General features: G+C 68.7%; 30 protein-coding genes and 1 riboswitch (2 of these 31 only partly in view). Of the genes, 6 read left to right on the plus strand and 24 right to left on the minus strand.

Going from position 1 to position 57,671, the window contains the following annotated elements; all coding sequences use genetic code 11:
• The 5 genes from PDM28_RS18795 to PDM28_RS18815 form a co-directional block, all read right to left on the minus strand.
• Positions 1–596, minus strand: partial view of an SDR family NAD(P)-dependent oxidoreductase gene (locus PDM28_RS18795; RefSeq protein WP_311183220.1) — the 5' portion only. It extends 370 nt beyond the left edge of the window; 596 of the gene's 966 nt are visible here — the first part of the coding sequence; it begins with the start codon at positions 594–596; its stop codon lies off the left edge, out of view.
• 4 nt (positions 597–600) lie between these two features.
• Entirely contained in the window at positions 601–1,524 is a 924-nt protein-coding gene (locus PDM28_RS18800) for a ParB/RepB/Spo0J family partition protein (protein WP_311183221.1), read from the minus strand.
• Entirely contained in the window at positions 1,524–2,321 is a 798-nt protein-coding gene (locus PDM28_RS18805) for a ParA family protein (protein WP_311183223.1), read from the minus strand. Before PDM28_RS18805 ends, PDM28_RS18800 begins: the two co-directional genes overlap by 1 nt.
• 88 nt (positions 2,322–2,409) lie before the next feature.
• Entirely contained in the window at positions 2,410–3,048 is a 639-nt protein-coding gene (gene rsmG, locus PDM28_RS18810) for a 16S rRNA (guanine(527)-N(7))-methyltransferase RsmG (protein WP_102946185.1), read from the minus strand.
• A 51-nt stretch (positions 3,049–3,099) separates the two neighbouring features.
• Positions 3,100–3,699: a 4'-phosphopantetheinyl transferase family protein gene (locus tag PDM28_RS18815; RefSeq protein WP_311183224.1), complete on the minus strand. Its 600-nt coding sequence runs from the start codon at positions 3,697–3,699 to the stop codon at positions 3,100–3,102.
• Between the two features lie 90 nt (positions 3,700–3,789).
• Here PDM28_RS18815 and PDM28_RS18820 point away from each other — a divergent pair, with 90 nt between their 5' ends.
• Positions 3,790–4,041 carry a GlsB/YeaQ/YmgE family stress response membrane protein gene (locus PDM28_RS18820; protein WP_102946183.1) on the plus strand — a complete coding sequence of 84 codons (252 nt, stop codon included), beginning with the start codon at positions 3,790–3,792 and terminating at the stop codon, positions 4,039–4,041.
• Between the two features lie 52 nt (positions 4,042–4,093).
• On the opposite strand, the gene xth is transcribed toward PDM28_RS18820, so the two are convergent.
• From xth to PDM28_RS18840, 4 genes are all read right to left on the minus strand, one after another.
• Positions 4,094–4,861, minus strand: coding sequence for an exodeoxyribonuclease III (gene xth / locus PDM28_RS18825; RefSeq protein ID WP_311183225.1), 768 nt, complete (start codon positions 4,859–4,861; stop codon positions 4,094–4,096).
• 130 nt (positions 4,862–4,991) lie between these two features.
• Positions 4,992–6,407, minus strand: a complete 1,416-nt coding sequence (locus PDM28_RS18830; RefSeq protein ID WP_311183226.1) for a coniferyl aldehyde dehydrogenase — start codon at positions 6,405–6,407, stop codon at positions 4,992–4,994.
• 83 nt (positions 6,408–6,490) lie between these two features.
• Positions 6,491–8,146 carry an MFS transporter gene (locus PDM28_RS18835; RefSeq protein ID WP_311183227.1) on the minus strand — a complete coding sequence of 552 codons (1,656 nt, stop codon included), beginning with the start codon at positions 8,144–8,146 and terminating at the stop codon, positions 6,491–6,493.
• Positions 8,147–8,209: 63 nt separating this feature from the next.
• Complete coding sequence (locus PDM28_RS18840) at positions 8,210–9,637, minus strand: DcaP family trimeric outer membrane transporter (RefSeq protein ID WP_311183228.1); 1,428 nt, start codon at positions 9,635–9,637, stop codon at positions 8,210–8,212.
• 248 nt (positions 9,638–9,885) lie between these two features.
• Between PDM28_RS18840 and acs the strand changes: the two genes are divergently transcribed.
• The 3 genes from acs (at position 9,886) to PDM28_RS18855 (ending at position 13,476) form a co-directional block, all read left to right on the plus strand.
• Positions 9,886–11,829, plus strand: coding sequence for an acetate--CoA ligase (gene acs / locus PDM28_RS18845; RefSeq protein ID WP_311183229.1), 1,944 nt, complete (start codon positions 9,886–9,888; stop codon positions 11,827–11,829).
• An 18-nt stretch (positions 11,830–11,847) separates the two neighbouring features.
• Positions 11,848–12,513: a response regulator transcription factor gene (locus PDM28_RS18850; RefSeq protein ID WP_102946177.1), complete on the plus strand. Its 666-nt coding sequence runs from the start codon at positions 11,848–11,850 to the stop codon at positions 12,511–12,513.
• Positions 12,514–12,718: 205 nt separating this feature from the next.
• A riboswitch (yybP-ykoY riboswitch) is annotated at positions 12,719–12,809 on the plus strand.
• Between the two features lie 88 nt (positions 12,810–12,897).
• A complete protein-coding gene (locus PDM28_RS18855; RefSeq protein WP_311183230.1) occupies positions 12,898–13,476 on the plus strand; it encodes a manganese efflux pump MntP in 579 nt (192 codons plus the stop codon).
• Positions 13,477–13,574: 98 nt separating this feature from the next.
• Here the strand turns inward: PDM28_RS18855 and PDM28_RS18860 are convergent, their stop codons facing one another.
• From PDM28_RS18860 to PDM28_RS18870, 3 genes are all read right to left on the minus strand, one after another.
• Positions 13,575–14,687, minus strand: a complete 1,113-nt coding sequence (locus PDM28_RS18860) for a hypothetical protein (RefSeq protein WP_311183232.1) — start codon at positions 14,685–14,687, stop codon at positions 13,575–13,577.
• Between the two features lie 75 nt (positions 14,688–14,762).
• On the minus strand, positions 14,763–18,209 hold the full coding sequence (locus PDM28_RS18865; RefSeq protein WP_311184735.1) for a hybrid sensor histidine kinase/response regulator: 3,447 nt from the start codon (positions 18,207–18,209) through the stop codon (positions 14,763–14,765).
• Between the two features lie 63 nt (positions 18,210–18,272).
• Positions 18,273–19,622: a sensor histidine kinase gene (locus PDM28_RS18870; RefSeq protein ID WP_311183233.1), complete on the minus strand. Its 1,350-nt coding sequence runs from the start codon at positions 19,620–19,622 to the stop codon at positions 18,273–18,275.
• A gap of 92 nt (positions 19,623–19,714) precedes the next feature.
• Here PDM28_RS18870 and PDM28_RS18875 point away from each other — a divergent pair, with 92 nt between their 5' ends.
• Entirely contained in the window at positions 19,715–21,586 is a 1,872-nt protein-coding gene (locus PDM28_RS18875; RefSeq protein WP_311183234.1) for a tetratricopeptide repeat-containing diguanylate cyclase, read from the plus strand.
• 115 nt (positions 21,587–21,701) lie between these two features.
• On the opposite strand, the gene PDM28_RS18880 is transcribed toward PDM28_RS18875, so the two are convergent.
• From PDM28_RS18880 to PDM28_RS18895, 4 genes are all read right to left on the minus strand, one after another.
• Positions 21,702–22,706, minus strand: a complete 1,005-nt coding sequence (locus tag PDM28_RS18880) for an OmpA family protein (RefSeq protein ID WP_311183235.1) — start codon at positions 22,704–22,706, stop codon at positions 21,702–21,704.
• 10 nt (positions 22,707–22,716) lie between these two features.
• Entirely contained in the window at positions 22,717–26,073 is a 3,357-nt protein-coding gene (locus tag PDM28_RS18885; RefSeq protein WP_311183236.1) for a hypothetical protein, read from the minus strand.
• Positions 26,070–35,576, minus strand: a complete 9,507-nt coding sequence (locus tag PDM28_RS18890; protein WP_311183237.1) for an SdrD B-like domain-containing protein — start codon at positions 35,574–35,576, stop codon at positions 26,070–26,072. Before PDM28_RS18890 ends, PDM28_RS18885 begins: the two co-directional genes overlap by 4 nt.
• 228 nt (positions 35,577–35,804) lie before the next feature.
• Positions 35,805–36,518, minus strand: coding sequence for a response regulator transcription factor (locus tag PDM28_RS18895; RefSeq protein WP_311183238.1), 714 nt, complete (start codon positions 36,516–36,518; stop codon positions 35,805–35,807).
• Between the two features lie 183 nt (positions 36,519–36,701).
• Between PDM28_RS18895 and PDM28_RS18900 the strand changes: the two genes are divergently transcribed.
• Positions 36,702–37,433, plus strand: a complete 732-nt coding sequence (locus PDM28_RS18900; RefSeq protein ID WP_311183239.1) for a hypothetical protein — start codon at positions 36,702–36,704, stop codon at positions 37,431–37,433.
• Between the two features lie 13 nt (positions 37,434–37,446).
• On the opposite strand, the gene PDM28_RS18905 is transcribed toward PDM28_RS18900, so the two are convergent.
• The 8 genes from PDM28_RS18905 to glyQ all read right to left on the minus strand — a co-directional run.
• Positions 37,447–39,594, minus strand: coding sequence for a S46 family peptidase (locus PDM28_RS18905; RefSeq protein ID WP_311183240.1), 2,148 nt, complete (start codon positions 39,592–39,594; stop codon positions 37,447–37,449).
• Between the two features lie 633 nt (positions 39,595–40,227).
• Entirely contained in the window at positions 40,228–40,515 is a 288-nt protein-coding gene (locus PDM28_RS18910; RefSeq protein ID WP_311183241.1) for a SymE family type I addiction module toxin, read from the minus strand.
• Positions 40,516–41,419: 904 nt separating this feature from the next.
• On the minus strand, positions 41,420–45,259 hold the full coding sequence (locus PDM28_RS18915) for a translocation/assembly module TamB domain-containing protein (RefSeq protein ID WP_311183242.1): 3,840 nt from the start codon (positions 45,257–45,259) through the stop codon (positions 41,420–41,422).
• A complete protein-coding gene (locus PDM28_RS18920; protein WP_311183243.1) occupies positions 45,256–47,040 on the minus strand; it encodes an autotransporter assembly complex protein TamA in 1,785 nt (594 codons plus the stop codon). The genes PDM28_RS18915 and PDM28_RS18920 overlap by 4 nt, the downstream gene beginning before the upstream one ends.
• 110 nt (positions 47,041–47,150) lie before the next feature.
• Positions 47,151–47,678, minus strand: a complete 528-nt coding sequence (locus PDM28_RS18925; RefSeq protein ID WP_311183244.1) for a hypothetical protein — start codon at positions 47,676–47,678, stop codon at positions 47,151–47,153.
• A gap of 84 nt (positions 47,679–47,762) precedes the next feature.
• Complete coding sequence (locus tag PDM28_RS18930) at positions 47,763–54,608, minus strand: hypothetical protein (RefSeq protein WP_311183245.1); 6,846 nt, start codon at positions 54,606–54,608, stop codon at positions 47,763–47,765.
• 217 nt (positions 54,609–54,825) lie between these two features.
• On the minus strand, positions 54,826–56,922 hold the full coding sequence (gene glyS / locus PDM28_RS18935; protein WP_311183246.1) for a glycine--tRNA ligase subunit beta: 2,097 nt from the start codon (positions 56,920–56,922) through the stop codon (positions 54,826–54,828).
• Positions 56,919–57,671 carry the 3' portion of a glycine--tRNA ligase subunit alpha gene (gene glyQ, locus PDM28_RS18940; protein WP_102946159.1) on the minus strand. 159 nt of this gene lie beyond the right edge of the window, so 753 of the gene's 912 nt are visible here — the last part of the coding sequence; its start codon lies off the right edge, out of view; its stop codon occupies positions 56,919–56,921. The genes glyS and glyQ overlap by 4 nt, the downstream gene beginning before the upstream one ends.

Here is a 57,671-nt window from a genome sequence, read left to right on the forward strand (position 1 = left end):
AGTACTGCGCGCGAGAACAGCAGCGGCGCCATGTCCGGGCGGCCCCACGGGCCGTACACGGTGAAGAAGCGCAGGCCGGTGGCATGCAGGCCGTACAGCTGCGCGTAGGTGTAGGCCATGAGCTCGTTGGCGGCCTTGGTCGCGGCGTACAGCGAGCGCGGCTTGTCGATGCGCTGGTCTTCGGAGAACGGCGGGGTGGCCGAATCGCCGTACACCGAGCTGCTGGAGGCATACACCAGGTGGTCCACGCCGCGATGGCGGCACAGCTCCAGCATGTTGACGAACCCGGTGAGGTTGCTGTCGACGTAGGCGTGCGGGTTCTGCAGCGAGTAGCGCACCCCGGCCTGCGCGGCCAGGTGGATCACGCGGGTGGGCTGCACCTCATCGAACAGCGCGGCCAGGCCGTCGCGGTCGGTGAGGTCGAGCACGCGGATGTCGGCATCCGGGCACAGCGCGGCCACGCGGTCGCGCTTGATCTGCGGATCGTAGTAGTCGTTGTAGTTGTCCAGCCCGACCACCCGCTGCCCGGCATCGAGCAGGGCACGCACGGTGTAGGCGCCGATGAAACCCGCCGCGCCGGTGACAAGGACGGTCATGGGCTCAGTCCTTGCGGACGCGCAGCTTTTCGAGCACGCCGTCCAGGGTGTCCAGGTCGGTGTAGTGGATGATCAGCTTGCCCTTGCCGCCACGGCCATGGTTGATCGCCACGCGCGCGCCCAGCGATTCGGAGAGTTCGGTTTCCAGCGAGGCGATATCGGCCTGCGGCGCGCTGGCACTGGGCTTTTTGCGCAGGTTGGCAGGCACCTTGCCGGCCGCGAACTGCTGCGCGCGGTGTTCGACCTCACGCACCGACCAGCCCTGGTCGGCCGCTTCCTGGGCCAGCTTGCTGGCCAGTTCCGGGGCCAGGGTCAGCAGCGCGCGGGCATGGCCCATTTCCAGGCGACGGGTTCCCAGCAGCAGGCGGATCGCCACCGGCAGTTCCAGCAGGCGCAGCAGGTTGGACACCGAGGCGCGCGAGCGGCCCACGGCCTGGGCGGCTTCGGCATGGGTCAGCGCGAATTCGCTGATCAGCCGCTGCAGCGCTTCGGCTTCTTCCAGCGGGTTGAGGTCTTCGCGCTGGATGTTCTCGATCAGCGCCATCGCGATGACGGTGCGGTCTTCCAGCTCGCGCACCACCACCGGCACTTCGTCCAGGCCGGCCAGCTGCGAAGCGCGCCAGCGACGTTCGCCGGCCACGATCTCGAAGCTGTCCGGGCCGAGCTGGCGGACCAGGATCGGCTGGATCACGCCCTGCGCCTTGATCGACTCGGCGAGCTCGGCGAGCTTGGTTTCGTCCATCTCGCGACGCGGCTGGTACTTGCCCGGCTGCAGGTGCTGGACCGGCAGCCTGCGCAGCACTTCACCCGGCAGCGGTTCGACCACCGCCGCCGCCTGCACCTGTGTCACCGCGCCCTTGGGCCCCAGCAGCGCATCGAGGCCACGGCCGAGGCCGCGTTTCTTGCCGGGGGCGGGCTTGCTGCTCATCAGGCGGTCTCCATGGCCTTGCCGGCCGTGTTGCGTTGGTGGTGGCGGCGGATGATCTCGCCGGCCAGGCCGAGGTAGGCCACGCCGCCGCGCGAGGCGCGGTCGTAGCCGACAATGCTCTGCCCGTGGCTGGGCGCCTCGGCCAGGCGCACGTTGCGCGGCACGATGGTGCGGAACACGCGGTCGCCGAAATGCTCGGTCAGTTCAGCCGACACGGCATTGGCCAGGTTGTTGCGCACGTCGAACATGGTGCGCAGCACGCCCTCGATCTCCAGGCTGGGATTGAGGTTGGCGCGCAGCGCGTCGATGGTTTCCACCAGCGCGCTCAGGCCTTCCAGTGCGTAGTACTCGCACTGCATCGGCACGATCACCGAATCGGCGGCGGCCAGGGCGTTGAGGGTCAGCAGCGACAGCGCCGGCGGGCAGTCGATCAGGATGAAGTCGTACTCCTCCTGGATCGGTGCCAGCGCGCGCTTGAGGCGCTGTTCGCGCTCGCCCTGGTCCATCAGCTGGATCTCGGCGGCGGTCAGGTCGATGTTGCCCGGCAGCAGGTCGAAGCCTTCCGGGGTGGTCACCCGGATCTCCGACGCGGTGCTCTCGCCGAGCAGCAGGTCGCAGGTGGAGGCAGCCACTTCGCGCTTGTCCACGCCGCTGCCCATGGTCGCATTGCCCTGGGAATCGAGGTCGACCAGCAGCACGCGCTTGGGTGCAGCAGCCAGGGCGGCGGCCAGATTGACGGCCGTCGTGGTCTTGCCGACGCCACCTTTCTGGTTGGCGATGGCGATGATGCGAGCCATGCGGGTGAGCCTCATCGGCAGGGAGTGGGACTGGGCATTATGCGGTCAGCGGCCGTGTCATGCACTGTGAGATGCGCGCCGGGGCCCTTCATGGCCCGGCCACCACGACCAGGTGACGCTCGCCGGTGAGGCCGGGAACCTTGAGCGGCAGCACTTGTTCGACCTGCCAGCCGGCCGGCAGCTGGGCGATCTCGTCGTGCGGGTACACGCCCTTCATCGCCAGCAGGCGCCCGCCCGGGCGCAGCAGGTGGCCGCCGACCGCAATGATCCCGGCCAGGGTGTCCATCGCGCGCGCGGTCAGGTTGTCATACGCGGCCGGCTCGTCCAGCGCTTCGGCGCGCGACTCGGCCACGCGGGCGTTGCCCAGGCCCAGCTGGCGCACCGCTTCGCGCATGAAGCGCGCCTTCTTGCCGTTGCTTTCGACCAGGGTCACCTGCAGCTGCGGGCGGGCGATGGCCAGCGGGATGCCCGGCAGCCCCGGGCCGGTGCCGAGGTCGGCCAGCGTGCCCTGCTCCAGGTACGGCTGCATCGCCAGCGAATCGAGCAGGTGGCGGGTGACCATCTCCAGCGGATCGCGGATCGCGGTCAGGTTGTAGGTCTTGTTCCAGCGGTTGAGCAGGGTCAGGTAGGTCAGCAGCGGCGGCGCCAGGGCGGCGTCCAGGCCCATGGCGGCCAGGCCTTTTTCAAGCTCGGCAGCCACGTTGGAAGGAAGAGTGTGCTCGGTCATGCGCCCATTATCGCAGGGTGGCGCCGGTCGTACTGCGCGGATTCGGCGCGATCAGAGCGCGTGCCAGGCCAGCGCGGCGCGGAAATCATCCGCTGCCTGCCATTCGTGCAGGTGCCAGCGCGCGGCCGGGCCCAGTTCGGGGTCGGCCCAGGCCAGGTGCAGGGCGCCGTCCGGTCCCGGGGCCAGGTGCAGGCGATGCAGGCCGAACGAGATGCCCTGTCCCTGCGCCTTGAGGATGGCTTCCTTGGCGCACCAGACCCGGAAGAACCAATGGTTGCGGGCGGTGTCGTCCAGGCCAAGCAGCCAGGCCACTTCGGAAGAGTGGAAGAAGCGCTCGATGATCTCGGCCATGCGCGGGCGGGGCCGCAGCGGTTCCAGGTCCACCCCCAGCCGCACGCCCTCGCCCAGCCCGACCAGCAGCAGGCCGTGGCTGTGGCTCCAGCCGGTGCCCATGTGCGCCAGCGGGCCATGCAGTTCGGGCCGGCCGCGCGGGTCGCGCTGCAGCGGCAGGGTCTCCGGGCTGCCGCCGAGCTGCTCGGCCAGCAGCACCCGGGCCTGCGGCTCGCCGCGGGTGCCGGGCACATGCGGCAGCCGCCAGACCGTGACCGGGCCGAACCGCCAGGGGCCGTCCAGGGTGGCCGGCAGGCTCATGCCAAGCCCCCGCCAAGCCCACTGCACGGGGACTTCACGGGGGTTGCCTTCAACTGGCGCCGCTTCATCCACTCAGAGGGAGTCACCAACATGGGCATCATCATCTGGTTGATCGTCGGTGGCATCGTGGGCTGGCTGGCCAGCATCATCATGCGTCGCGACGCGCAGCAGGGCATCATCCTGAACATCGTGGTCGGCATCGTGGGTGCGTTGATTGCAGGGTTCCTGTTCGGCGGCAACATCAACGACGGCATTTCGCTGTGGTCGTTCCTGTACTCGCTGATCGGCGCGGTGATCCTGCTTGCCATCGTGAACCTGTTTACGCGCAAGCGCATCCGGTAAACAACGCCGGTGGACAAGGGAAAGGCCCGGCACCCGCCGGGCCTTTTCTTTTTCAGCCCAGCTGCACCCACGCCGGGGCATGGTCGCTCGGCCGGTCCCAGGTGCGCGGTTCGCGATCGATACCCGAGGCCAGTGCGCGTGCCTTGAGCGCGTCGGAGACCAGGGTCAGGTCGATGCGCAGGCCCAGGTTGCGGCGGAAACCGGCGGCGCGGTAGTCCCACCAGCTGAACACGCCTTCTTCTTCGCTGTGCAGGCGGAACGCGTCGTGCAGGCCCAGCTGCAGCAGCTTGTTGAGCGCGCCGCGTTCGGCGGTGGAAGTGAGGATGTGGTTCTCGTTCCAGACCAGCGGGTCGTGGGTGTCGCGCCCTTCCGGGGCGATGTTGAAGTCGCCCATCACCACCAGCTCCGGGTACTTCGCCAGTTCGGCGGCGACCCAGGCGTGCACCGCTTCAAGCCAGCGCAGCTTGTACTCATACTTGTCGGTGCCCACGTCCTGGCCGTTGACCACGTACAGGTTGATGATGCGCACGCCGTTGACGGTGCCGGCGATGACGCGCTTCTGCTCGTCCTCGAAGCCGGGAATGCCGATCTGCACGTCCTGGGCCGGTTCGCGCGAGAGCAGCGCGACGCCGTTGTAGGTCTTCTGCCCGGCGAAAACGCTGCGGTAGCCGAGCCCGGCCAGCACCGCGTCGGGGAACTTGTGGTCCTCCATCTTGGTTTCCTGGATCCCGACCACGTCCGGCGCGAACGCCGTGAGCCATTGTTCCAGGTGCGGCAGGCGCACGTTGAGGGAGTTGACGTTCCAGGAGGCGATTTTCATGGGGGCATTCTACCCGGGGGTGGGGGATGGATGCCCGCGGACCGTAGTGCCGGCCGCCGGCCGGCTCCGCATGGTGCCGGCATCGGGAGGAGCCGGCCGGCGGCCGGCACTACGTCGGTACGTACATTCATCACCGTACGAGCGCCCTCAACAACCCCGCGATCTTTGAATATGGCGGTTTCAACAGATCACTCGCCGCCCAGCGTGCTTGCCACAGGATCGGCAGCTGCTTGCTCATCGCATCGAACCCGGCCCGCCCGTGGTACGCGCCCATGCCGCTGGGACCCACCCCGCCGAACGGCAGGCCGTTGATCGCGAAATGCAGCAGGGTGTCGTTGACGGTGACGCCACCGGCCACCACCTGGCCGAGCACCTGCTCCACCGCCTCGCGATGATCGCTGAACACGTACAACGCCAGCGGGCGGTCGCGGGCCTGCACGTCGGCTACCGCTGCGGCCAGGTCCGGGTACGCGCACACCGGCAGGATCGGGCCGAAGATTTCCTCCTGCATCAGGTCCAGGTCCGCCGGCGGGTCGAGCACGATGGTCGGCACGATCAGCCGTTCGCGGCGCGCGCGCTCGGGGTCGACAGTGGCCAGTTCGATCACCGGCACGCCGCGTTCGCGGGCCTGGGCCAGGTAGCCGAGCAGGCGCTGGTACTGGCCCTCGTGGATGATGCGGGTGTAGTCGCTGGCGTCGCTGAAATCGCCGTAGCGCTCCCGCACCCGGGTCTGCAGCTGCTGCACCAGCTCGCGCTGGCGGCGGCCGTCGATCAGCACGTAATCCGGCGCGATGCAGGTCTGCCCGGCGTTGAACCACTTGCCGGTGGCGAGGCGCGCGGCGGCCTTGTCCAGCGGGTAGTCGCTGCAGACGATGGCCGGCGACTTGCCGCCCAGCTCCAGGGTGAGCGGAGTCAGGTGCCGGGCGGCGGCGGCCATGACCTTGCGGCCCACAGCGGTGGAGCCGGTGAACACCAGATGGTCCAGCGGTGAGCCGGACAGCGCAGCGGCGAGTTCGCCGTCGCCCTGCACCACCGCCACGCGGTCGGCCGGAAATACCGATGCGAGCAGGTCCTGCAGGAACGCGCTGGTGCGCGGGGTGTGTTCGGACGGCTTGAGGATGACGTGGTTGCCCGCGGCAATCGCGGTGGCCAGCGGAATCAGCGCCAGGTTCACCGGGTAGTTCCACGGCGAGATCACCCCGACCACGCCCAGCGGCACCGGCCGGGTCTGCGCGTGCGCCGGCCAGAACCGCCAGCCCACCCCGACCCGGCGCGGCCGCATCCAGCCCCGCAGGTGGCCGAGCAGGTGGTCGATCTCGTTGAGCACGGTCATGCCGTCTGCGATCAGCGATTCGTGGGTGGAACGGTGCCCGAAGTCGGCGGCGATGGCCTCGGCCATTTCGGGCAGGCGCGATTTCAGTGCGGCGCGCAGGCGTTGCAGGTCGTTGCGGCGTTGCTCCAGCGAAGGGCGGTGGGCCTGCCAGGCAGTGCGCAGCGTGTGCAGGATGCTTGGCAGCGCGGTGGGGGCAATGTGGGTGGGATCCATGGCTGGAATATAGCAATGGTTCCGTAACGAAAAGGGGCCGTGGCAAACGCCACGGCCCCTCGGTCCATCAATGCCCATGGAACTTATTTGGTGATATCCACACCCTTGGTTTCGCGCAGGAACAACCCGCCCACCACAACCGTCATCAGCGCGATGATGATCGGGTACCACAGGCCGTAATACAGGTTGCCGGTACCGGCCACCAGCGCGAACGAGATCGCCGGCAGGAAGCCACCGAACCAGCCGTTGCCGATGTGGTACGGCAGCGACATCGAGGTGTAGCGGATGCGGGTCGGGAACAGCTCGACCAGGTAGGCCGCGATCGGGCCATAGACCATGGTGACGTACAGCACCAGCAGCCACAGCATGAACACCGTGCCGGCGATGTTGATGCGGGCGTTGTCGGCCTTCGCCGGATAACCCGCCGCGGTCAATGCACCCTTCAACTCACTACCGAACGCATCACCCTTGGCCTTGAGCTCGTCCTTGGTCAGCCCGGCCGCTTCGAACGAGGTCACCTGGGTGTTGCCCACGCTCACCATCGCCAGCGAACCGGCGGCGGCAGGCTGCACGTCATACGGCACGCCGGCCTTGGTCAGCGCGGCAGTGGCCACGTCGCAGGAGCTGGTGAACTTGCGCAGGCCGACCGGATCGAACTGGAACGAGCAGGTGTTCGGGTCGGCGATGACCAGCGCCGGCGAACCGCTGCGGGCTTCTTCGATGCCCGGGTTGGCGAAGTGGGTCAGGCCCTTGAAGATCGGGATGTAGGTCACCGCCGCCAGCAGGCAGCCGGCCAGGATGATCTTCTTGCGGCCGATACGGTCCGACAGCCAGCCGAAGAAGATGAAGAACGGCGTGCCCAGGGCCAGCGCCGCGGCGATCAGCAGGTAGGAGGTGGTGGCGTCGACCTTGAGCATGCTGCTCAGGAAGAACAGCGCGTAGAACTGGCCGCCGTACCACACCACGGCCTGGCCGGCCGCGGCACCGAGCAGCACCAGCAGCATCAGCTTGAGGTTGCCGCCCTTCAGGCTGTCGCGGAACGGGGTCTTGGAGCCCTTGCCTTCGGCCTTCATCTGCTGGAACAGGGGCGACTCGCTCAGCTGCAGGCGGATCCACACCGAAATGCCCAGCAGGATGATCGAGACCAGGAACGGGATGCGCCAGCCCCAGGCTTCAAAGGCTTCGTTGCCCAGGAAGTAACGGCAGGCCAGGATGATCAGCAGCGACATGAACAGGCCGAGCGTGGCGGTGCACTGGATGAAGCTGGTGTACAGGCCACGCTTGTCTTCCGGTGCATGTTCGGCCACGTAGGTGGCCGCGCCACCGTACTCGCCGCCCATCGCCAGGCCCTGGGCCAGGCGCAGCACGATCAGGATCACCGGGGCGGCGAAGCCGATCGAGGCGTAGTTGGGCAGCACGCCGACCAGGAAGGTCGAGATGCCCATGATCAGGATCGTGACCAGGAAGGTGTACTTGCGGCCGATGCGGTCGCCGAGGCTGCCGAAGAAGGCCGCGCCGAACGGGCGCACGAAGAAGCCGGCGGCGAAGGCCAGCAGGGCGAAGATCATGCCCGTGGTTTCGTTGACCCCGCTGAAGAACTGCTTGGCGATGATCGCCGCCAGCGAGCCGTACAGGAAGAAGTCATACCATTCGAAAACGGTACCCAGGCTGGACGCGAAGATGACCTTCTTGTGGCCCTTGGTGAGCTCTGCCTTTGCAGGCAATGGTGTGGTGGACATGGGACGCTTCCCCTCCGAAGCAATCGTGGATGTCGCCGGCCCGTGGACCGGCGTTCGTTGTGTTTAGAAGCTGTATTTCGTGGTGAACTGCACGCGGTTGATGTCGCCCTTGCGACCGTCTTCGATCTCGCGCACGCCGTACATGTACTCCGCACCGATATCGACCTTGGGCATCGGTGTGTAGAAGATGTTGCCGCGGATGCTCTGCACGCTCTTGGTGACCAGGGGGCCGAGCACGCTGTCGTTGTCGTAATCGCTGCGCGCATAGATCAGGTTGGTGCGCAGCTTCGGGGTGAAGGCGTGGCGCCAGCCGACATAGCCGGCCAGCACCCCGGTCGGGTTGAGTTCGTCGCGGGCCACGTCGTAGGCCGTGTCGGCGGTGACGCCCAGGCCCACGTAGCGGGCAATGCCTTCGCCGCCGCTGATCTGGTAATGCAGGGTGTCGCTGTCAGCCATCACCCACTTGCCGCCCAGGGTCAGGCCGCCGCCGATCTTGTCGGCGTCGGCGCCGGTGGCCTGGTTGTCCACCTTCAGCTGACGCACGATGCCGCCCACGCCGAAGGTGCCCCAGTCGCCCTTCCAGCCGTAACGCAGGGTCAGGTCCGGCAGGGAGCCGCGGTCGCTGTTGCTGGCGGCATTGGTCCACGCCCCGGTGACCGGGTTGCGGGTACCGGTGAGCACGGTGGTTTCCGGGTTTTCCAGCGCGACGCTGAAGCCGCCCTGGGTGTAGCGCACCTGCGTCTGGCGGACGAACAGCACGCCGTCGGTGGGACCGACGAAGTCGGCCGCTTCCGGCAGCGAGGCCGCGTCCATGAAGTTCGACCAGGTCTGGCCGGCCAGCCAGTTGTTCCAGTACATGTAGGCATGGCGCAGGGTGACGCCGTAGGTATTGGTGGCGGTCTGGTTGCCCAGCGAGTTGCCGAAGAAGTCCATCTCGAAGAACGCACCGGACTTGTTGCCCTTGTCCGAGACGTTGTCGATGCCCAGGTTGAAGCGCGAGAACTTGGCGTGGGCGTTGAAGTCCACGTCCGACTTCTCGCCGCTGCCGCCGGCACCGGCCACCGGGGTCTGGCCCGGCAGGTACAGCGCACGACCGGTGGCGTCGTCGGCGAGCTGGCCGTCGCCGGTCTGGGTGAGCAGGAAGTCGGCCTTGATGAAGCCGCCGATCTTGACCGTGGTGCCCGGCGCGGCGCCCGGGGTGATGGTGGTGACCTGGATCGGCTGCTTGCCGGCCGGCACGGTGGCCACGGCGGGCTGCTGTGCCTGCACGGCCTTCACTGCCGTGACGTCGGTCTGGGCCTGGCTGATCTGGCCCTGTTGCTGCTGGGTGGTGGACAGCAGCAGCTGCACCTGGCGTTCCAGTTCGGCGACGCGGGCTTCCAGCTGCTTCTCTTTGGCGGTCTCGGCAAACGCCATGCCAGGGGCCACCAGCGCGACCAGCAAACAGGTCGCCAGCGGCTTGCGCATGGTCTTCAACATACGGGTGCTCATGTTGCCCTCTCTCCCGGGTGGCAAGGTGATCGCCGCGTGTGGGGTCACGGTCGAGCCGAGCGTGCGGCCGGCTGACGCACCCCGGCTATTGGCAATTGGTAGTAGGTATGGACATATCCCCGGGTCCGTTCGACCAAGGTCTAACCGTGCCGATACCGCGCGACCGGGTGGATGCGGCACACTGAGCGGGAACAATCGCGGGTTATGCTGCGATCGCACAACCCAGTCCTAGTGCAAGTGAGGGTGCCATGGCCGATCTTTACCCCGTCAACGCGGACGTTGCCGCCAAGGCGCGCATTGACAAGAACACTTACCAGCAGCTCTACCGCGACTCGGTGGAGAACCCCGACGCGTTCTGGGGCAAGGCCGCCGAGCGGCTGGACTGGTTCAAGAAGCCTTCCACGATCCGCAACGTCAGCTACCAGCTCGACGATTTCCGGATCAAGTGGTTCGAAGACGGCGAACTCAACGCCAGCGTCAACTGCCTGGACCGCCAGCTGGACAAGCGCGGCGACAAGGTGGCGCTGCTGTTCGAGCCGGACAGCCCGGACGCACCGGCGCAGGGCGTGACCTACCGCGAGCTGTACGAGCGCACCTGCCGCCTCGGCAACGCGCTGCGCGCGCTGGGCGTCAAGAAGGGCGACCGGGTCACCATCTACCTGCCGATGATCGTCGACGCTGCAGTGGCCATGCTGGCCTGCGCACGGATCGGCGCGATCCACTCGGTGGTGTTCGGCGGTTTCGCCCCGAACTCGATTGCCGACCGCGTGATCGACTGCGGCAGCAAGCTGATCATCACCGCCGACGAAGGCCTGCGCGGCGGCCGGAAAATTCCGCTGAAGGCCAATGTGGACGCCGCACTGAAGCTGCCCGGCACCACCACGGTGGAAACCGTGCTGGTGGTGCGCCACACCGGCGGTGCGGTGGACATGCAGGCCCCGCGCGACCGCTGGTTCCACGATGTGGTGGACCCGCAGCCGGCGCAGTGCGAGCCCGAGCGCATGAACGCCGAAGACCCGCTGTTCATCCTGTACACCTCCGGCTCGACCGGCAAGCCCAAGGGCGTGCTGCACACCACCGGCGGTTACCTGCTGTATGCGGCCTACACCCATGAAGCGGTGTTCGACCTGCGCGAGGACGACATTTACTGGTGCACCGCCGACGTCGGCTGGGTCACCGGGCACAGCTACATCGTGTACGGGCCGCTGGCCAACGGTGCCACCTCGCTGATGTTCGAAGGCGTGCCGAACTACCCGGACACCTCGCGCTTCTGGCAGGTGATCGACAAGCACCAGGTCAGCATCTTCTACACCGCACCGACCGCGATCCGCGCGTTGATGCGCGAAGGCGACGCGCCGGTGAAGCGCACCTCGCGTGCCTCGCTGCGCCTGCTCGGCAGCGTCGGCGAGCCGATCAATCCGGAAGCCTGGCGCTGGTACTACGACGTGGTTGGCGATGGCCGCTGCCCGATCGTGGACACCTGGTGGCAGACCGAAACCGGCGGCATCCTGATTTCGCCGCTGCCCGGCGCCACCGACCTCAAGCCCGGTTCGGCCACCCTGCCCTTCTTCGGCGTGCAGCCGGCGCTGGTCAATGCCGATGGCGAGATCAAGGACGGCGCGACCGAAGGCAACCTGATCATCCGCGACTCGTGGCCGGGCCAGATGCGCACCGTCTACGGTGACCACCAGCGTTTCATCGACACCTACTTCCGCACCTACCCGGGCGCGTACTTCACCGGGGATGGCTGCCGTCGCGATGAAGATGGCTACTACTGGATCACCGGCCGCGTCGACGATGTGATCAACGTGTCCGGCCACCGCATCGGCACCGCCGAAGTGGAAAGCGCGCTGGTTTCGCACCCGAAGGTGGCCGAGGCGGCCGTGGTCGGCTTCCCGCACGACATCAAGGGCCAGGGCATCTACGCCTACGTGACCCTGGTGGCCGAAGAGACGCCGAGCGACGAGCTGCAGAAGGAGCTGATTGCGTGGGTGCGCAAGGAGATCGGTCCGATCGCCTCGCCCGACCACCTGCAGTGGGCGCCGGGCCTGCCCAAGACGCGCTCGGGCAAGATCATGCGCCGCATCCTGCGCAAGATCGCCGAGAACGCGCCGGACCAGCTCGGCGATACCTCGACCCTGGCCGATCCGTCCGTGGTCGCCTCGCTGGTTGAAGAACGCAAGGTCAAGTAGTTGGAGTTCGCATCCCCCATGCCTACCCTGCTGATCGCCGACGACCACCCGCTGTTCCGCGAAGCCCTGCGCGGTGCGGTGCAGCGGGTGATGCCGGGCGTGCAGCTGTTCGAAGCCGACAGCGTGGAAGCGCTGTACCAGCTGGCCGAACAGCATGCCGACGCCGACCTGGTGCTGATGGACCTCAACATGCCCGGCGCGCAGGGCTTCAACGCGCTGGTGCACATGCGGGCGCTGCATCCGCAGTTGCCGGTGGTGGTGGTGTCCGCGCGCGAGGAGCCAACGGTGATGCGGCGGGCGCTGGACCACGGTGCGTTCGGCTTCATTCCGAAGTCTGCCGACTCGGACACGATCGGCCATGCGCTGGGCGCGATCCTGGACGGCGAGACCTGGGCCCCGCCGGAGGCGCACAACGTGCCGCAGACCGGGCGCGAGGAGCGTGAGGTCGGGCAGCGCTTGCGCGAGCTCACCCCGCAGCAGTTCCGGGTGCTGCAGATGCTGGGCGCGGGGCGCTTGAACAAGCAGATCGCGTACGACCTCAATGTGTCCGAGGCGACGATCAAGGCGCATGTGACCGCGATCCTGCGCAAGCTGGGCGTGACCAACCGCACCCAGGCGGTGCTGATGGCGGGGAAGCTGACGCTCGATGATGAGCCGTTGGTGTTGCCGCCTGAGGAAGATTGATTCGGGATATGCGTGGAGCCGGCCGGCGGCCGGCACTACCGGTTGCCGGGCAGAGCCCGGCACTACGCCGGTAGAGCGGGGCTCTGCCCCGCTGCCGTTCGCGCGGTCCATGGCCGCCGTTATAGCCACAGCTATAAAATCCAGCACTCCCTGCGCAATTCGCCCATTCCGGGGTAATCCGCGTTCGCGGTGCTAAGCTTCGCGTCCCCTTGGGGAGTAGCCGGTTTCCCGCTGAAGGAAACGCCCGCATCAACATACTCGGCCAGTGCGCCGTGGTGCGGGCAGCCATCATGGTTGGCGAGACCAGCGGTCCGCGTGCGCAACGACAGGTTGGGCGCGAACGCGGGCCGTTGCCCGTCTTTGCCCGACCTGCTCGTGTCCCTGATGTCTCCCATTTCGATGTTGTTGATTGGCTTTGCCATGTCCACCGATGCCTTCGCGGCGGCGGTCGGCAAAGGTGCGGCCATGCGGAAGCCGCGCTTTCCCGATGCCCTGCGCGCGGGCCTGATCTTTGGCGTGATCGAGGCGATCACCCCGGTGATCGGCTGGCTGCTGGGCCGTGCCGCGTCCTCCTACGTGGAAGCGTTCGACCACTGGATTGCCTTCGTGCTGCTCGGCGCGCTGGGTGTGCACATGATCATCAACGGCGTGAAGCCGGATGCGGAAGAAGCCGACGAGGACGGGGACAAGCACCGCGGGTTCTGGCACCTGGCCGTGACCGGTTTCGCCACCAGCATCGACGCGATGGCGGTGGGCGTGGGCCTGGCCTTCCTGGACGTGCATATCGGCGTGATGGCGGCGGTGATCGGCCTGTGCACGCTGGTGATGGTGACCACCGGCATCATGCTGGGCCGCGTGCTGGGCAGCATGATCGGCAAGCGTGCGGAGATCGCCGGTGGCGTGATTTTGATCCTGGTCGGCAGTGCGATTCTGTATGAGCACCTTAGTGGCGCCGTGGGTTGACGAGGTTGCCGGCCAGCGGCCGGCACTACAGCACCCGGGCGCTCCGACCATCGCCACGGTCCCCGGACACTGTAGTGCCCGCCGCTGGCGGGCAACCCCTACGACCTCGGCCGGTGGTAATCAACGATGTCGACAAGCTCGTAACCGTGAGGCGTCTTCAGGTGCAGCAGGCGCCAGGCGTTTCGCCCCGGACTTTGCCGGCCCTCCCAATGAATGTCGTCGGCTTGATACAGCACGCCCTGGTAGCGCACCGTGTGACCACAGGGCCGGTTCGCTGCCAGATCCTCTTCGATCCGGTTCAATTCGCGCCAGGTGCGGCTGTCCGGCGCCACGCCCGCAAGTTTCTCGCGCAGCAACGCGCTGCGGAATACGTTTTCCCGAACAGTGGCCGACGCCACCAGGTCGGGCACCGGTGGGCGGGCTTCCCCTGAAGCAACGCGGCGCCGTGTATGCCGCCGGTTGGTCACGCTGACCAGCGCACTCGGCTCCAGCGTCTCCAGCGTTTCACCGGGCGACGCATGCACCGAGTGCACACGCATTTCCCCCTCGCATTCCTCGGTGGAGAACGCGCGGGCATTGCGCAGCGCGGTGTTGGCCAGGTCCACGCGCAGGTAGGGGCAATGCAGCTGGCGCAGTACGGTGCCGGCCGGCACGCCGTCCTGGTTCAGCCCGTCCGCGATGGTCCCCCGTTGCTCATTGCTGCCCGCTACCAGATAACAGGCGCTGGAACTGAGCTTGCTAAGCAGCATGATCGTGGGGTAGCGGAGGTGGGTCAGGTAGAAGTGACGGATGACGCCGCGCATCAGGGGATTCGGCGGCATGCCACGGCTGCTGCAGTAGCTGTCGAACTGGCGGGTCATCCGGTTGACGTCGCCTTCGATCTCCCCGGCCAGCACCTTGAGCGCATCCAGGTCGTTCACGCTGGTACCGCGATCGCGCAGCGCCTGTCGGACAGCCGGGTAGTCGACCAGCGCCAGCTCATGCTCCTGCAGCGGCGTCAGGGTTCTGTCCGGGTCCAGGAAGCGCTGCACATTGGTCCAGCCGATACCCATCCATCCGCCGATGAGTGCATCGGGAACCACATTGCTGCAGCCGCGAAAGGCCAGCGAGAAGGCCGCGCCGACCGCAGCGCCCACGAGGGACCCCAGCGGGATCGCGCCGTGCGAATGCAGCGGCGTCGCAAGAATGGAGCGCAATGAGGGAATCGGCACGAAGGCTCCGCAGCGTGAAGGTGGGCCGAGCAGCATAGACAGCAGGACAGCGCGGCAGCGCCGCGCCTGTCGGTTTCATCCCTTCAGGGTGGAGTGCGCCGCCAGGTACGCGCGCAGCGAGGCCGGCTTGATCGGCTTGGTCAGCAGGCGGTAGCCGCGGTCGCGCGCCATGCGCTTGAGCTCGTCGCGGCCATCGGCGGTGAGCAGGGCCCCGGGAATGTCGCGCCCGGCCTGCGCGCGCAGCGCCACCAGCGTGTCCAGCCCGTCCAGCCGGTCGTGCAGGTGGTAGTCCACCAGCATCACGTCCGGCTGCGCCATCACCTCCTCCAGCGCCTGGTCCACGGTGCTGGCAGTAATCACCTCTACCTGCCAGCGGCCGAGCAGCGCACGCATGCCGTCGAGGATTTCCTGGTCGTTGTCCACGCACAGCACGCGCATGCCGGCCAGCGAGTCGGTGCGCGTGCTGTGTTCGGGCACGGCGGCGGGCGCGTCGCTCGGCGGCAGCTCAGGCACCGCCGCGCGCGGCAGCAGGATCGAGAACATGCTGCCGCTGCCGACCTGGCTGCGTGCATTGAGGCGGTGGTCGAGCAGGCGCGAGATGCGCTGGCAGATCGACAGGCCCAGGCCCAGCCCCTGCTCGCCCCAGTCGAATGGCTGCTGGTAGCGGTGGAACTCGTTGAAGATCTGCTGCATGTGGTGCTCGGGAATGCCCGGGCCGGTGTCCCACACCTGCAGTTCGATCTCCTCGCCACGGTGGCGCACCGCCAGCACGATGCGGCCCTGGCGGGTGTAGCGCAGCGCATTGGCCAGGAAGTTCTGCAGCACGCGGCGCAGCAGGCGGCGGTCGCTGCGCACCCAGGCCGGGCGCGCGAACAGATCCAGGCGCAGGCCGCGCCCGGCCGCCACCGGCGAGTACTGCGCGGCCAGCTCGCGCATCAGCAGGCTCACGTCGAAGTCGCCGATCACCGGGTGCAGGCCGCCGGCATCCAGACGAGACACATCCAGCAGCCCGTCCAGCAGTTCCTCGGCAGCGCGCAACGAGGCATCCACGCGCTCGGCCAGATGCCGCTGCTCGTCATTGTTGTGGTGGCTGTCGCGCAGCGCCGACGCAAACAGCCGCGCCGCGTTGAGCGGCTGCAGCACGTCGTGGCTGATCGCGGCCAGGAAGCGGGTCTTGGACTGCTGCGCCACCTCGGCTTCGTGCGAGCGCTCGGCCACGCGCTGCTCCAGCGTTTCGTTCGCTTCCAACAGCGCGTTTTCGGCGTGCTTGTAGTCGGTGATGTCGTTGTAGCTGGTCACGTAGCCGCCACCGGGCAGCGCCTGGCCGCGCATCTCGATCACGCGGCCGTCGCTGCGGGTGCGTTCGAAAATGTGCGGCGAGCCGGCGCGCATGTAGCCGATGCGGCGGTTGATCTGCACGTCGATCTCGCCCTCGCCCAGCTCGCCGCGCTCGGCGTTGTAGCGGATCAGGTCGGCCACCGGGCGGCCCACGTAGAGCATGCCGTCGGGGTAGCCGAACATCTGCTGGTAGCGGCGGTTCCAGGCGGTCAGGCGCATGTCCGGGTCGACCACGCTGACCCCCGCGCTGATGTTCTCCAGCGTGGTGGAGAGGATTTCGCGGTTGAAGCGCAGCTCCTGCCCGGCTTCGTCGAGCACCGCCACCACTTCGCCCAGGTCCATGCCCGAGCCGCGCAGCAGGCTGGTCAGCAGCAGCCGCGCCGAGGCCGCGCCGATCGAAGCGGCGAGCAGGCGCTCGGTGAACTGCACCCAGGCACGGTCGGCGGCGGCCGAGGCCTGCAGCTCGCGGCCCAGCGACTGCGCCTGTTCGAAGAACGAGCGCCGCGCATGGCGGTCACCGACCACGCGCGCGGCCAGCGCCAGCAGGTCGCCCACGTGCACGTGGCCGGGCCAGTCGCCGGCCACCGACGGGCGCTGTGCGTAAGGGTCCAGGAACGGCGCGGCACGCAGGCGCTCGTCCACGCCCGGGCGCCAGCGCACCGAGACCAGCAGCATCGCTGCGGCGTTGATCAGCAGCGACCAGAACGTGCCGTGGGTAAGCGGGTCCCAGCCGGTCATGCCGAACAGGCCCTGCGGCTGCAGCCAGCTGATGCCGAACGGCCCGTCGAGCAGCCAGCTGCCGTCGGTCCAGCCGGCATGGGTCAACGCCGGCAGCAGCAGCGTATAGATCCAGGTGCCGAAGCCGAGCAGGATGCCGGCTTCCACGCCGCGGCGGCTGGCACCGCGCCAGTACAGGCCGCCGATCAATCCGGGCGCGAACTGCGCCACCGCCGCGAACGCCATCAGCCCATACGAGGCCAGCGTGCTGTCGTTGCTGCTTCCGCGGTAGTAGCTGTAGGCCGCCATCGCCAGCAGCAGGATCGCCAGGCGCCGGATCCACAGCACCCGCGACGCCATGTCCGCCGCTTCCTGGTGGTCGCCACTGCGGCGCAGCAGCACCGGCATCACCAGGTCGTTGCTGACCATGGTGGCCAGTGCGATGGAGGCGACGATGACCATGCCGGTCGCGGCCGAGAACCCACCCACGTACGCGACCAGGGCCAGGAATTTGCGGCCTTCGGCCAGCGGCAGGGCCAGCACCATGCTGTCGTCGGCAATGCTGCCGCCGGTGCCAAACAGGGTCACGCCGGCGGTGGCGATCGGAATCACCATCGCCGAGATCACCACCAGGTAGCCGCCGAACATCCAGCGCGCGCGGCGCACATCGCGCACGTCGCCGCATTCCACCACCGCCACGTGGAACTGGCGCGGCAGGCAGACGATGGCCAGGAAGCTGAGCAGGGTCTGCGAGATGAAGCCCACCGGCGGCAGCCCGGTGAACAGCGTATGCGCGCTGCGCACCACGGTTTCGCCGCGGTCGGCCAGCCACAGGTAGGCGAACAGGCCCAGCGCCACCATCGCGATCAGCTTGATCATCGACTCCAGCGCGATCGCCAGCATCATGCCGTGGTGGTGCTCGGTGGCATCCACCTGGCGGGTGCCGAACAGGGTGGCGAACAATGCCATCAGCAGCGCCACGTACAGCGCCGGGTCGCTGAAGTAGCCGGTTGGCCCGACATTGCCGGTCAGCACCTGCAGGCTCATCGCCACCGCTTTGTACTGCAGCGCCAGGTACGGAATGATGCCGATCAGCGCGATCACCGCAACCAACGCGGCCAGCCGCCGCGAGCGGCCGAAGCGCGAGGAAATGAAGTCCGCGATGGAGACCACGTTCTGGCTGCGCGCGATCAGCGCCAGGCGCTCGATGATGCGCCAGCCGAACAGCAGCAGCAGCAGCGGCCCCAAGTAGATCGGCAGGTAGCCGATGCCGTTGCGCACCGCCGTGCCGACCGCGCCGTAGAAGGTCCACGACGAGCAGTACACCGCCAGCGCCAGACTGTAGACCACCGGGCGCAGCCACGGGCGGTCGGGGTACATCGGGCGCCGGTCGCCCCACCAGGCCACGCCGAACAGCAGCGCGGCATAGGCCACCGACACCAGCAGCAGGATCCAGCTAGAAACCACGGGCACGTTTCCCCAAGCGCATGCGGCAGTGTAGCCGCTGGATCGGGCCGCCTGCGGTCATGCTCAGGCCGCCAGCGGCGCCAACGGGCGCGAGGGCAGGTGCAGCTCGATCCGGGTGCCGGCGCCGGGGCGGCTGTGCACCTGCACCGAGCCGCCGGCGGCGGCCACCAGGCTGGCAGTGACCGACAGGCCCAGGCCGGTGCCCTGCCCGACCGGCTTGGTGGTGAAGAACGGTTCCAGGCAGCGCGCGCGCACGCTTTCGCTCATGCCCTGGCCGGTGTCCTGCAGCTGCAGCACCAGCGCGCCGTCGGGCTGCGGCGGTTGCAGGCGCAGGCTGAAGCGGCCGCCGTCGGGCATCGCCTGGTTGGCGTTGACCGCCAGGCTGAGCAGGATCGACTCCAGCTGGGCCGGGTCGAAATGGATCAGCCGCTGCACGCCACCGGTGTCCACCTCGCAGTGCACGCGCTCGTCGAACACCTGCTGCACCACCGGCGCCATCGCGGTGAGCGTGGCCGCCGCGTCCAGCAGCTGCGGGCGGCCGGGTTCGAGCCGGCTGAAGTCGAGCAGCCGGCGGCTGACCGCGCTGGCCCGCCGGGTCGCCGAATCGGCGCCCTGCAGCGCGTCCTGCAGGGCTGCGCCTTCGCTGCGCCGGGCCTTGGCCACATAGCCCAGCACCAGCGCCAGCAGGTGGTTGAAGTCGTGCGCGATGCCGCTGGCCAGGCGCCCCACGTTGTCCATCTTCATCGCGTGCACCAGCTGGTCGCGCGAGCGCTCGCGCGCCTGCATCTCCACCTGCAGCTCATCGCGCTTGCGGGCCAGCTCCTGGCTGCGCTGGCGGGCCTCGTGCAGGCTTTCGCGGAGGCCGGTCACGCTGTGGTGGAGCAGCCAGGCGGTCATCACCGCGCCGAACGCGGACACGGCCAGGTCGGTGGCCGCCTGCAGCACCCGGTCCGGGCGGAACAGCGCGCCGGCCGCGTCGATCCATCCGCCCAGCGTCATCAGCGCGCACAGCCAGGCGGTGGCCCAGGCCAGCGGCCGCCGGCCCAGCACCGCGGCGACCAGCAGTACCGGTACCAGCTGCACCATCTGCACCCGCAACTGCGCGGCCCAGTAGCCATAGGCCAGCACCAGCAGCAGCGCTTCGCCGACCAGGAAGGTCGCGGCGGCATGCAGGCTGCGCCCGTTGCGGTGTTCGAGCAGGCACAGCACGCAGAGCAGTGTATGCGCGGCCGCCATCGACGGCACCATCAGATCCAGGCCGCTGCCCAGCCGCAGCGCGATCCACGCCGCCAGCAGCGGGTGGTACAGCGCCACCAGCAGCAGCAGGCTGCGCAGCATGGCGTCGGTGCGCCGGCCCAGCCCGTGCGGGCGGTCGGTGCTGTCGGCGCGGGTGCGGGGCGTCGGCTCGGGCATGCGGGGCGGGTCGGCGGGCGGCGCCGGCACGCGGCGGCAACCCCGGTATATTAGCAGTGCGTCTGCATTCGACCGGGGAAGTCGTTGTTGCCATGCCCAAGCTGTTGCCTGTCCGGCGCACCCTGCGTGCGCTTGCCATACTGCTGTCGCTGATCGCGTTGCCTGCGCTGGCGCAACGCCCGCTCGACGGGGCGCCGCGGATGGCCCAGGTCGAGCAGTGCAACGCGTTGCTCACCAGCGAACCGCAGGCCGCGCTGCAGCTTGCGCGCCGGTTGCTGGCCGGGCCGGCGTTGTCGACCTCGATGGAGATCGGTGCGGTGGGCTGCCTGGGCGCCGCCGCGCGGGCGCTGGGCCAGCTGGAACAGACCACCGAGCTGCCCGACCGCCTGCTGGCTGCGGCAGCACGCGCCGACGCCTCCCCCGCCGACCGCCAGCGTGCGCGCACCATCGCCGCGCACCTGCTGCTGTGGGGCGGCGAACGCGCCCGGGCGCTGAGCCTGACCGCCACCCTGCTGGACGAGGCGGTCCGCGAGCGCGACGCGCAGGGCCAGATCAGCGCACTGATGCAGATCGCGATGATCCGTGGCGACGCGATGGGCGATGCCGAAGGCGCGCTCACCTACCTGCACAAGGCCACCGTGCTCAGCGAGCACCTGCACCGCCCGCCCAATGCCGGCGACCTGATCCTGTATTACAACTACGGCTATGCGCTGCTGAACCTGCAGCGCCACGCGCAGGCCGCGGCCGCGTTCAAGCGTGCCGAAGCGATCGGCACCCGCTTGGCCGGGCAGGAACTGTTCCTCAACCGCATCGCCAGCCACCGCGCGGAGATCCAGCGCGTTGCCGGCCAGCTGGATGCGGCCGAAGCCGGCCTGCGCCGGGTGCTGGCCTGGCAGGCCGCGCAGGATCCGCAGGGCCAGGTGGTGACCCTGCAGCGCCTGGCCCGGGTGGCCGTAGACCGGGGCAACACCGCCGCGGCACTGCCACTGGCCGAACAGGCGCAGCGACTGGCGGTGGGCGGCCATTTCACCGAAGAGATCCGCAACGGGCTGGACCTGCTCGGCGACCTGCACACCCTGCTCGGCCACCGCGACCAGGCGCTCGAACTCACGCGCCAGGGCCGTGCGCTGGACAAGGCGCGCAACCAGGGCGAGACCCTGGGCCAGCTGGCGCGGCTGCAGGCCTCGGCCGAACGCAGCATCGATCCCGCACAGGTGAATGCCGAGCAGGATCTGGGCCGGGTGCGGGTGATCCGCAACAGCGCGGTGATCGCGCTGGTCGTGGTCGGTGCGCTGGCCACGGTGATCGTGCTGCGGCTGCACCGCCAGCGGCGCCAGCTGACCCTGCTCAGCCGCACCGACGCGGTCACCGGCCTGCTCAACCGGCGTGAGGCCGAGCGCCGGCTGGAGGAACGCAGCGCGCGCAGCGACGGCCACCACCGCAGCGCGCTGCTGCTGGTGGAACTGGATGACTTCAAGACCCTGAACGACCGCCACGGCCAGGCCGCCGGCGACCGCGTGCTGCACAGCGTGGCGCAGTGCCTGCAGGCCGCCTGCGACCGCCACGACCTGCTGGCACGCTGGGGCGGCGCGGCGTTCCTGGTGGCCCGCCACGACACGACTGCCGAAGCGGCGCAGGCACTGGCCAGCCACCTGCGGTTGGCGATCGAACGGCTGGTGGTGGAAGCCGGGCCGCAGCAGCACCTGACACTCACTGCCAGCGTGGGCGTAGCGCCGCTGCCGTTGTTCGCGGATGCGCCGGCGGTGGTGGAAGACAGTCTTCGTGCGGCCGACCGTGCGTTGCAGGGTGCGCGCCAGAGCGGACGCAATGCGTGGGCCGGCGTGTGGGGTGAACACAGCAGCGAGGCACCGCATCTGCATGCGGTGCTGGGCAATCCGGAAGCGGCGATGGCGGCCGGGTGGATCAGTCTGAGCGGCAGCCAGCCGATTCGCTGGTCGCCCTGACGCGCAGCCACGCAGGGCGTGGCTCTACCTGCGCCCCCCCCGGTGGACCGCGCCCAGCGCAGCCCCGCCGCGGTAGAGCCACGCCCTGCGTGGCTGCACATCAATGGCTACACGCTCAGCGCGCCACCTCGAAGCGCACTTCCACCCGCCGGTTCGGCAGCAGGCACTCCAGCAGCGCCGCACGCGGCTTCACGCCATCGCACTGCTGCACCTGCTGGGTATCGCCGCGGTACTCGTAGCGGATCTTGGCCGGGTCCAGCCCGCGGCCGATCAACAGCTCGCGCACCGTCTTCGCACGCCGCTCGGACAGCGCCTGGTTCGCGTCGAAGCCGCGGCCCTGCAGGCGATCGGCATGCCCGACCAGCACCACCGACTGCAGCTGCAGCGACTCGCTGCCGATGCTGGCCAGCGCGCGGTCGATGCTTTCCAGCGAATACGTGCGGATGTCGCGGTAGCCGTCGCGGTCGAATTCGAACAGCACGTTGGCCACCAGCGGGCCCGGTGCCACCGTCGATGCCACCGCGCACTGGCGCGCCTGCGCTTCGGCGTCGTTGACCAGCTCTTCGGCGATCTGGATGTACGGCTTGGAATGGCGCCACTGCTGCTGGTTGAACTCATTGCCGGCATGCACCAGCTCCACCTCGCCACACGCCACCTGCTGCGCGGCACAGGCGAAGCCCGGGCTGCCGTGCAGCACGCGCAGGCGCTGCCACAGGTCAACGCGGAGGTACTTGGCGTTGTTCACCAGCGGGGTGTCGGTCGGCAATGGGCTTGCCCCCTGCTCCATGCCGACGATCAGCCGCTCCGACTCGCCCAGTGCCGCCTGCGGAAAATCGCTGCGGTCGTTGCGGCTGTACTCGTGGAACGACACGTCCAGCCAGCACTGCGCCTTGGACAGGTGGTAGTCGCGGATCGGCCGGCCGCTGTCGTTGAGCGCCTGGATGCGCCCCTGGGTGGCCTCATACGTGGCGTGGTCGGCATGGATGGCTTCGTCGCTGATCCGCTGCTGCTGCGGCAGCAGCTGCGCGGTCTGCGCCGACGCGGCGCCGGCCAGCACGGTGAACAGGGCCGCGCCCAGCAACGGGCGTGCGGCGTGGAAGGTCATGGCGGTGTTTTTCATCAAGGTATCCTCAGCGTGCCGGGTCGCGGTAGCGGACGGGGTCCGGCCGGAAAAGGTCTTCGTCGAACTTGAAGCGCAGGCGCAGGAACACGCCCTGCTCGGTGTACTCGTAACCGTTGAGATCGCGGTCGCCGCTGAAACCGGTCCAGTTGTAACCAGCCGACAACCACAGGTTCTGGCGCAGCAGGCGGCCCACTTCCATGCCGTAGGCGTACTGGTTCGCACCGGTCTGGCCACGGAAGGTGGAGCCGAGTACGCCCACGTCCCAGTTCTCGGTGATGTCGTACACCACGCGGGCGGAGAACAGCATGGCGCGGAAGCGGCTGTTCACGCGTGCGCCGTCGGCGTAGGCGAACTGGTCCTGCTGCCACTTGCCGGCCACGCGCCCGGTGATCCACCAGGGCCGCGACGGATGCCAGTCGGCATGGGTCGAGACGATGTGCGCGCGGGTGCGCACGTCCTGGCTGCTGCCATCCACGGTGCTGCCGTCGGACAGGGTCAGTCCGCTTTCGTCGCGCTCGAGTTTGTACTCGTAGCGCGCCAGCGCGTTGATCCGGTTGCGGTCGGTGTCGCGGTAGGCCACGCCGAGCTGGAAGCGGTCCTGCAGCACATCGCCGCGCGCGTCGTAGCGCGTGCTCAGCAGGTAGTTGCGCGCCAGCAGGGTCCAGTCGCGGCTGAGCTTGCGGGCCAGCATGAACTGCAGCAGCGTGGTGTTGAACGCCTCGTTGGTCTCGGTGTCCGGGACGTCCTCGGAAATGCGGTGCTCGGCCCGGATCGCGCCGCGCCACAGCGGATTGGCCGCATAGTCCAGCGCCAGCGCCAGGCCGGTGCTGTCACCGGTGCTGCCGTCGATCACCTTCACGTGTTCGGCCGAGCTGGACAGGCGCATGCCTTCGCGGATGTCCCAGTTGTTGCGGATACCCGAGGCCGCCTGCACGTCGCGGCCACTGATCGCGTCGCGCAGCCGGTATTCGCTGAAGGTCTGGGTATCGCGCAGGTAACTGCTGTCGATACCGAACACCAGCGCGTCGGCCTCGCGGTCGGTGGTGGTGATGCCGTAGGCGCTGGTCAGGCCGGTCTGCTTTTCATAGCGGCCGTACAGGCGGCTGCGCTCGAACACCTGGTAGTCCAGGCCGGCGGCCAGGCGCCGGCGGTCTTCGCCGCTGACGCTGTGTTCGATCTCGGCACCGCTGCTGAGCTTGTCGCTCAGGCGGTAGCCCAGGCCGAAACGGGCGCTGTCCGATTCCAGCTCGGTGCCCACCGGCAGGTCGCTGGTGATCGGGCTGCCGGTGTTGCTGCCGTTGATCACCATCAGCCCGGTGGCCGGGTCCAGCGCCTGCTGGCCGTAGCCGAGCGCGCCGCCACCGGCACCGGTGGCGAAGCCGCCGGTGAGGCCGCCGGCGTTGCCGAACGGCACCCCGGACGACCACGGCGAGGTCACGCCGATGGTCTCGCGGATGCTGCGCACGCCCAGGTCCACGGTGAGCCGTTCGGTGGCACCGATGCGCACACCGGCGCCGCCGGCGTCGCGCTTGCCGCCGTCCGGGTTGCGGTCCTCGCTGCGCAGGCCTTCCACGTACAGCTCCAGGCGCGGCCCAAGCTGATAGGCCACGCGGGCGTTGTACTCACCACGCCCGCCGTACAGCGGCGCGGCCGGGTTGTTGAACGCCGGGTCGGTGCGCGCCGCGAACAGGCGCGCGTCCAGCTTGCCGGCCGCATGTGCGAACTCCACCCGCCATGCATCGCCCTCCACGTCGCCGGTGATGTCCTTCAAGCCCTGCGAGGTGATCTGGTTGATCGAGTTGGTGTTCACTTCGCTCCGGGTGCGCGCGAACTCGGCCACCAGCAGGGTGTTGTCGCCGAACCGGTAGCTGGCATTGGCGCTGCCCATGCGGAATTCCGCATACGGGTTGCGGTCGTCCACCACGGCCGCGCCCACTTCCATGCGCGGGGTCAGCTTGACCTGCGCGTCGGCACCGCCCACCCAGAACGTCTCGGTGTCCTGGTCCAGTTCATAGGTGATGCGCAGCGAGACCGGGTTGAGGTCGCTGTCGAACGCCGGCAGGAACTGGTTGAGCAGGATGCGGCCGGAGAACGGCTCGAAGCTGTAGTCCACCAGCCGCGCCAGCGGCCGCACCGAGACGATGCGGGTGGGCTGGTTGCGGTCGCGCACGATCACTTCGACCCGCTCGCTGCCTTCCAGCACCGCGTTGTTGCGCAGCGCATACGGGCCGCTGCCCTGGCTGCGGAACTCCTCGATCACCTGGCGCAGGGAGTCTTCGATGGCGAACACATTGCTGCGCACGCGCTCGCTTTCAAAATGCCAGCCCAGCCCGGTGGCGGTGCGGTTGTACGTGCCCAGGCTGCGCTGCGGGATCGGCCCGCTGCCGCCGATGCCGGTGGACGTCGCCAGGCCGTCGCCGGTCTGGAAGTCGCCGTACAGCAGGTAGCTGCGCTTGTTGTCGATACGCACGTACAGGCGCTCGGCCGAACGCGCGTCGAAGCCGCGCAGCGCGGAGTCGCCGTACACCGGATAGAACTCTTCCGGCTGGATGTCGCGCAGCAGGCGGCCGCGGGTGTCCTTGTCCGAATCGTAGGCGGCGGTCAGCAGCGCGTCGCCCTTGATCCGGCCCTTCACGAAGAACGCAGTGCGCGCAGCGGCATTCGCCTTGCCGTTGTTGAACTGACGCTCCCAGCGGCGGATGTCGCGGTCGAACGCGTCGTGGTGTTCCACCGGCGAAACCAGCCCGCCATTGCCCTTGCGGCGGAAGTTGACCACGCCTTCGATCAGGCCGGTGGCGATCATCTCGCGCATTTCCGGCACGAAGCCGATGCTGCCCTGCGCGGTTTCGCTGCCGGCGGTCACGCGCAGCAGCACGTCCTGCGGCTCATGCGGGGCCAGCAGGTCGAACTCGGCCACGCCGTCCACCACCTGCAGCTGCACGCCCGGGGCCACTTTGTCGGCATCCAGCGCGCCCGGTCCAAGTTCGTCGGTGCGCGAGCCCGGCAGGCGGATCCGGCCGCCGCTGTTTTCAAGGGTGGCGTAGGTGGTGCCGCTGAGCGGCAGCCCGGCGGCATCGAGCAGCTGCACGCGCACGTGCACCGCGCTCTGGCCGTCGGCCGGCACGCCGTCGCGGTCCAGTTCGACCACGATCCGGTCCAGCACGCCGGACGGCGTCGCGCGCAGCGCCACCGGCGCGGCGTCAACGCTGGCCGGGCTACGCGGGTACAGCGTGCTGGCGTCGCCCAGCACCGGGGTGAACCGGCTCGGCGTGCCCACGCTCTGCGCCATCGCGGGCAGGGTGGCCAGCGCACAGGCGAGCAGGCTCAGGCGGGGCAGCCGGTGCAGTACGGGGGCGCGGCTCATGGCTGGCCCTCCGTCGCGGTGCCGGCAGCGGGCGGGTTGGCTCGGGGTTGCACGATCGGTCTCTGGTTGGCCGTGTCGGTCGCTTGTTGCGGCGCCCGCGCGGGTTTGCTTTCAAAGCGCAGCGGCGCCTGGCCCGGTTCGGTTTCCGGTGCGCGCACCTCGCCCTGGGTGCGGCGGGCCTTGACCTGCTCCAGCACCGGGTTGGCACAGCTGCCCTCGATGAAGTCGGCGCGGTGCAGCTCACCGTTCTTCAGGTCCAGGAACAGGCTGTCGGCGTCGCCCAGGTTGCGGTTGCTGCTGGTGGTCAGGCGCGCGCCCACCGGCAGCGTGCTGGCGTCCACCTTCAGGGTGTGGCTCTGCGGCGGCAGGCCGCAGAAGCTGTACTTGCCTTCCGAATCGCTGATCACCCAGGTGCCGTCGGAGAAGTACAGGCGCACGCCCGGAATGCCGAGCTCTTCGCGGTCCTGCAGGTGGTTGTTGTTGCAGTCCATGAACACCTTGCCGAGCACGCAGGCCTGTTCGGTGAACACGCCACCGGTGACGCGCACGCGGTACTCGGCACGGTTGGAGGCCAGCGAACCGGGCAGCGGGGCGATCGCAGTGGTGTCGATGCAACCGCCGCTGATCGAACAGCCGAATGCCTGCGCGCGGTTGATGCCATCGCCCTGCTGCGCACCCACGCCCACGCGGACCCGGTAGGTCAGCACGATCTGGCCGCCGACGTTGATCGGGCCCAGCGCAAAGCCCAGCAGCGGGCCCGGGCGGCCGGCAGGATCGGGTAGCGCGCGTCCGTCGGCACGCGCGGTGCCGTCGATGTAGGTGAAGCCACGCGGCAGGCGGTCGACCACGTTCAACGCGCCAAGCGCGCTGCCGGCAGTCTGGCGCACGGTGATGGTGTACTGCACGGTGTCGCCGATCTCCGCGGTCTGGCGGTCGCCGGTCTTGGTGATCGCCAGGCCGGTGGCCACCGCGGTGTCCAGCGGCAGGTGGTTGTGCACGATCGCCGCCGTGGCCGAACCGGCAAACAGGGTCAGGTAGTACTCGGTCGCCGTGCCCACCGCGCCGGTTGGCGCCTGGGTATTGGCCTGCACCACATGGTTGGCGCCTGCCCCACCGGCCGGCGACAGCGCGCTGGCCTGCGGCGGGATCATGGTCGACACGAAGGTGTAGCCACCCGGCGGGGTCACCGTCAGCTGGAACTCGCAGCGGGCCGGCGCGCCCGGACCGAACGCGAACTGGTAGAAGCCTTCGCTGCCCACCGTCATCGCGATGCTGCTGCCTTCGATGCGGTAGCCGCCACCGGCCGCGTTGAGCACGCCGGTACGCGGGTCGTAGCCGCTGCACAGGCCCACCGGGGCCAGGGTCACGATCGAGCCCGGCACCGGGTCGCGGGTGGTGGCGTCGTACACCACGCCCGACGGGTCCACCGGCAGGCTCTGCTGCGGCAGGTGCTGGCCGGCGCGCAACACCACCTCCAGCTGGCTGGTGGCGTTGTCGGTGGTGACGCAGGCACTGACCCCACCGCGCGCGATGGCGGCCTCGGCATCGCAGGGTTCCTGCACGCCAGCGGCGGTTTCGCGGGTGACCGGGAACGGCCACAGCACGGTCGAACGTGGGTCGCGGAAGCGGATGTTCCACTTCACGCCGGGCACCACGTCACCGAAGCGGTAGCTGCCGTCGGCGGCGCTGGTGGTGCTCTTCACCACCTGGCCGTTGGCCGGGTCGACCAGCTCGACGGTCCAGGCCGACAGGCGACGGTCGCCGCCGTCGAGCAGCTGGTCGTCGCTGCCGATGTCGAACCACACCGTGCCGCCGACCGACGCGGCCAGCTGCACGCTGTTGGGCACGCGGCAGGCGTTGTGGATGATGCCGTCCACGCACGCTGGCAGGTCGCCGACCTCGCCGTCGAACGCGGCACGCTCGGCCGGCGTCGGGGCGCGGAACGGGTTCTCGCCGCCGCCTTCCACCAGCACTGCGTTGTTCACCGTGCCGGCCTCGGCCGCTGCGGCGCTGACGCGCACCTGCACCGCAATGGTGTCGGGCGAGATCGCACCGGCCGCCAGCACGCGCTGGCTGCTGCAGCTGAAGCGGGTGGCGCCGGCGTCGCCGGTGCAGGTCCAGCCGGTACCCACCGGCGTGCCGTCCAGGCTCAGCCCGGTCGGCAGGCGGTCGTGCACCACGTACTCGCCGCGGCTCGGCTGCTGCCCGGCGTTGCGCACCTGGATGGTGTAGCCGGCCACGTTGTTGACCGTGAAGCGGGTGCTGGTCGAGGCCTTGCGGACCATCAGGTCGGGCGAGTCGCCGATCTCACCGAAGTTGTACTCCAGCGCGTCCACGCCCAGCGGCAGCACGATCTGGCTGATCGCCGAGGGCACGCTGCTGCGGTCGGTGACCACGCCGACACTGGCACCGCTCACGGTGCCCGCGCTGGTGATGCCGTTGAGCGTCTGCGGCGGCTGGGTCGGCTCGGTCACCGTGTAGGTGCCCGGACGCAGGCCTTCGAAGCGGTAGCGGCCTTCAGCATCGGTGGTCAGGGTGGCGTTGACCGGCTGACCGAGGTCATCGGTGCCGGTGAGCACTACGCTGACGCCGGCAATGCCGCCTTCGCCGCTGTCGACCACGCCGTTGTCATTGCTGTCGTTGTAGACGCGGCCGGCAATGCTGGCGGTCGGAATCTCACCGAAGTTGTTGTTGATCGACTGCTGGTTGACGCCCAGCACCACCGCGCTGATCTGCGAGGGCGCGGTGCCCGGCGCGGTCACGCTGCCACCGGTGCTGCCGGCCACGGTGCGGCCGTCACGGGTGCCGGTCGGCTGCTCCGGCTCGGTCACCACATAGGTGCCGGGCGGCAGCTCGGCAAAGCTGTAGCTGCCGTCGGCGTCGGTCACGGTGTCGCGGCTGATCGCATTGCCGGCCAGGTCGGTGCCGGCCAGGGTGACGCGCACATTGGCCAGGCCGGTTTCACCCGGATCGACCACCCCGTCGTTGTTGCGGTCGGTCCAGACCTTGCCGCTGATGCCGCTGTTGAGCGGAATCTCACCGAACAGGTTGTCCACCGAGGCGCTGCCCGGGGTGGTCAGGTCGATGCTGCTGATCCGGCTGGGCACGCTGGTGATCGGCGTGGCGGTGCCACGGCTGACCCCCCCGACGGTGCCGGCGGTGGTGATGCCGTTGCTGGTACCGGCCGGCTGCTGAGGCTCGGTCACGGTGTAGGTGCCCGGGCGCAGCGTGTCGAAGGCGAAACGGCCATCGGCGTCGGTCTGCACGCTCAGGCTGACGCTGGCGCCGGTGTCGTCGGTGCCGGTGAGCTCGAGGGTCACGCTTTCGATGCCGGTCTCGGCAGCGCCGTTGCGCGCGCCGTCGTTGTCCACGTCGAAGAACACCGTGCCGGCGATCGACACCGGCAGGATTTCGGCGAAGTCCTGCTGTACCGCGTGCTTGCCGGCCGGCAGCACGATCGCGCTGATCGCACTGGGCACGGTGGCCACGGTCGACGCCACGCCCGCCGCGGCACCGTCGACGGTGCCAGCGTGGGTGATGCCGTTGATGGTTGCCGTGCCGTTGAACAGCGGCTGCGCGGCCTGCTCGGTCACCGTGTAGGTGCCGGCCAGCAGGTGTTCGAAGCTGTAGCGGCCGTCGGCGTCGGTCAGTGCGGTGGTCACCGCATTGCCCAGCGCATCCACGCTGCCGGCGGGAAGCTGCAGCTGCACGCCGGGCAGGCCGGGTTCGCCCGCGTCCTGCACACCGTTGTTGTTGCGGTCCAGGAACACCGTTCCCGACAGCGAACCGGCCAGTTCGCCGAAGTCGTTGCCGCTGGCGCCAGCCGCCGGCAGGTTGCTGATGGTGATGACGTTGCCCGGCTGTTCGCGGCCTTCGCCCAGCCCGGTCGGCTGGGTTTCAGTGATGCGGTAGTCCTGCCCCGCCACGGCGCCCGGGTAGGTGTACTGGCCGTCGCTGTTGGTGACCAGGGTCACCGTGGTGTCGTCCGGGGTGCCGAAGATGCCGTCGTTGCCGGCGCCCACGATCACGACCTGCGCGCCCGGAATGCCGATGTCACCGGCGTTGTTGTCGCCGTCATCGTTGCGGTCCAGGTACACAGTGCCGCTGATCGGCGCATTGGCCAGCTCGCCGAACAGGTAGCCGGTGGCGTCCTGGCCGGCGCTGATGACGATGCCCGAGATCACGTTGGCCACCGCAGTGGTGCCCGGGGTGGCGGCATTGCCCACCGTGTGCTTGCCGTCCAGGTAACCGGCCGGCTGGGTTTCGGTCAGCGTGTAGCTGCTGCCCGCCTGCGGCGGCAGCAGGTCGGCGAAGCGGTAGGCACCGCTGCCGTCGGTAGTGGTGGTCAGCGAGACCGGGTTGCCGAGTACGTCGGTGCCGGCCAGCGTTACGGTGACGTTGGCGATGGCATTCTCGCCCGCGTCCCGGCGGCCGTTGTTGTTGTTGGCCGCGACGTTGGAGAAGTCTTCATAGACCGAACCGCTGAGCGCACCCAGCGTCTCGCCGAAGTCATTGCCGGTGGAGCCGGTCAGCGCCAGCGCGTTGACCGTGATGCTGTTCGACGCGTTCTCGGCCGCGTTGGCATAGCCCTGCGGCTGGGTCTCGCTGATGCGGTAGTTCTGCCCGACCACCAGTGCATCGAATTCGTACCGGCCCTGTGCATCAGTCTGCACGGTGACCGGCGCAAGGTCGTCGCCGTTGCCGAACACGCCATCGGCGCCGGCTCCGGTGAGGGTGACGGTCACGCCCTGCAGGCCGCCGTTGGGCTGCGAGTTGCGGGTCCCCGCATCGCCGGCATCGAAATCGCCGTTGCCATTGCGGTCCAGGTACACGTGGCCGGAGATCGCGGTGATCGCGTCCTCGCCGAAGTTGAAGGCGGTGCCGTCGTCGCCGCGCGACAGGTCGATGTTGCTGATCCGGTCGGTGGTGGCGGCATCGCCCGAGGCACCGGTGGCGACCGTGCAGCCCACGCAGGCCGCGCCGCCCACCTGGCCCGGGTTGATCGCGCTCGGGCGGTTGCGGTAGCTGCCGGTCGGCAGCACCTCGCGCAGGGTGTATGCGGTCAGCGGGTCCAGCGCTGCGAAGCTGTAGCCGCCGTCGCTGCCGGTGGTGGCGGTCGCCAGCACCACGCCTGCGGCATCCAGCAGTTCCACCGTGGCATTGGCGATCGGCGCGTCACCGCTGTTGCGGGTGTTGCTGTAGTTGCTGTCCACGTACACGAAGCCGGACAGCGCCACGCGCCGCACTTCCGGGAAGTTGTAGCGCACCGCGTCCACGCCCGCGCCCAGCGCGATGCCGGTGTACAGCGAATTGGCACTGAGGACCGGGTCGACCACGGCAAACGTGCCACCGGCCGACGGGGCCAGTGCGCCGCTGGCTGGCGGTGCGACCGGGCCGTTGACGTAGGTGGTCGGCTGCACCTGGTTCACGGTGTAGCCGCTCGCACCGGCCGGGGCCAGGTTGTCGAAGCGGTACGCACCGTTCGTGTCGGTAGTGGTGGTCTGCGTCACCGTGTTGCCATAGGCATCCTGCCCGGACAGGCGCACTTCCACGCCCGGGATCGCCTGCTCGCCGGCCTGCTGGGTGCCGCCGTTGGCGCCGCTGCGGTCGCGGTCCTGGAACACCACGCCGGTGAGCGAGGAGCGCACCACGGTGTGGGTGCTGGTGCTCTCGTCATTGCCGGGGTTCGGGTCTACCTGGTCGCTGGTGGCGCGCGCGGTGTTGCTGCCGGCGCCGCTGGGCGGCAGCGAGGTCCAGCGCGCCGGCACCAGCACGCGGGTGCGGCCGGCCAGGGTGCAGTTGCCCATGCCATTGCTGACCACGCCGGCGTCGGCGGTGTTGCCGACCTTCTGCCAAGTGACGGCCTCGGCGCCGCCGATCACTTCCAGCTGCGCCGGCAGGGTGTCGGTGACCACGACGCCGTCGCCGCGCTGCGGGCTGTTGCCGCTGCGGTCGCGCGACAGGCTGTGGCCCGGGCCGTTGTTGACCACGTCCAGCACGTACCAGAACGGCTGGCGCAGGCTGATGCTGGTCGCGGCCGCCGGCAGCGGCTGGGTCGGGTCGGCGTTCGGCGCAGCCACCACGCTGGTCTTGGTCATGGCCAGGTCGGCGCGGGTGCGGATGCTGGTTTCCTGCACCGCCGTGTTGTTGCTGCTGTCGCGCTCGGTTTCGGCCGAACGCGCGGTGACCGAGTTCAGCAGCGTGGCGCCGGTCGCCGGCGGCGACGCCAGGTACTGGTAGACCAGGTACAGGTAGCTGGTCTGCCCCGCTGCGATCACGCCCTGTTCGGTGGTGGACACGCCGATGCTCGGCATGGTGCACGACAGCGTCTGCGGCGCCGTGGTCGGGTTGCTGCTGCCCGGGGCCACGGTGCAGCGGTCGCCCGGCGCTTCCAGCGTCCCCTGCGGCGTGGTGCTGGTGCCGGTGCGGCTGCCGACGAAGCGTACGTCGGCGCCGGCTGCCGGGGTGATGGTGTCTTCGATTAGGGTGCGGGTGGACAGCGACGGGCCGTCATTGCGCACGCTGACCTGATAGAGGATGTAGTTGTTGGCTTCCTGCCCCGGGCGCGAATCGAAGCCCAGCGGATCCACCGCGCCCACGAAGTTCTGGTCGATCTTGTTGACGATCAGGTCTACTTCACCGGCGGTGAAGTCGAGCACCGCATTGCGGGTGTCATCGCTGGTGGTGCTGTTGTAGTTGTAGCTGACCCCGTTGCCGAGCGTGCCGCTGGCCGGATCTTCGGTGCCGTCGTTGTTGAGATCGAAATGGAAGCTGCCGACGTTGGTGAACTGTCGGCCGGTGTTGCCGCTGTTGACGTTCGGGCGGATCACCACCGTCATGGTCTGGGTGGAATTGTTGGCCATGTCCAGCGGGGCGCAGGTCAGGCGCAGCGTGGCCGGCGCGCCGCCGGTGTTGAACCACGAGGTGCCGCCGGGTGCGGACGCCGAATTGATCGTGCCGTCCTGACGGGTCACGCTGCAGGCGGTGTTGCCGGTGCCGGTGCGTACCGCCGAGACCAGCACGAAGCCAGCGTCGTTGGCCGGCAGGGTGAAGGTGTCGTTGAACACCACGCCACGCGCCATCGACGGGCCGCGATTCTGGTAGGTGATGCGGTAGGTGGTGTTGACGCCGGCGCGGCCGGGGCTGCCCGAGGTGATGTCCTTGGCGGTGGTGGCGACGTTGGCCACCGGGTCGATCTGCACCCAGTCCTGGGCGCTGTTGTTGCTCGCGTCCGCTTCGCCGATCGAGCCGGAGACACTCGGGTCCACGCTCACGCCGGCGGTGTTGCAGAAGCGACCGGCCTGCAGCGGCTGCCCGGCGCAGGTGCCTGCAGCCTGGCTCTGGCTGTCGAACAGCCCGCGGTTGACGGTGAAGGCAATCGTGGCGGTGGCGTTGGTCGCCAGCGCGGTGCTGCCGGAGCGGCAGATCCAGGCGCTGCCGCTCAGGCCGCAGCTCCAGCCGGCCGGGGTGGTGATCGGGGTGACCGTGGTCGAACCGGTGACGAAGCCCGGGATCGGGTCGTTCATCACCACGCCGGTGGTGGCCGCGCCGCTGTTGGTGATCTGCAGGGTGTAGCTCACCGAGCCATCCGCATCGCGGACGATGTTGTCGGCGTCGCCAGCGGCGTTGGTGCGCTTGGTGATCGACAGGTCCGCACGCGCGTCCGTGGCGCGGCTGCTGCCCCCGGTGCAGTCGTTGGTGGTGTTCGGATCCAGGTTGATGGCGCCGGCAGTGGTCGGCTCGGCCGAACCGCCGCTGCCGCCGGTGCACGCGGTGTTGCCCAGCGTGCCCTGCAGGCGCGCCAGCGTGTACAGCGTGAGCGCAGCAGAATTGGCATTGACCGCAACCGGGTAGCCGCCGGTCTGGGTGCAGGTCACCACCTGGGAGGCCGTACCGTTCCAGGCGCGGTCGACGCTGCAGGTGAAGCCGCCTGCGGTGATCGGTGTGTTCGCCGCATACGGCTGACCCGTGGCATCCACCCACTCCTCGCCCACGGCGAGCGTGTCCACCAGTTGCAGGTTGCCGGTGACCGTGCGCGGCCCCAGGTTCTGCGCGCGCAGCGTGGAGGTCATCACGCTGTCGGTGCGCACGCCGGTGCCATTCCACACCGGCACCAGGGGCGGGGTCTTGTTCTTGCTCATGCGCAGGTCGGCGCCGTCGGGAATGACGGTCAGGCCGACGCTGCCGGTGTTGTTGGCGGGCACCGGGTCCGGCGTGGTGGCGCTGATCTGCGCGCTGTTGACCACCGTACCGCTGCTGTTGGTGCCGGTGGACGGCACCTGCGCGGTGATGGTGATGACGGCCTGCGCGCCCGGTGCGAAGTTGCCGGCCAAGGTGCAGGTGCGCACGTCGCTGGCCGCGTTGCTGGTGCAGGTCCAACCCGCCGGGGCATTGCCGCCGGTGATCGTGAAGCCTTCCGGCATCGGGTCGGTGATCGACACGCCGGTGGCCGGGCTCGGCCCGTCGTTGCGCGCGGTCAGCGTATAGGTCACCACCGAACCGGCGGCCGCCGGCGCCGGCGACACCGACTTGGAGAGCAGCAGGTCGGCACCGGCGGTCACCGCCGTGCTCACCTGCGCGGCGTTGTTGTCCGGAATTGCATCGGGCACGTTGCCGGCGTTGACCACCGCCGAATTGACGATGTTGCCGGTGCCCACGTTGACCTTGCCGCGGAACGAATAGCTGGTGCTGGCGCCCACCGCGAGGGTGCCGTTGTAGGTGCCGTTCTGCTGGGTGAACGACCAGTCCGCACCGGTCGGCACGCCGACCAGGGTGACGTTCGGCGGCAGCGTGTCGGCCACGCGGAAGCCGGTGGTCACGCTGGGGCCGTTGTTGCGCACGCTCAGGGTGTAGGTGATTTCGCCGCCGCCGATGACCGGGTTCGGGGTGCCGCTCTTGCTGAGCTCCAGATCGGCCGAGGCCTGGATGGTGGTGTTCTGGCTGGTGCGGTTGTTGGCAACGTTAGTGTCGCTGCCGAAGAACGGGTCGTTGCCCTGCAGGTTCTGGATCGGCGTGGTGTCCGGCGGCAGCGCGGCGGCAAAGCCGATCGCGGTGCGCACGGTGATGGTGGCCGGCTGCGACGCGGTGGTGGTCACCGGCAGCTTGAATTCGTACGGCGCGGTGGACGCGCTCAGGGTCGGGTTGGTGCAGCGCACGCGGGTGGTGCCGCTGGCGCCCGGGGAAGCGCTGCAGCCGGCCGGGGCGGTGCTGCCCAGCGCGGTACCGGCGGGCAGGTCGAACAGGGTCACGGTGCCGGTGGCGGTGTCGTTGGCGCCGTTCTCGACCTTGACGTTGTAGATCACCGTGGTGCCCGCCGGCACCGGGTCGTAGCCGGTGTCGGAGAAGTCGGTGATCTGCAGGTCGATCGCCAGCGCGGACAGCGGCGTTGCCAGCAGCAAAGCAGCTGCGCTGCGCTTCAGCACGGCGCGCCACGATGGCGCCTGCGCGCGCTCGAACGACGTCACCGCCGCGCAGCAGGCTGCGCGATCGCTATGGCTGGACATGTGTTTTCCCCTGTTCCGGTCGGTGCTGCGTTCACAGGGAACGAAGCACGATGCGCGTACAACGCAACCGGTACAGACGTCCCCTGTCTTATCGAACCCGAACCACAGGCGACAGACGTCGCCGGCGTATCCGGGCGGGGCGCATTGTGTTGGGCGCGGCCAGGCAAGTCAGTGCCGCCGGCTCACCCAGGCTCACACTTGCTCACATCCTGCGGGCGATCGACCGGCTCAGCCGGTCAGCAGGTAACCCTGGCCGCGCAGCGCGCGCAGCGGCAGTTCCACGCCGGTGGCGGCACGCACGCGGGCGCGCAGGCGGTGCACCAGCACGTCCAGCCGATGCGGATCGAAGTCCCACGGGGTGTCGGTGACGGATGCGATCAGCTGCTCGCGGGTGACCGCGGCGCCCGATGCTTCCACCAGCTGCTGCAGCAGGCCGCGCTCCATGGCGGTCAGCGGCAGCGTGGCGGCGGTGGGCGCATGCAGGGTCCAGCCATCGTCGGCCAGCTGCCAGCGCGCGGCGACCGTCGGAGGTGCTGGCGTGGCGGCGATTGAAGCAGCCGGCAGGCGCCGGCGCAGGCTGAGCAGGCCGGCGGCCAGCACGTCCATGTCCGGCGGCTTCACCAGGTAGAGGTCGGCGCCCTGGGTGAGACCCAGCGCCATGTCGCGCGCATCGCCGCGACCGGTGAGCATCACGATGCCGATGCTGGCCGAGGCGCGCAGGTGGCTGGCCACCGCGTAGCCGTCTTCGCCGGGCAGGCCCACGTCGAGCACCACGATGTCGCAGCGGTCGCTGAGCAGCGCACGGTACAAGGCTTCGGCACTGCCCAGGCCACGCACGCTGGCGCCCCGCCAGGCCAGGTCGTCCAGCAGCAGCGCCAGCAGCTCCGGGTCGTCTTCCACTACCCAGACCTGCAGTCCTTCCAGTTCCCGTGGTGCCGTCACGTGCCTTGTCGCAGTCCCCGTTTCAGACTGCAGTCTAGCCGCCGGTGTGGGATGAGCCAAATGCGACAAAAGCCGGCGTCCTTCATCAGGGCGGCCGTGAACGACACGCGAGCGTCGTCGTTGCCGCTTGTCCACGCCGGTCGTGGCGGTCAGCGTGCAGGCGAGCCTTTTCTGGAAACCGCCATGCCCGTCGCCACCGTCCCCGATGTGCTGAGTCCGTTGCTGTGCCAGCGCCTGGCCCATTCGTGGCCGCCGGAACATCACGCCGGTGTCTTCAGGGAGTTGGGCTTCCTGTTGGAGACGGTCCGCAACCTTCCGCCGGTCACCCTCACGCCGCCGCCGGTGGCCCCGAACAACCCCTGGGCGATGGCCCAGGTCTATCAACGGCTGGTTCTGCCGAAACATGGCTCGCCGTTCGGGCCGCTTACCAGCGACGAGGACCGCGCCGTCAGGGCGGTGCATTACCTGTACGAAGTCCAGGTGGCGCCGCCGTTGGAGGACACCGCCATGGCCGTTCCACTACGTCCACAGAGCGCCATCCATGCGCGCGTGTTGAATGAGGTCCGCCGCGAATTCTCGCTGCTGCCCTTCCCCAAGCCCGACGAGGGCTGGGAGCGGGCGGTCCACGACGTGGCCGCCCGACTGATGGAGAAGTCGATCCGGATGGGCGTGCAGCCCACCGAGGTCGTGGTGGTGGGCGCGCGGGAGATGCCGCCCAGGCCGGGCCGCCACATGGGCGGCGTGTCATTGCACCTGGCGGGCTGGAATGGTGCCGCCCCGCCGCCGGAGCACACGGCGGAAACGGCCAACCCGAACGTGTGGGATCCCAACAACCCGCTGGGCAACGAGCCCAACCTGCTGCGTGCCCCGCTGCAGCTGGACTGGATCGGGATCCGGTCCCTGCCCGCCAGGTAGGTGGTTGCCGGCCTTACTCCGCCGGTACGCCCATTTCCTTCAGCAGTTCCGGCGCCGGGTAGACCTTGGCCAGCAGCCAGCGCAGGTAGCGCATGTCCACGTGCACGGCGCGCTTGAAGCGCGGGTCGAACCACCAGCTGGCGCTCACCGATTCCCAGTTGCTGTCGAAGTTCAGCCCGATCAGTTCGCCGCGTGCGTTCAGCACCGGCGAGCCGGAGTTGCCGCCGGTGGTGTCCAGGTTGGTCAGGAAGTTCACCGTCTGGGTCTTCAGCACCGGGTCGGCGGTGCTGCCGAAGTCGCCCTTGGCGATCGCCGCCAGCAGCGGCTTGGGCGCGTCGAACGGGTAGGCGTTGGTGTTCTTCTCGACGATGCCCGCCACGGTGGTGACCGGGTCGAAGTGCACCGCGTCGCGCGGCGACAGGGCTTCCACCTTGCCGTAGCTGATGCGCAGGGTGCGATTGGCGTCCGGGTACACGGCGCGGCCCTGCTTGGCCCGCCACGCGAACAGGGCCTTCATGTAGGCCGGGCGCAGGCGCAGCTGTTCGCCTTCACGGGTCTTGCGCTCGTCCTCCAGGCGCAGCTGCACCGCCACCAGCGGGCCGGCCAGATCGATCAGCGGGTCGTGCGCGAGCGGCTTGCCGTCCTTCGCAGCGGCGAAGCGCGACAGGCGCTCGCTTTCCTCGCCCAGCCGGGTACCGGCGTACAGCGTGTCCAGGGCCTTGGCCAGCGCGGCCGGGGTACGGCCGAACGCGGCGTCGAACTCGGGCACGCGCTGCGCGTCGGGCAGCTGCTGGTAGCGGGTGAACAGGTCGGTCAGCAGGGCCTTTTCCACCTCGGGCGAATAGCGGCGCTGGACCTGCTTGAGGGTTCCCTCGATCAGCGCCAGGTCGCGCTGCTGGTAGCCGCTTTCGCGCTCGGCGTCGGGCTTGGCCGACTCGATACGCAGGCGCTCGAGCATCAGCGCCGAACGCAGCAGCTGGCTCTGGCTGGCGGCCTGTTCCAGCACGAAGTCGCGCTCGCCCATCGAGGCGCCCTGCGAGAGGGTGCCGAACAGGGCCTGGATGTCGGGGCGGTAGGCGGCGTCGGTGGCCTGCAGCATGGCGGCTTCGTCAGCCGCACGCTGGGCCTTGGCGTCGCTGCGCAGCAGGCCTTCGAGCTCGCCGGCGGCGCGCTTGCGATTGTTCTTCAGCGACTGCAGCTGCGCCGCGTAGCGGGTACGCGCCTGCGCGTCCTTGGCGGTGGCCGCTTCGATGGTGTCGATCAGCTGCTGGAACACGGCCACGCGGCGCGGCAGCACGGCGTCGATCTGGGCGGCGAATTCGGCGGCGGTGCGATGGCGATAGGTGATGCCCGGGTAGCCGGCGAGCATGGCGTAGTCGCCGGTCTTGGGACCGTCGATGGACATCTTCAGGTGCGCCGGCGGGTGGTACGGCACGTTGTCCGGACTGTAGGCGGCGGGCTTGCCGTCCTTGCCGACGTAGGCGCGGAGCAGGGTGAAGTCGCCGGTGTGGCGCGGCCACATGAAGTTGTCGATCTCATCGCCGTAGTTGCCGATGGCGCGCGGCGGTGCGTAGACCAGGCGTACGTCGCTCAGTTCGAGCTGGCGGATGCGGTAGAAGTCGGTGCCGTAGTACATGTCGGCAACGCTGCAGCGCACGTTGCCTTCGGCCTCGCACTCGGCCACGAGGCGCTTGCTGGCGCGGTCGACGGCGTCGAAGTAGGCACGGCCGGTCTTGCCGCGCGCGTCGCGCAGCACTTCATCGGTGACCTTGTCGAAGCCGGTGGTGACCAGCACGCGGAAGTCGGGGTTGGAGGGGCGCTCGTCGGCGCGACCCTGGGCGATGAAGCCGCCGTCGATCAGGTTGTGCTCGGCGGTGGTGTTGTACTGGATGACGCCCATGGCGACGTGGTGGTTGGTCAGCAGCAGGCCGTCGGCGGAGACGAACGAGCCGGTACCGCCACCGGCGCGAACCACGGCGCTCAGCGGCGGTGCGGTCACGTTGGCCAGGTCGGCGGGGTTGCCCTTGAAGCCGGCGGCCTTCAGCGGCTTGGCCAGGTCCGGCAGCTGGGTCGGCATCCACATGCCTTCGTCGGCATGGGCGGCGGCAGCGAGGGTGAGGCCAAGCGCCAGGGCGGCGCTGAGGGGCTTGCGTGCGGGCATGGGTGCATCCAGTACGGCGGAACGAGGGGGCACCTTAGCTACTGGGGGCGACTGGGGCAACGCCCGATGGTCAGGGATGGGCTCATTCCGGCTGGCTTGGAGCCGGGCTGCGCCCGGCTTCATGCATTTGGGTGAACAGCCGCCGTCTGCGCGGTTCCCCTGGTCAGGGCCGTCGGGTGCGGGTTTGTGGGGGACGCCGTAAATACATCCATGTAGGCTCATCGCCGCATCCATGCGGCTCGTGCCCCCTCAAACCCACCCCCGCCGACCCTTCGACAGGGCGTCGGTGGCCTGGGGAAAAGCCGGCGTGCCGACCTGCGGTCGACACGTATGCGTGCTGCGTGGCTTATGGGGGACACGCATGGCGTGTCGCTACGCGGCACCGAGTGATGCGGGTTCGGTAGGGTTGGTTCCCAAACAACCGCCGACTCTGTTCGCGATCGCTTTGACGCATGGGCCTGTGCAATCCCGTGCGTGTTGGAGGCTTGATGTCGATCGGTGCAATGCCGTTACCGGGCGCGGGGGTTGTTATCGGCAGTCGGCTGGGGCGCGACCCTACCAACAGCGTTGCCCGTGTTGGGTTGTGCCAGGGTGCTGATCACGCAGGGCCGGGCCGGAGCCCGGCCCACGGCATCATGCGTACCAGCCTGCGCGGCGGCAGGCTCTGCGCACGGTGGGCTTCAGGGTGCGGAGCAGCACGCAACCGGGTGCAACCTGGACGGTGAGCCGCGCGCCGGGTTCGATGCCCGCAGTGGCCAGCCACATGCCGCGAAGGTGGAGGGACGGGATCAGGATTTCGCCCGATTCGGGTTCGTGGTCGTCGTGGCGCACCGTGCCGACGAGCACGGTGCGGGGCGTGCGCCAGTGGTAGATGACGCGCGGTTGGGTGCCGGCGGATGAATCGCGTTCGTGGTCATGCATGGTAGGCATCTCCTGGATGTCTCCCTCGCCGGAATGGCGAGGGAGTCGGGAGGTTGATAGCCGTGTAACCAGTAACGGTGCGACGTATTTCCGCGAGGGTTTTGTATTTCGCCACCCACCCGACATATTGCATCCATCTTCTGGTTACGGAGCTATCAAACTCCTTGGGTCCACCATGCGGACGGGGCGAAGTTAGCTCAATTTGATTGTTTCTGTTGAAACGCGCAGATCGATTGACCGCTCCTAAGACGATGTCGGGAGTGAGCCAGATGCGAGCGCGAGGCGTTGTGGTGCATGCGCGTAGCAGAGTGTGATGCGCATCGCGGCGGATCGTTTCCACGGCGTTTTCAGTTGTGAAGCGCGATTTTTTACCTGCCGTTTTTGGCATGGATTGCGCGTGCGGATGCAGGCGGTTCCGATGTTTGCAATGCCCCATCGGATGTTGGGCAGTTATCGGCGGTCGGCTGGGGCGCGACCCTACCGGCGTTTGCAGATGTCATTCGCGGAGGCATCCGGGTGCCCCGTGGTAGGGTCGGTTCCCAAACGACCGCCGTGAAATCATCCGCGTTCGTTGACGCATGGAAATGATCGGCATCAACAGCCGGCCAACGGCCGGCACCCGCGTTTGCCGTGGCCACCGACGCACTGTCGGAGGGTCGGCGGGGGTGGGTTTGAGGGGGCACGAGCCGCATGGGTCGGGCGCATGCGCCCGACGGGTTGGGCAGGAGCCCAACCCCGGTCTTGCCGTGTGCGCAGGACAGCGCACACGTGCAAGCGGCGATGAGCCTACATGGATGTATTTACGGCGTCCCCCACAAACCCGCACCCGACGGCCCTGACCAGGGCAACCTTGCACCCTGCGGCTGTTCGGCTGAATCCAACAGCAGCCGGGCAGAGCCCGGCTCTACTTCTCCCTACGCCAATTGATGGAGCCACGGTTTTCCACCGTGCTGGATTCCACTTCAATGTCGAAGCCGCGCCGCAGCAGATATTTCAGCGTAATCACCGAACCACTGCCCACCAGCGAAACGCCGTAGCCCACGTACAGCTTCGGCGAAATGAACTTGCCGAAGCCGATCACCGAACCACCCAGCGCGCGCGACTGGCTGACACCCGCATCGTCCAGCCCGAGCTTCGCGCCCAGCTGCGACGCCAGCAGGCCACTGCCGGCCGAGAGCGCCGCCGAGGCCGCCGTGACCTGCTGCGTCTGGTCGCTGCTCGCGCCCGTGAGGCTGCGGCCCAACACCAGGAACGCCAGCGCTTCCGACTGCGACATCGCCGGGTCCGACCACACATCCACCCGCGGCGACTGCGCACGCCCGGTCACATCGATGCCCGCCGTGACATCGCCCACCCGGCGTTCCGCGCGGATGTTGATGCGCGGGTCGGAGACCGGATTGAAGTTCCAGTTGAGGTTGCCGCGCGTGATCGTCAGGTCCTGACCGTACGCCTTGTAGCGCCCGCTCACTTCCAGCGCACCGTTGGCCGTCATCTCACGACCCGGCCGCGACCACACCTGCATCTTCCCGCTCAGCCCGCCCTTCAGACCGAACCCCGCCATCCGCACGTTGTCGCCCAGGCTCACCGTCAGGTCCATGTCCAGCGGTGAGCTCGGCCCCTCTTCCGGGTCCGCCGGGTCCAGCACCACCACGTCTTCGGACACCGACGTGCCGCGATCCAGCCGCTCCAGGTCCAGGTCCGCTTCCGGCACGTGCACCGTACCGCGCAGCTTCATCGCCGCCGCTTCCAAGGTGAAGTCCAGGTTCGGATTGGCCACGATCCGCAGTTCCGGCGTGTTCGACAACAACACGTTCTCGCCATGGATATGCAGCTGCAACGGCTGCGCATCGCCGAACCACGACAGCCCGCCATCGATGAACAGCGTGCCCTTGCCCGAATTCGCCTGCGCCGTGATCTTGGCCGAACCGTCCGGCTGCGCCACGAAACTGCCGCTGCCCTGATCGAAGGTCAGGCCCAGCGCCGGGAACTCGCCCTTGAAGTTGCTCAGCTTCGCATCGCCACCCAGCGACGGCGTACCGCGCGTGCCACGCAGGCTCACATGGCCTTCGATCAAACCGGTGGGCCGCACGATGTCCGGCGAGAACAGCTCCAGCCAGTACAACCGCGACATGTTGAGGTACAGCTCGCCATTGAGCGGCGCGTTCGCGTCCCACCCTGTCTGCACCTTCGCATCAACGAAGCCGTTGCCCTGGAAGCCCACGCCCAGCTTCGCGTTGATCTGCGCCGGCGTCATCTCCAGCGTCGCCGAGAACTGGTCGTAGCGCACCAGCTCGCCGCGCGCGTTGTCGCCCAGCCGTATGCCGCCTTCCAGCGACGCGATCTTCGCACTGCCTTCCCACGCATTGCCACGCGGACGGATGCGCCCGTCCAGCGTGAGCTCGCCGCGCAGGTACAGGCGCCGCCCGGACTGCGGTGGCAGCCACGGCTGCACCAGCGCCAACGGCAATGCATCACCGCGCACCACCAGCCCATCGCGCGGCCAGTTTGCACTCGCACACAGCGCACCACCGGTGGCCGCGCCCAGGCAGGTATCGCTGAGGGTGAAATTGCTGCCCTGCACGCTGAACGTAGACGCCTCGCGCAGCGCCCACGCATCTCCCTTCACCGGCGCGATGCGCAGCGCCGAAAGATCGCCCCGCCATGCATTGCCCTGCTGTCGTACCCCACCCTGCAGCGCCACCGCGCCCAGTTCGTTCTTCGCCTGCGCATCCACGCGCAGGTTGGAGAGGCTGCCGCTGGCGTCCACGTTCAACGTGTCCAGCAGCATCCCCACCTGCACCTTCGTGCCCTGCACCGCCAGCGTCCCATTGCTGCCCTGCCATGGCAGGCGGCCGCGGATGCTCAGCGCTTCAGCACTCCAGTCGTTGTAACGCAGGCCACTGCCGACCAGGTCGGCCGTGATGTCCGGCGCGGTGCGCGGCCCGCGCACCTGCACCGTGCCGCGCAGCGTACCGGTACTGCCCGGCATCAGGTCGTCCAGCTGCACCGGCTCCAGCTGCGCCTGCACGTCCAGGCGATCACCGACGCTGCCGCGCGCAGTCAGCCGGCTGTTGCCCACCGCCAGGCGCACGTTGCCCTCGCCCTGCTGCCCGCGCAGCGCGAAGCGGCCCTGCGCGTCCACGTTGCGGTTGCGCAGCGTGCCCCGGATCCCCGGCACGTCCACCGTCGCCTCATAGCTCGCCGCAGTACCGGCCGGGCTGCCCGCCGGCACCGGCAGCTGGCGGCCCTTCGAGGCCACCGAGCCCGACAGGCGCCCGTCCCAGCCCGGCACGAAATAGCCCGGGTCGAATGCGGCCAGGTTCGCCGCCACGTCCCAGTCCAGCTGCGGTGCCCACGCCACCTGGCCGGTGACGTCGAGCGCACCGCCCGGCGTCTTGGCCTGCAGGCGCTTGATCAACGCAGCCGTGTCGCTGCCACGCACGTCGAAGTCCAGGTTCGCCGACTGCTGCTCACGCGCGACCGAAGCCGTACCGACCGCTGCCCAGCCCTTGAGCGTGCCAGCCAGCCCCATCCGCGCTTCCTTCAACGTCACCGGCACCGGCTTGGCCGCGCCGGGCGTGGTGGTGTCCGCTTCCGGTACGAAGGTCAGGTCGTGCGCCACGATCGAGAAACGCAGGCTGGCGTTTTCGCGGTCGGTGAAATCGGCCGTGCCCTGCAGGCGCGCCTGGCCACCAAAGCCTTTCACCACCAGCGGCGACACGGTCAGCACCTGGTCGGCCAGGCCCACGTTCGACGGCGCCAGTTCCACCGCCAGGTCGCCCTGCTGGACGCGCCCCTGCAGGTTGGCCTGCCCGCCCTTGCCGGTCGCGGTGAAGTCCAGCGACAGCGGCACGCTCGCCGGGTCCATGCCCGGCACCAGCAGCGCCAGGTCCAGTTCCTTGCTGCGCGCACTGGCCTTCCACATCGGCTCGTCGCGGCCTTCGAACACCAGGCTGGCCTGCAGCGGTGCCGGCGCATGCCCGGCCACGGCGATTTCCATGCGGCCCAGGTTGCCACGCGCGACCAGCCCCAGCTTGGCCGGGGTACGCCCGCGCGGCGCCGGCAGCGAGGCGCCGATGGTGATGTCGGTGGTGTAGTCGTTGCCGGGCAGGTAATGCCCGTCAATGCGGAAGTCGCCCAGGTTGCTGTCGACCTTGAGCTGGCGCGCACGGAATTCGCCGTTGGCGATTTCCAGGCCACCGCGCAGCTTTGCGATGTCGATCACCGGTTCCTGCGCCTGGGTGACGCGGAAGCCGTCGATGATGATGGTGTCGGCCTGGATCGCCAGCGGCATCTCGATCTGCGGCAGCGACTCCGGCCACGACGGCATCTCGAACGGCTCATCGCTCTTGGCCAGGTTCAACGTGGCGTTCTTGATCTGCAGCGCGTCCAGCTGCAGCTTGCGGCCGAGCAGCGGGCGGATGTCCGGGTCCAGGTAGGCGCGCTCGGCGGTGAAGTGGATGTCGTCGTAACGGAAATCCAGGTCGTGCAGCACCAGCGGTCCGGACACCGGGCCCTCGATCCGGCTCCAGGTCAGCGTGGCGCCGGCAGGCAGCCGCGCCACCACCTGGGCCAGCAGCACGTCGCGCCCCGCCACGGTCTGCAGCAGCCAGTACACCAGCATCAGCGCCAGCAGCACCAGGCCCAGCACGGTGAAGCCCGACCACGCCCAGAAGCGGCGCTTGCGGTAGAAACGCACGCGCGGCGGCGGCGGGGTGGCGGGGGTCGGTGTCGGCGTGCTCACAGGTCCGCTCCGATGCTCAGGTACAGCTGGAACTGCGAGTCGGGGTTGTTCAGGCCGTGCGCGATATCCACGCGCACCGGGCCCACCGGCGACTTCCAGCGCACGCCGAAGCCCACGCCGGTATGCAGGTCGATGGTGTTGTCGAACGCGCTGCCGGTGTCGACGAACACCGCACCGCCCCACGGACCGCCCTTGAAGTAATGCTCGTACTCGGCCGAGGCGGTCACCACGTTCTTGGCGCCCAGCGCGAACTTGTCCGGCGGCGGCGTGCGCGGTCCGACTTCACGGAAGGCGTAACCGCGGATGCTGCGGTCGCCACCGGCGAAGAAGCGCAGGCTGGGTGGCATCGCCACCAGGTCGCTGGTCCAGGTGGTGCCGGCTTCGCCGCGCAGGATCAGGCGGTCGGCCTCGCCTACCGGAATGAACCAGCGCGCCATCACGTTGGCCTGCACGAAGCTGGTGTCCGAGCCCACGCCTTCAATGCCACCGCGCATCGTGGCGGTGCCGCTGATGCCGCTGCGTGGCGCCAGCCGGTCGTCGACGTTGACGTAGTCGGCCACCAGCTGCGGGTACACCAGCGTGGACGTGTTGTAGATGGCGTCGGTGAACTCGGTGCCCGAGGCATAGCGCCAGCGCTCGCGCAGCGCGTTGATCGAGGCGATCGCAGTCCAGTGTTCGTTGATCTCGCCACTGCGGCTGGCGATCAGCTTGAAGTTGCGCAGGTCGATGTAGTCGGTCTGCTCGTCGTAGGCGCTGGCGGTAAAGCCATACCAGCCGTCCAGCCACTTGAACGCCGGAATCCGGTAGGTGGTGACGAGGCTCTTGCGCTTCTGCGCATAGTCGAGCTGGGTGTTCATCTTGTGGCCGCGGCTGTTCATGAAGCGCCGCTCCAGGCCACCGCGCACACCGAATCCGCTTTCGCTGCCGTAGCTCACACCGGCGGTGTAGATGGTGCGCTTGGCGCGGGTCAGGTTGATGTCCACCGGCACGTTGCCGTTTTCATCGGCCTGGTCCGGCTGCGGCTGGATGTCGATCACGCTGAAATAATCGAGCTTGGTCAACGACTCGCGCAGGCGGTCGAGCTTGCCTTCATGGAAGTAGCTGCCTTTTTCCCAGTACACCAGCGGGTCGAACAGGCGTTCCACGAAGTAATCCTGGTGGAAACGGATGTCGCCCATGTTGTAGCGGCGGCCGCTGTCCCAGGTGAGGTCGATGTCGGCGGCGTTCTCGGCGCCGGTGATTTCCACCCGGCGCTGGGTGAAGTCCGCATCGAAATAGCCGCGCTCGGCCAGGCGCCGGGTGATGGTCACGCGGCTGGCGTCGTAGCGGGTGTGTTCGAAGCGCTGCCCCTTGCGCGGACGGAAGTTCTCGATGTCTTCCTGCAGGTACTGGTCCAGCTGCGCCGGTCCGGTGATGTCGATGTTCTCGCGGCGCACCAGGGTCGGCGGGCCGCGCTCGACATGGATGGTCACGTGCAGGTTGTCGCCTTCGCGCGGGCTCTCCACCTTGATCACCGGGTTGTAGTAGCCGAACGGCTCCAGCGCGCGGCGGGTCTGGCGCTCGGCCTGCGAGAGCAGGTATTCCAGCCGCGACTCGCCCTGCGGCGTGCCGATGGTGTCGTACAGCGACAGCGAGACTTCGATGTTCTCGATGATCTCGGCGTCGTCGCTCCTGTCCAGCCCGGTGATGTCGACTTTCTCGATGGTGCCGCGCGCGTGCGCGGCCTTGGCGAGGGCCAGCGACAGGAGCAGGAGGGGCAGGAGGTGTTTCAAAGGCGGCATGGGACACAGGATAGCGGGAACGGGCTGAAAACGAAGCCTGTATCTACCCCATCCGGGGTGTCGGGCATCACGCGATATTCACGCTAGCGACCGTTTGCGTTGTCCGCCCATCACTCGAACTGGTCGAGAAACGCCTGCCAGCTGCACGGCGGTGACACGAAGATCTCGTACATGCCTGTGCGCCGGCCGGACTCGATGCAGAGGGTAAAGAAGCAGGGAGGGCCCTCAACGTCATCCCGATCCGGCCGGCAGACGAAGTAGCTGTCTGCGCCCCCATCGGTATTGCGCATGCCGATCACCTGCGCGTCCGGCTCGAGGGTCAGGTTGGTGGTATCCCAGGCGACGCCTTCGGGCGAGGTCGCTTCGTGCCACATCAGCGTTACCGGCCCGGCCCTGTAGCTGTCATCCGGTAGCCAGCCCTGCGTGAGGTAGCCCCCCACGCCTGTCAGGTCGTTGGTCAACGCGCGCCTGGCATGAGGGTCGAAAATCAAGTCCCGATCGCGTAGTGCCAGGAGCGCCTGTTCCTGCGCAGGGCTGAGCAGCGATCTGGCCGGCGCTTCCGCGTCCGGCCGGTCGCCCGGTCGTGGGTGATCCGATGGATGCAGCGGCACGCCGGGTCCATTGCCTTTGATCTCCATGTTCTGCTCCTCGCCGTGCTGCTTCCAATGTGCGGGCAATGCCCGGTGGCAGCGCTACCTCCGGGCCCGGGCCAGCCGAGGGCTCTAGAAGATTTCCACCTCCTCAGCGGTCGGCATCCACAGCCGCGGCACGGGGAGGTCGCTGGCCACGGGAGGATGATGCAGCAGATCTGCCTCGGCAGCTTCCCTGCGTTGTGGATGGGCCTTGTCCAGCAACGCGGCTCGGATGCTGGCGCGTGCCGCTTCCAGCTCACTTTCCGTCGCTTTCCATTGCGGGCGGGTTCGTTCCAGCTCCCGGGTGATCATGAGGTTGAGTCGCCATTCGGTACGTTCGGGGTTGTCCAGGAAATGGAAGAACACGCGCAGCTTCACCTGCTTCAGCACGTTGGTCAGGGCGGTCAGGCGCCGGTCGCAACTGGTGGCGCAGGGATGCATGTCGGAGATCATCACCATCTCCCCGCTCAATCCCTCCACGGGTGTGTTGCTGGCCGCCCGAAGCGGCGCTGCCAGCTCGGGCTTCGCTGCGATCAACGCAGCAAACCAGCTGTCCAACGCCTTGCCTTCACTGCAGGATCGGATCTCGAACACCCGGTAGTTGCCGGGTTCGAGGTCGCGTACATTCGATGGCAGGAAGCGTGCGTCGCCGAGTAGTTTCTGCAGCGTTTCAGGAAGCGCATGCCGCGGCAGTGCTTCCAACTGCGCATCGGCCAGGTCGGCGAGCCTGACCCATCCGGGCGCTCCGTCGGCTCCATTGGGCCCCACGCGCGCGCGCAGGTCATCGTCCGTCAACGTCACCAGTCCAGAGCTGCGTGCCCGCTCGCTGCTGGTGGTCAGCAGGTCGGCACCCATCGCGTAGTCGGTACGGAAGCGATCGATGGGAGGAATCGGTGCTGCTGTGCGTTGTTTGCCTTTTCCCTTGTAGCTTTTCTCGACAAGTTCATCGGCAACGAAGACACGGCGGATCGGCGTGCTGCCCACGTAGTCGGGGCTACTCATCCATGCCACTGGCGGGCCACTGTAGGCGACGCCCTGGGAGGGGAAGTTTTGGAGCACAACGGGTTCGCCGTTGAGTCGCAGATCCTGGAGGTCGTAGGCGACGAAGTTCTTGAGGCGGAAGTTGCGCTCATGCATCAGGTCCTTGCCGCCCAGTTCAGCCACGCGCGCCAGCTTGGCGTCCGGGAGTTCCAGGCCCTGCGCCTGCAGCGCGCGCTTTTCGAGTCTCAGCGCCTCAAGCTCGTTCTGCAGATCCCGGATGCCGGCGTACTCCTGCTCGGCGCGGGTGTGCACCTGGAACAGCCGCGCGTTGACTGCATCACGCGTAGCAACTTCCTCCGGACTCAGCGATACGCTCGCCGGCGGATCGCACCCGTCTACACCCCGCTTTACCCTGCCACCGGGCGAGCGCGGCATCGAACAGACCCGCATCAGCGGGGTCCGCTTCATGTGATTCACGACCGCGCGTCGCAGCGCGCTCGGGTCGGAAAGCGCGTTCCGCTCGGTCGCTGTCAGTTGTGAGAAGACACCCTCCTGCCAGCTCTTGATGTCACCGCGGGCACCGCTGCCACCCGGGATGTAGGGATGACCGTCAGCGCCGAAGGCCAATTGGCCCACCACGCCTTCCTGTGACTGTCGCCGGAACACCAGCATGACGGCGTCGGTTGCGGTGTCGGCCGTGACCGTCCACACCCGCTCCGGAAGAACGTCCTGGAGATGGGCGCCGAGCTCCTGCACCTCCGAAAGCGAGCGGATGCGACCGCCCACCACCGCTTCGCGCTGCCTGCGCCGCGAGCGGTTGCCGAGCACTTCGGCCACCTTGCTGGCGGTCCGCTGGGGAAACAGCCACGCCTCGGCATGCTGTTTCAGCACGCGGTCGCTGCTGACCAGCGCTTCGGCCTCGGCGCGGGTCAGTTCGGGGTAGTGCTTGACCAGGTTGTCCGCTGCTGCGGGCAGGCGATGTTGCATGGCCGCCCAGCGCTGCCAGGTCTGCAGGCTCTGCGCAGGAGCAGCGGCGATGGTACGGCCCAGCTCGCGACGCACGGCTGCCATGAGCTCGGGCCGGCTGGCATCTTCGGCCAGGCCCAGTCGGTCGATCAATGCCAGCTCGTCGGCTGCGTCGACCAGGGCCTCCAGGCTGGGCAGTGTCCGCGCATCCTCGGTGCGGACATGCAGCCCCACCGGTCCCATTCCGAAGCGTGCCACGCGCGTCCAATCGCCGAAGTCCTCGGTGTAGGTTTCCACGCTGCGCCCGTTGCCGAGCGCAGGCGTGTCCGCCCACGCACGCAGGACCATCGCTTCGTCGCCGGGCAGGCCCAGGCTGTCGGGAGAATCGCAGAGCTGCTGGATCCGCGCCGTCATCGTCATCTCGCGGACGGTCTGCAGCAGGTCGGTGTCCGGCCGCTGCTTGAGCGTCATGAAGCCAAACACGGCTTCAAGCTGATCCAGCTTGTTCGGCGACAACACTTCCGCTTCCGGGACGCGCTTGATCCAGTCCGGCTTGGTCGGCGACGGCAACGGGGTGGTGGTGACCCGAACGGCCGCCCGTTGTTGCATGCGCCGCCACTGGCCATCCTTGAAGTGCACCGGCGCGCCGGCTGCGTCGCCGTCGCTTCGATCGCGCAGGCGGCGCACGCCGTTGCCGTCCACATAGCTCTCGACGAACTCACCGTTGCGCTGCAGGTACTCGCGGCCCTGCTGCAGGTACAGCGTGCCGCCGTCGGGAAGCGGGCGTGACAGCATCGGCGCCTGCTCCAGCGTGGCGCGTGGCTGCACCCATGCCGTGCCCAGCGTGCCGTCGGCAGCGAACGCCCGCGACTGCAGGCGCCAGTGGCGCAGGGCGTCGGCTGCGTCGGCGACGGTGTCCAGGCTGCGCCTGCCCACCTGGTACAGCAGCTCGCGGATCCGGTTGACCTGCGCGAAGTCGATCCCGTCGTACAGGGCTTCTGCCAAGGCCATCAGCGCGGCGTCACGGTCGCCACGTTCGAACTGCTCGAAGCCCTCCTCGATGCTTCGTCCCACCAACCCCAGGGTGCCTGCCAGACACAGCAGGGTGGCGGTGCCTCCGCTGGCCAGCGAGCACAGCGCGCCTACACCGACCGCGCCCATCAGGGTGAAGGTGTCTGCAAACCGCTCCAGCTGGCTGACGGTCATCTCGTCGACGTCGTCCACGCGCGCGGCGATCAGCGCCTCCGCTGCGGCGTCAGGGCCCTGCGTGGCCGCGAATCCCACCGGGATGGCGTAGCTGGCCGAGGTATGCGCGAACATCGCGGCCAGGTCGGGGTGGTGGCGGTACTGCGCGCGCGCGCGGATGTAGGCTTCCGCGCCCGGTTGGCGCAGCCATTGGCCGAATGCGCGCGCGTCCAGCAGCCGGTCGCCCTGCGCGGTGTCGGGCAGGAACACATAGGTGCCCGCGGTGCTGCGGATCGCCCACAGCCCGACCAGCGCATGGTCCTTGAGGGTGACCGCCTGCAGCGACGACGGCCGCGCGCCGTCGGGATCCAGCCGTGCGTGCGCGGCCTTCAACGCCGTGCGCGTGGCCACGTCGATCGCGCCATTCTGGTAGGCCACCTCGATCATCCACCCGGTGCGGGCCCGCAGCTGGTCGGCCAGGGCACCGGCGAATGCATTGCCGTCGGCACTGTGCGGCAGCGCCTGCAGGTGCTCGATGTAGGCATCGGCCAGCGCGTTGCTGTCGGCGTAGTCCTCCAGCACGCCGCACAGCGCGCGGCGCAGCGCCGGGTCCTGCAGCTGCGCGCCAAGCGAGGCGTCGATATCCGGTGTGCCGTATGCGCCGGCCTGGTAGGCCACCAGCTGCATCGCGTCGAGGGTGCGGTCGTCCAGCCAGGGCGCCGGCTCCAACCGTGCCTCGGGCATGCCGGCCGCGTCCGGCGACCAGTCGGGCAGGTTGGCCGGCATCGAGGGACGGCGCAGCCCGTGCCGCTGCCAACCGCTGGTGGCCCAGTCGGTCAGCGCCATCTCGTGGACGCCCACGCGCAGTCGCACCCGGTCCGGGTCGAAGCCGTCCAGCGATCCTTGCAGCCCGGCCATGCGCAGCGCGCCGGTCATCGCGTCGCAGACGCTGTCGTGTGCGTGCTGGCGCAGGCTCTGCAGCGCGGTGTCCTGCTGCAGGCGATAGGCGTTTTCCGCGTTGACGTTGGCAATCCCGAGCGGACTCCAGCGCAGCAGGTTGCGGTCCAGCTGCTGCTGCGCCAGTCCCTGCCCGTGCACGACCAGCGCGTCTGCCCACGCCTGGCGTTCGCCTGCCGGCGTATCCACCGGGGCGAAGTCGAGCCGGAAACTGTCGGCCGGGTTCCAGGCCTTGGCGCTGCGGTCGCCGCTCTGGTAGTGCGACCAGCGCGACTCCCAGGACTGCACGCGCTCGCGCAGCGCGGCGCGTTGTGCCGGCATGGCGGCCTGCACGATGTCGCCGGCCAGGGTGCCGTCGATCCTGCCATTGGCGGCGAACATGCCGATGCGGGCACGCTGGGCGTCCAGGAACTGGCGGAAGGCGCCTTCGTCGCCAAACGCCTGGAAGCTGGCCAGGTCGGAGCGGTACAGCACCACCTGGCCGCGCAGGCCCGGCTCGCCGGCACTGCGCAGCACCAGGTAATTGGGCACCTGCACGGAGATCGGCGTGCCATTGGGCAGGCGGTCGGTGTAGGTCAGGGTCGCGCGCTCCACCGCGCTCGTACCCTGCAGGAAGCCCAGTACCACGTCGGCGCCACGCCGGTGCGCGTTGCCGCTGCCCAGTGCGCCGTGCGCCTTGGCCTTCAGCGCGTCGATGGCCAGGCGCGCCTGCACCGCGCGACCCAGCGCCGGGCGCAGCTGCTCGACACGGGCGTTGATGTCGCCACGCAGGCGTCGCGCCTCGGCGCTGCGCACGAAGCGGGTCAGCTGGGCGCGTTCGGGGGTCGACACGGGTGTGCCGTTGCGCAGGAACACCGGCGTGCCCTGCGCATCACGGGCCAGGCAGAATTCGAGCAACGGCAGGCGGTCATCCACGGCCATGCCGGCCACGCGGGCGGACGGCAGGCGCACCTCGATGTCCTGCCAGTCGCCCTGCCAGCCCGCCGTGCGCAGGGCCGCACGCATCGACGCGCCGGCGCTGTCCTGCACGGCAGACAATGCGGGGCGCAGGCCACGCAGCGCCTGCCATTGGCCGACCAGCAGCTCCTGCTCGGTCGTCGGCAACTTCGCGACCCATTCCCAACCTGGACGCGTGGCGATGTCGTGTGCCATCGCCACCGACCAGCGGCGCATGCTCTGCACCTGCTGCAGCAGCTCCGGATCATCGCGCAGGGCGTCCAGCTGCGCGGCAGTCACGCCCTGCAGCTGTGCGGCGTAGTTGCGATGCGGTGGTGTGGGTGCGGCCGGGGAGGCCGATGCTGCGCGTCGGGTGCGACCGCTGCGCGCGGCGGGTTCGATATCGCCCAACACCAGATCCAGTGCAGTGCCCCAGTTGCCATCCGGCAGTTCCACCGGGGCGTTGGCGAGCTGGCTGGCCACCTCCGTGGTCGTCGCCGCAGCCGGCACGGCGGGCCACAACCACTGCTTCAGCCCCCACGCTGCGGCGCCGAGGCCACCGAGGCTGCCTGCAACGGCGCCATACAGCAGGCCGCGGCGCAGGCCGGGCGCGCTGCGGGTGGTCGCGGCCGCGGTTGCGCCCGCGCCGACCTGCACCGGCGCTGTTACCAGCGGCGTGCTGGCGGTCACTTCCTGGAGCGGCACCGCGCCCATGTCGGTCATTTCGATGGAGGGCGGCCCCTGCGGCACGGGTTGGAAGCCGCCGCGTCCCCACTGGCCCAAGGCGGTGAGGCCGGCACCCAACCAGGGAATCCATCCCACCTGCGGACGCGCGGCCGGCGATGCAGCGGCGTCCGACTCTGCGGCAGCTCCCTCAGATGCAAAGGGCGTTGCAACGCCTCCACCCGAATGAGGCAGTCCGGGCGCTTGCCAGACTTCCTGCCCGACATTCGCTACATCCCACGGCGGAATGATCGCCTCGCGCCGGTCCACCGCCTTCTGATGCGCAATGCGTTCCAGCTTCTGCGCAGGCGTCAGCGGGACCTTGGGTGCGGCGAGGTCTGCTCCCTGTGCCGATGCCACCGGCTCCAGCAGCGCGCCGCCCACGCCGTTGAGCACGGCGATGCGCTGCCAGTGGTTGGGCAGCTCCGCGACGAAACGGCCGATGCCCTGCAGCTGGCGGCTCGGCGGGGGCAGCGCGCGTTGCACCTGCCAGAGCAGCGCGGCCACCGCCAGCGCGGACAGCAGGTGGCCGCCGGCCAGGTTCGGGCGCAGCTGCGCGTCCGTTTCACTGATGCTGTCGTGCAGGCTGGCCAGGCCGGTGCGCACGGATTCGGGCAGCGACTGCAGCAGCGCATCGAACTCGGCATGGCTGCGCAGCGACGGCAGCACAGCGGCCAGTGAGGGCAGCACCCCCGCCAGGCTGCTCCAGCTGCCGCTGAACGCCGCACGCGCCACCTGGCCTGCGCTCATTGCGTTGTTGGCCCAGCTGGGCAGCGCCGCAAGCAGGGTGCTCCATGCGGCACGGTCGAGCACGGTGCCCAGCACGTTCAGGCCGAGATCGCGCACCACGTTGATCTCGTGGTCGCGCGCGGCCAGCGCCTTTTCCATATGGGCGGTAACCGCGTCCCGCTCGGCTTGCGTGGTCGCTGCGGCGAGATGGCGGTCCATGATGTCGGCCACCTTCCAGCTCTCGGGCGGGTAGGCCGCCCGGATCCTGCCGCGTACGTCGGCTTCGCGGTCGCTCAGCACCCGCGCCAGTGTTTCGGTTGCCAGCGTCGACGGCAGTGTCGCGTTGCCTACATGGTCCGGGCGGATGCTGTCCGCATCCTGCGCGGCGGGTGCGTTGGGGGTGGCCGTGTGCCGATCAAGGGTGGAGAGCAGCAGGGCGGCGCGATCTAGCGAGGGCATGGGTACTTCCGTACGACGTGGGGCGGCGCTGGACTATCACGCCGCCCCCGGAAGTACCGATTGCATGAATCTATCGTTTTTCGCGATTTGTGTAGATGCGCTCAATCAAGATTCAGACTGATTGCATTTTTCGTCGCAATCGAGCGGATGCACGGAAAAAGAAAGCGCCCGAACATGTCGGGCGCTTTCAGGGTGTCGCAGGAACGGGGCGTTGCCGTCAGCTGGACAGATGCTCGATCGCCGCCACGCTGCCCAGGCGGTCGCCCAGGCGCTTGAGCAGGGCCAGGCGGTTCGCACGCAGCTTCGGATCTTCCGCGTTGACCATCACCGCGTCGAAGAACGCATCCACCTGCGGGCGCAGGCGGGCCAGGCGCGCCAGCACGCTCATGTAGTCCTTCTGGTGCAGGCTCGCGTTGCTGTCATCGATGGCGGCTTCCACCGCTTCGGCCAACTCGCTTTCGGCAGGTTCCACCAGCAACGACGGGTCGACCATGCCGGGAATCTCGCCGTCCGCCTTGCGCAGGATGTTGCGGATGCGCTTGTTGGCCGCAGCCAACGCTTCGGCTTCCGGCAGCGCCGCAAACGTGCCGATCGCGTCGATGCGGCGGTCGAAGTCGTACAGCGACGCCGGCTTCAGCTCGGCCACCGCATTGAAGTGCGTGGCCGGCACGCCCTTGTCGGCGTAGTAGCCGCGCAGGCGGTCGAGGATGAAGTCGTACAGCTCCTGCGGCAACGCGTCGGTCTTGCGCTCCGCACTGGGCTGCACGGCGGCCGGCAGCCCGGCCAGCGCGCTGGCCAGCAGCGCGCGCAGGTCCAGGTCGAAGCCCGACTCGATGATCGTGCGTGCCAGGCCCAGCGCATTGCGGCGCAGGGCGAACGGGTCCTTGTTGCCGGTCGGCTTCAGGCCCGCGGCAAAGCCACCGGCCAGCGTGTCCAGGCGCTCGGCGATGGCCAGCACCTTGCCCAGTTCCGACAGTGCGATGTCGTCGCCACCGAAGCGCGGCTGGTAGGCCTCGTCGATCGCCAGCGCGACCTCGGGCGATTCGCCACCGGTCACCGCGTAATGACGGCCGGCGATGCCCTGCAGCTCCGGGAACTCGTTGACCATGCGCGATTGCAGGTCGTTCTTGGCCAGCAGCGCGGCGCGCTTGGCCAGCACCGGGTCGGCACCCACCTGCGGCGCGATCGCCCCGGCCAGCGCGACCACGCGCTGCACCTTGTCGGCCACCGAGCCCAGCTTGGCCTGGTAGGTCACGGTCTTCAGGCCGTCACCCATCGATTCCAGGCCCTGCTTGAGGTCTTCGTCGAAGAAGAACTTGGCGTCGGCGAAGCGCGGGCGGATCACCCGCTCGTAGCCCTTGGCCACTTCGGCCACGTTCTTCGACTCGATGTTGGCGATGCCGATGAACTTCTCGGTGAGCTTGCCGCTGGCGTCGAGCACCGGGAAGAACTTCTGGTTGATTTCCATGGTTTCGATCAGCGCTTCCTGCGGCACCGCCAGGAATTCGCGTTCGAAACTGCACAGCACCGGCGCCGGCCATTCGACCAGGTTGACCACCTGTTCCAGGTTGTCGTCGGTGATCCGCGCCTGGCCACCGGCCGACGCCGCTTCGGCATTCACGGCCTCGACAATGCGTGCACGGCGCGCGTCGGGGTCGACCAGCACGCAGGCGGCCTGCAGCGAGCTCACATAGTCGTCCGGCTGCGACAGCCACACGGTCTTGTCGTGCATGAAACGATGGCCACGGCTCATGCGGTCGGACTTCAGGCCCAGCACCTCGGCGTCGACCACATCCTTGCCGTGCAGCAGCACCAGCCAATGCACCGGACGGGCGAAGCCGTAGCTGTGGCTGCCCCAGCGCATCGGCTTGGGAATCGGCATGCCGGCCAGCGCCTCGGCCAGGATCTCCGGCAGCAGGCTGGCGGTGCGCGCGCCCGGGGTCACCGAACGGTGCACGAAGCGCTCGCCCTTGGCGTCGCTGGTCCGTTCCAGCGCGGTCCAGTCGATCCCGGCCTTCGCAGCGAAGCCCCGCAGCGCCTTGGTCGGCTGGCCGTCGGCGTCGAGCGCGATGTTCAGGTACGGGCCGAGCACTTCGCCCTTCTGCTCCGGCTGCTCCACCGCCACGCCAGGCAGCAGCACCGCAAGACGACGCGGGGTCGAAAGCGGCTTGGCCTCGCCCTTTTCAACGGCCACGCCACGCTTGGTCAGTCCATCCACAACACCATCGAAGAAGGCCTGGGCCAGGCCCGGCAGCGCCTTCACCGGCAGTTCTTCGGTACCCAGTTCGATCAACAGCGGCAGCATCGTGCTCATGCCTGCACCTCCTTGGCCGCCACCGCTTCGATGCGCTTGGCTTCATACAGTTTTGCCACCGCCTGGGCCAGCGCGCGCACGCGCAGGATGTAGCGCTGGCGCTCGGTCACGCTGATCGCGCGGCGCGCGTCCAGCAGGTTGAACGAATGGCTGGCCTTGCAGACCTGCTCATAGGCCGGCAGCGGCAGGCCCACCTCGACCAGCTTCTGCGCTTCCTTCTCGCAGGCGTCGAAGCGGTGGAACAGTTCGTCCACGTCGGCGTACTCGAAGTTGTAGGTGCTCTGCTCCACTTCGTTCTGCAGGTACACGTCGCCGTAGGTCACCGGCGTGCCGTCCGGACCGTAGGTCCAGACCAGGTCGTAGACGTTGTCGCAGTTCTGCAGGTACATGCACAGGCGCTCGAGACCGTAGGTGATCTCGCCCAGCACCGGCTTGCACTCCAGGCCACCGGCCTGCTGGAAGTAGGTGAACTGGGTCACTTCCATGCCGTTGAGCCACACTTCCCAGCCCAGGCCCCAGGCGCCCAGCGTCGGCGATTCCCAGTTGTCCTCGACGAAGCGCAGGTCGTGCACCAGCGGGTCGATGCCCAGCGCCTTGAGCGAATCCAGGTACAGCTGCTGGATGTTGTCCGGACTCGGCTTCATTGCCACCTGGTACTGGTAGTAGCGCTGCAGGCGGTTGGGGTTCTCGCCGTAGCGGCCGTCAGTGGGACGGCGCGAGGGCTGCACGTACGCCGCGTTCCAGCTTTC

The sequence above is a fragment of the Stenotrophomonas aracearum genome (assembly GCF_031834615.1).
Taxonomy (GTDB): domain Bacteria; phylum Pseudomonadota; class Gammaproteobacteria; order Xanthomonadales; family Xanthomonadaceae; genus Stenotrophomonas; species Stenotrophomonas aracearum.

Bases quoted from the DNA above. Each gene is read 5' to 3' on its own strand.
- PDM28_RS18855 (WP_311183230.1), top strand. From the start codon at position 12,898: ATGTCTCCCATTTCGATGTTGTTGATTGGCTTTGCCATGTCCACCGAT.
- glyS (WP_311183246.1), bottom strand. From the start codon at position 56,922: ATGAGCACGATGCTGCCGCTGTTGATCGAACTGGGTACCGAAGAACTG.
- PDM28_RS18805 (WP_311183223.1), bottom strand. From the start codon at position 2,321: ATGGCTCGCATCATCGCCATCGCCAACCAGAAAGGTGGCGTCGGCAAG.
- PDM28_RS18885 (WP_311183236.1), bottom strand. From the start codon at position 26,073: ATGAGCCGCGCCCCCGTACTGCACCGGCTGCCCCGCCTGAGCCTGCTC.
- PDM28_RS18830 (WP_311183226.1), bottom strand. From the start codon at position 6,407: ATGGATCCCACCCACATTGCCCCCACCGCGCTGCCAAGCATCCTGCAC.
- PDM28_RS18870 (WP_311183233.1), bottom strand. From the start codon at position 19,622: ATGCCCGAGCCGACGCCCCGCACCCGCGCCGACAGCACCGACCGCCCG.
- PDM28_RS18800 (WP_311183221.1), bottom strand. From the start codon at position 1,524: ATGAGCAGCAAGCCCGCCCCCGGCAAGAAACGCGGCCTCGGCCGTGGC.
- PDM28_RS18880 (WP_311183235.1), bottom strand. From the start codon at position 22,706: ATGAAAAACACCGCCATGACCTTCCACGCCGCACGCCCGTTGCTGGGC.
- PDM28_RS18900 (WP_311183239.1), top strand. From the start codon at position 36,702: ATGCCCGTCGCCACCGTCCCCGATGTGCTGAGTCCGTTGCTGTGCCAG.
- PDM28_RS18910 (WP_311183241.1), bottom strand. From the start codon at position 40,515: ATGCATGACCACGAACGCGATTCATCCGCCGGCACCCAACCGCGCGTC.
- PDM28_RS18920 (WP_311183243.1), bottom strand. From the start codon at position 47,040: ATGCCGCCTTTGAAACACCTCCTGCCCCTCCTGCTCCTGTCGCTGGCC.
- acs (WP_311183229.1), top strand. From the start codon at position 9,886: ATGGCCGATCTTTACCCCGTCAACGCGGACGTTGCCGCCAAGGCGCGC.
- PDM28_RS18815 (WP_311183224.1), bottom strand. From the start codon at position 3,699: ATGAGCCTGCCGGCCACCCTGGACGGCCCCTGGCGGTTCGGCCCGGTC.
- PDM28_RS18890 (WP_311183237.1), bottom strand. From the start codon at position 35,576: ATGTCCAGCCATAGCGATCGCGCAGCCTGCTGCGCGGCGGTGACGTCG.
- rsmG (WP_102946185.1), bottom strand. From the start codon at position 3,048: ATGACCGAGCACACTCTTCCTTCCAACGTGGCTGCCGAGCTTGAAAAA.
- PDM28_RS18875 (WP_311183234.1), top strand. From the start codon at position 19,715: ATGCCCAAGCTGTTGCCTGTCCGGCGCACCCTGCGTGCGCTTGCCATA.
- PDM28_RS18905 (WP_311183240.1), bottom strand. From the start codon at position 39,594: ATGCCCGCACGCAAGCCCCTCAGCGCCGCCCTGGCGCTTGGCCTCACC.
- PDM28_RS18930 (WP_311183245.1), bottom strand. From the start codon at position 54,608: ATGCCCTCGCTAGATCGCGCCGCCCTGCTGCTCTCCACCCTTGATCGG.
- PDM28_RS18850 (WP_102946177.1), top strand. From the start codon at position 11,848: ATGCCTACCCTGCTGATCGCCGACGACCACCCGCTGTTCCGCGAAGCC.
- PDM28_RS18840 (WP_311183228.1), bottom strand. From the start codon at position 9,637: ATGAGCACCCGTATGTTGAAGACCATGCGCAAGCCGCTGGCGACCTGT.
- PDM28_RS18835 (WP_311183227.1), bottom strand. From the start codon at position 8,146: ATGTCCACCACACCATTGCCTGCAAAGGCAGAGCTCACCAAGGGCCAC.
- xth (WP_311183225.1), bottom strand. From the start codon at position 4,861: ATGAAAATCGCCTCCTGGAACGTCAACTCCCTCAACGTGCGCCTGCCG.
- PDM28_RS18925 (WP_311183244.1), bottom strand. From the start codon at position 47,678: ATGGAGATCAAAGGCAATGGACCCGGCGTGCCGCTGCATCCATCGGAT.
- PDM28_RS18820 (WP_102946183.1), top strand. From the start codon at position 3,790: ATGGGCATCATCATCTGGTTGATCGTCGGTGGCATCGTGGGCTGGCTG.